The following is a 46954-nucleotide window of genomic DNA, read 5'->3' as shown; positions in this document are numbered from 1 at the left end:
GAAAATATTTTTTCCAAGTTGCCCTTCGCGTTTTCAATGCCGTGTAAAAGAACTTTTTCGCTCCAAACTGCCCCTCTTACAAGGTGCCTTGTTGTTCAAAGCGGGTGCAAATATAAGACGGGTTTTTAATTACACACAAACTTTCAATGCAGTTTTTTTCAAAAAAACCAAACCCAAAAAAGCCCTGCGCTCATAATCAAAGGATTAAAGCGTTTTAAACAGGGAATAGCAATGCATCCCACCGGATTTTACAACAATGTCACAGAAAAAATGAGAGTTAACTCATTGAGTACTAAAATAGTAGGTTTATTTAGAGCGGACTTCAAAGATAAGAAAAAATTGGAGTTTCCTCCAACTAATTTGGATCTAATTTATTGATACTCCACTTGTTAGTTAGTTCTCCGTAGTCAAAATCCAATACAGAGGCCTGAGGTTCCAGTTGTTCACTGGCAAAGGCTCGTTGCAGAATGTCTTCTATAAGGTAATCTTCATGAACCACAGAAGGTTCATAGGTCTCCTTCAGGGAAATATCGAACATGCTCGCAGTGGTATTGTACCAGAAGGCCCTCCACCCGCTCCTTAAATTACGAACCAGGTCAAAGGCTGTATTCCCGGTTTGCCTGTAGATAAGCTTCACCAGGATCTGCCCTTCGGTTCGGGTTAGTTTTTTAAGTTCTGCTGAGAATTCCTCTTCGATATACTTCTGGATGATCCTGGTATACCTGTTTCTGTCTGCATTCGTTTCCATCCTGCCTAATCGCTCGTTGAGCTCCGTAAGCCTTTCGGCCGCCAGTTTAGCATAGGGATACACCTTAAGAGTCTTCCTCTTTAATATATAATAGTGTCTTTTGGCTTCATAGTTATCGAATACCAGGGGTTGAAAAACAAAAACCGGGTCCAGCTCAATGGCTGTTCTGGGGATGGAATCCCCTTCAAAAAAGAAGTATTGCACAGGCACACTGTCTCTCTGGCCGGGAATCTTTAAAGAGTCCGCCTTTTTCACCTGTGCATACATCACAGAGGTGGAGAGCGTCCATATGACAATTAAAATCAATCGCAACTGGTGTAGATTTGAGCTTGTTCAAAAATAGGAAATAACTCCTTGGCACCTTATTAAATCTATGTGAATTTCTTAATTTCGTGCATCACTAATAATTAATGATATGACTAAGAAAAGTATACTCAATGAAGACTCCATGAGTTTTCTGGAGCGCTACCTGAATAACCCCTCTCCTACCGGATACGAATGGGAAGGACAAAAACTTTGGATGGACTACCTGAAACCGTATGTAGACACCTTTATCACCGACATCTATGGTACTGCCGTTGGAGTGATCAATCCGGAGGCCGAATACAAGGTGGTTATCGAGGGGCATTCTGATGAGATCTCCTGGTATGTAAATTACATTACAGACAATGGCCTTATTTACGTGATCCGTAACGGGGGAAGCGACCACCAGATCGCTCCGTCAAAAGTGGTGAATATACATACCGACGGGGGAATCGTAAAGGGTGTCTTCGGTTGGCCTGCCATTCACACCAGGGACAACAACAAGGAAGAAGCTCCCAAACTGGAGAATATTTTTATTGATATCGGAGCTAAGGATAAGGCCGAAGTGGAAGCCATGGGCGTGCATGTGGGGTGTGTGATCACCTACCCGGACGAATTCTTTATTCTCAATAAGGACAAATTCGTATGCCGGGCGCTGGATAACCGGATTGGCGGATTTATGATCGCTCAGGTTGCCCGTTTATTAAAGGAAAACAAGAAGGACCTGCCTTTCGGACTTTACATCACCAACTCGGTGCAGGAGGAGATCGGCCTGAAAGGGGCAGAAATGATCACCCAGACCATTAAACCCAATGTAGCCATTGTAACCGATGTAACCCACGATACGACCACCCCGATGATCGAAAAGAAAAAGCAGGGGCATGCCGAAATCGGAGCCGGACCTGTGATCTCATATGCGCCGGCAGTACAAAACAGGTTAAGGAAACTCATTATAGAGACCGCTAAAACCAAAGAGATCCCATTTCAGCGAATGGCAGCATCCCGCTATACAGGAACCGATACCGATGCCTTTGCCTACAGCAACGGCGGAGTTCCTTCTGCCCTGATCTCTCTTCCTCTTCGTTATATGCACACCACAGTGGAAACCGTACACAGGGAGGATGTGGAAAACGTGATCAAACTGATCTATGAAAGCCTGCTTACCATTAAGCCCAACCATAACTTCAGTTATTTCAATTAATCAGCATGGATGAATGGGTAGACATATGGACGGATGACGGGAAACCTACCGGCAGATCCATATTAAAATCGGAGGCCCACAGAAAAGGCGTCTTCCATCCTACCGTTCATCTCTGGATATACAATTCCCTTAAACAGGTCCTCTTTCAGAAGAGGGCCTGTTCAAAAATGACATTCCCCGGGAAATGGGATGTATCTGTAGCGGGACATATTACTTCGGGAGATGATGCACCGGAGACTGCGGTGCGGGAAGCCCGGGAAGAATTAGGCCTTTCCCTGAAGTCCACAGACCTCAAATGGATAGGCATGCACCCATCAAAGACCGTACACGCCGAAGATGTTATCGACAATGAATTCCACCATATTTATTGTATTGAATGTGACTTTTCGGAAAAAGACCTGGCACTTCAGAAGGAAGAAGTCGAGGAAGCATGCTGGTTTCCCTTCAGCACCCTGGAAGCGATGCAGGACCCGGACCATTTCGATGAGGTTTTTGTCCCTTTTGACCCTGCATACCTGAAACTTGTTATACACCACCTGACTTCCATATTTCAAAAGAAGACACCCTGACAGCACGGGTATTTTTTATTAATTTCAACATATGAGAAATACGATCTCCCTTCGGATTGCTGACTTTTTGAAGTCCTACCCGCCATTTCATCTCCTTGAACAGGAGGAATTAAAGTCGATTGCAGAAGAGATCACGGTACAATACAATTATAAAGGAGAGCATTTATTCAAACAGGAAGACCCTTGCAAACCGTATTTTTACCTTATCCAACAGGGTGCCGTCGAGATCTATCAGAACGAAAACGGGAAAGAAATCACTCTGGACCAATGTGACGAAGGCGATCTTTTTGGCCTGAGACCTCTGTTTGCCGGGAAGCATTACAGTATTTCCGCAAAGACCCTGGAGGAAAGCATATTCTACCTGATCCCTATACAAGCCTTTAAGCCGATCACAGTTAACAACCCGAAAGTGAGCGAGTACCTGCTAAGCAGCCTGGCCTCTAACACACATACTCCTTATTACACCGAGTCGCCCTCCAGAGGCAACCTGGACCTGACATCAGACATCCACGAACTGCAAACTGTTCATTACAACAAGAAGCTTATCTCCTGCAGTAAAGATACCACCATTAAGGATCTGGCAGGGCTTATGAACCTTCACAGTGTTGGTTCGGTAGTGATCCTTGAAGACGGAAAACCTACAGGCATTGTTACTGATAAAGACATCCGGGTAAAAGTTGCCTCCGGTAACTGGGATATACAAATGCCGGTTAAGGAAATCATGAACAGTCCGGTAATATGTTATCCAGCATCCCTTACCGCCTCCCAGGCACATCTTGCCATGATGAAACACCGCATAAGTCATATCTGTATTACGGAAGATGGCACCCCCAATTCAAATGCACTTGGTATTGTTGCCGAACACGACCTTATTGTAAGCCAGGGTAACAACCCTTATTTTCTTATGAAAGCGCTCCTAAGAGCCAAAAAGACCAAAGATTTAAAGAAAATACGGCGGAACATTACAGCACTTCTGGAACAATATATAAAAAGCAATATTCCCATGACCCATATATCGAGGGTCATGTTTGAATTGAACGATGCCACGATCAAGAAATGTATCGCGCTTAGCATCAAAAAAATGAATACCCCTCCCCCATGTAAATTCGCCTGGATGTCGCTGGGAAGCCAGGGGCGTAAAGAGCAATTACTTCTTACCGATCAGGACAATGCTATTGTATTTGAAGATCAGGATGAGGCATCTTATCCGGACATTCACACGTATTTTATGGAGCTGGCCAAGAACGTAAACAAGCGTCTTCTCAAAATCGGATTCGATTATTGCCCTGCAGACATGATGGCCGGCAATCCTAAATGGTGCCTGAGCCTTAGTCAATGGAAAGAACAATTTTCCGACTGGGTTAAATCTCCCATTGACGATCATATACTGTTGTGCCAGGTTTTCTTTGATTACGATATCAGCTATGGAGAGCTGAATCTTGTTAACGCCCTGGCCGACCACATCTTCAAGGTAACCAGTGACCTGCCTATCTTTAAAGCCAACCTGGCACGCAGTGCCCTGCTCAATCCCTCTCCAATGGGATTTTTCAGACAGTTCCTCCTCGAAACCAATGGAGAATACAAGGACTTCTTTGACCTTAAAAAAAGGGCCCTTATTCCCATAACCGATGCTGCCAGAGTGCTGATCCTCGAACACCAGGTTAAAAACATCAACAACACCTTTGAGCGCTACGAAAAACTGGCCGAACTCGAACCCCAGAACAGGGAGTTATACCTCTCTGCTTCCTATGCGACGAAGGTCCTCTTAAAATTCAGGACCCGTCAGGGGCTTATGCATGGAGACAGCGGAAGGTTCATCGACCTGAAATCACTTTCCAAAGAAGAAAAAGTAAAACTTAAAAGATGTTTTAACACCATAGGCGATCTGCAGGATCTTATCAAACTCCGCTACAAACTCGTAAACCTGATCTGATGAAGTGGTTCACCAAAAAGTCAACCGACGATGCTCCGGGATTCTGGAAGGCGTATCTGGAAACCTTCAGGGAACCGCTTCCGGAATTTGCGCATCAAACCACCTATGTCGCTTTTGATACAGAAACCACCGGTTTCGATTTTAACCAAGACCGGATCCTGGCCCTGGGCGCAGTTAAGATCCTGGATAACCAAATCCGTTTAGACGACACCCTGGAAATTTATACGACACAGGATCATTTCAATCCCGATACAGTGCCTATTCACGGAATTCTCCACAATCCCCGGCATCAAACCATTTCTGAGCTGGAGATGCTGAAACAGTTTCTGGACTATATTGGAAACGCCCCCCTTATTGCTCATCACGCCAATTTTGATATTGGCATGATCAACCAGGCTTTAAAACGCCATGGATTACCACCGCTCAAAAATAAAGTTGTGGATACCATGAAATTTTATCGAAGAGGACTGATCACCTCCAACCTTGTGGATAAACAAAGAAGCTATAGTCTTGACGAGGTAGCAGAGAAACTGAACGTCCCCCTGAAAGACCGTCATACGGCGGCCGGCGATGCTTTTATTACCGCGCTGATTTTTATGAAGCTTTGGCGAAGATGGGAGAAAAAGAAAAGCCTGAAAACCAAAACGCTGATCAGGGTTCAATAAAAAAGCCGGGGATAACCCCGGCTTTCACATATCTGTCTTTGCAGTGAATGGATCATAAAACCCCTTTTTTGATCTCCTCAACTACTTCAGGGTTGAGTAAAGTGGAGATATCCCCAAGAGAGGAACCATCTCCCGAAGCAATCTTCCTTAGAATTCTTCTCATAATTTTCCCGCTTCGGGTTTTAGGCAACCCGGATACGAACTGTATCTTATCCAGTTTTGCAATGGGGCCAATGTGTTCTGTGATCTGCTGGTTGATCTCCTTACTCAGGTTACTGCGGTCTCTGCTCTCTCCCACTTCCTTCAAGATAACAAAACCGTATAATGCATTTCCCTTAACGTCATGCGGGAAGCCCACAATAGCCGATTCTGCCACCGCAGGATGCTCATTTATGGCATCTTCTATAGGGGCAGTTCCTAAATTATGTCCGGATACAATCACCACATCGTCTACCCTACCCGTTATACGGTAATACCCTACGGCATCTCTAAGCGCACCATCTCCGGTAAAGTAGGTATTTGGAAAGGCAGAGAAATACGTGTCGCGATAGCGTTCATGGTCTCCCCATATGGTTCGTGCCATACTTGGCCACGGGAATTTTATGCATAATCTGCCGCTCACCAGGTTCCCTTTTATTTCCTGGCCATTCTCATCCATGAGTGCCGGTTGAATACCAGGCAACGGCAGGGTGGCATACGTTGGAATGGTAGGCGTAGCATAAGGTATCGGAGAGATCATGATTCCTCCTGTTTCCGTTTGCCACCAGGTATCCACAATCGGACATTTATTATTACCTACGTTGTCATTATACCAATGCCATGCCTCCTCATTGATCGGTTCGCCAACTGTACCTAAAACTTTAAGCGAAGACAGGTTGTAACGGGAAACAAAATCCAGGTTTTCCTTGGCCAAAGCCCTGATGGCCGTTGGCGCCGTATAAAATTGATTTACCTTATGTTTTTCTACTATTTCCCAAAACCTGCCAAAATCGGGGTAAGACGGCACCCCTTCAAACATCAGGGTGGTAGCCCCGTTAATTAACGGGCCGTAAACAATATAACTGTGACCGGTGATCCAGCCAATATCTGCAGTACACCAGTACACGTCATCGTCCTTGTACTGAAAGATGTTTTTGAATGTATAGGCACTGTATACCATATACCCTCCACAGGTATGAAGCATTCCTTTGGGTCTGCCTGTTGAGCCGGAGGTATAAAGTATAAATAATGGATCTTCTGCCTCCATGATCTCCGGTTCGCACTCGGGAGATGCTGCATCCAATAAAGGCTGTAACCACACATCGCGCCCCTCCTTCATAACAACTTCTGTTCCGGTTCGTTTCACCACCAATACCCTGTTTACACAATCACATTGCTGCAGGGCTTCATCGACTATCCCCTTAAGATCTATCGACTTGTTCCCTCTGAAAGAACCATCGGAGGTGATCACCATTTTACAACTGGCATCATTGATTCGGGTTGACAGGGCGGTAGATGAAAAACCTGCGAATACCACCGAATGAATGGCTCCAATCCTGGCACAGGCCAAAACCGCAATGGCCAGTTCAGGAACCATCGGAAGATAAATGCAAACCCGATCCCCTTTTTCGACTCCCTGAGACCTTAACACATTGGCGAATTTCCCCACCCGGTTATGAAGTTCCTTATAAGTGATCTTTACAGCAGGTTCAGAAGGATCATTAGGCTCCCATAAAATAGCCACCTTGTCACCTTTGGTAAGTAAATGCCGGTCGATACAATTTTCTGTGATGTTCAGCCGGGCACCTTCAAACCATTTCACCTCCGGTTTACTGAAATCCCATTCCAGAACCTTATCCCATTTTTTTCGCCAGACAAAATGTTCTTCGGCGATTTCAGACCAGAAATTTTCAGGATCTCTCACCGATTTCCGGTAGATCTGATAGTACTCTTCAAGATTTTTAATGTGGTAATTGCTCATAGTGAATTGGTTAATGGTTTGGATAAGGATAATATTGTTTTTACACACCTGATCTCAGGCTATCAAATAAACGAGAATCCGATATTTTTTGCAAAAAAAATACCCCGAACATCGGGGTATTTTTTATTTTTTGTGATTTTTTAACGTATTACAAATACTACAAACTCTTTAAGTATTTGCCAACATTTTCTGTTATTCTTTCTTCGATATCCGAAAGATCACTCTTTACAAAGGGTTCTCCGGTAATTTTCTCATACAACTCAATATAGCGTTCAGACACCGAGTTCACATAGTCATCGCTCATTTCCGGAATCTGTTGACCTTCCAGTCCCTGAAAACCATTGGAAATAAGCCATTGGCGGACAAACTCTTTAGACAATTGTTTCTGCGCCTCTCCCTTTTGCTGACGTTCTTCATAGCCCTCAGCGTAGAAATACCTGGACGAATCCGGGGTGTGTATCTCGTCTATGAGAACAATTTCCCCCTCTGCCGTTTTTCCGAATTCATATTTCGTATCCACTAGGATAAGTCCTCGTTTGGCGGCAATTTCTGTACCTCTCTGAAACAAGGCCCGGGTATAGTTCTCCAGCACCTGGTAATCTGCCTCAGAAACGATACCTCGCTTGAGGATATCTTCACGGGAAATGTCCTCATCATGGTCTCCCTTTTCTGCCTTGGTTGCAGGCGTAATAATGGGTTGTGGGAATTTATCATTCTCCTTCATCCCCTCGGGCATCGGAACTCCGCAAAGCTGCCTTTTGCCTGCCTTATATTCTCTTGCAGCGTGACCGGAAAGATATCCCCTGATCACCATCTCCACCTTAAAAGGCGTGCATTTCTTACCTACTGCAACATTGGGGTCCGGAGTAGCGATCAACCAGTTTGGAACCAGGTCTTCCGTATCCTTCATCATCTTTGTGGCGATCTGATTGAGGATCTGCCCTTTGTAAGGAATGCCTTTTGGCATGATCACGTCAAAGGCAGAAAGACGGTCTGTAGCAACCATGACCAGGAGGTCATTTTCAAGGCTGTACACCTCTCTCACTTTACCCCGGTATACATCTTTCTGACCCGGAAAATTAAAATTTGTAGAAGTGATAGTGTTCTTCATAAGTATGAATCGTAGCTATTATTTTCAGGAGCAAAGATACTTCTAATTCTACTATTGTTTCAGCTTATTTCGCAACCTTTTCGGTCGCTGTTTTTCAAATAAAAATTGATACAACTTACAACTAACATACCTTCTAAGAAGACCCGGTTATATTTCTGCCTTATTTAAGGGAACAGGTACTGAAAACCGGGTATCTTGCACTACCTTTTTTACATTGTCAGGCATGACGGTTTACAGACGGTGATCTTCTATAATCCCGGAAGGATCCGAAATGTACCTGAAAAGAAATTTAACCGGAAAGGCATCAGGCATTCGAATGCTCTATGGTCTTATAGGCCGCGATTATGCTTTTAACCAGCCTGTGGCGTATAACATCCTTATCATCCAGGTACAGCATGCCTACCCCCGGAACATCCTTAAGCACCAGGACAGCTTCCTTCAGTCCGCTGATCACCCTTCGGGGAAGATCGATCTGGCCGGGATCTCCGGTAATCATAAACTTGGCATTTTTTCCCATACGGGTTAAAAACATCTTCATCTGCGCATGGGTGGTATTCTGAGCCTCATCCAGGATCACGAAAGCATTGTCCAGGGTACGTCCGCGCATAAAGGCCATAGGAGCGATCTGTATGATTCCGTTCTCAATATAATTGGTTAGTTTCTCAGCAGGTATCATATCCCTGAGTGCATCATAGAGGGGTTGCATATAGGGATCCAGTTTTTCTTTCAGGTCTCCCGGGAGAAAACCAAGGTTTTCTCCTGCCTCTACTGCCGGCCTGGTAAGAATGATACGACGCACCTGCTTCTCCTTTAATGCCTTCACGGCAAGGGCCACACCTGTATAGGTTTTCCCGGTACCGGCAGGGCCAATAGCGAAAACCATGTCGTTCTTCTTCATCAATTCCACCAGCTTTTGCTGATTGGAAGTTTGTGCTTTTATGATCCGGCCGCTAACCCCATGCAGGAGTACCTCCCCATCGAGATGGCTGTTTTCATCTAACCCTTCCCGGGCGTCTGAGGTGAGGATACGTTCAATTATATTTTCATCCAGCTGATTGTATTTCCCAAAATGAGTGACAAGCCTGTCAAACCGTTTGTCAAACTCCTCCAGCATTTCTTCATCGCCGTAGGCTTTTATCCTGTTTCCCCGGGCAACGATTTTGAGCTTGGGAAAATACTTTTTGAGCAATTGAATATTGGTATTCTGAGCTCCAAAAAAGTCCTTTGGATTTATTTCTGTAAGTTCAATGATCAGTTCGTTCAAAAGCGTTTGGTTTTTGGTGGGTTATTCTATACTTGACTCAATAAAGTTTGAACCTGAATTAAAAAAATCGCTTTCTTTTTAGTAGGTTTGTTAGCAGTTGTGATCTTTATAAAGGGTCCTAAACAAACATAAGCAAAAAAAGATTTTCCTAATTAAAAAATATATCAACAATTTATAGATGGCGATCATTACTCTGACTACAGATTTTGGGGTGCGAGATCACTTTGTGGGAGCCATTAAAGGGTTTATTTACAGCGAGCTACCGGAGGCTGTTATTGTTGATATTTCCCACCATATAAGTCCGTTCAATATCACCGAAGCGGCCTACATTCTCAAGAACGCCTACAAGACCTTCCCTAAAGGAACCGTGCATATCATTGGAGTGGATTCCGAATTGACCCCGGAGAACAAACATATCGCTGTAACGATTGACGGGCATCATTTTGTGGGGGCCGACAATGGGATTCTCTCTTTCCTGGCCCAGGAGATCGTGCCTGAAAAAATTGTGGAGATCAACATCCACGACCGGGTTCAGGGGGTGTTTCCTGTTCTTGACGTATTCGTAAAAGTAAGTACTCATCTGGCCCGTGGAGGTCAGCCGGAGGTGATCGGGAAACGCATCGAATCGATGAAAGTTCTAAAAGGATTGTCTCCTTTGGTCAACACAGCCGGCGACCAGATCAGTGGCAGTGTGATCTACATCGATAATTACGGAAATGTAATTTCCAATATCTCCAGGAAGTTCTTCGAAACGCACCGCAAGGGACGTGGTTTTGAGTTGTATGCCCGTAACCATAAGTTTGAGCGAATCCATGAGAAATACAGCGATGTGATCAATTTCAATGCAGAAAAGAACCGCAGAAATGCCGATGGAGAACGATTGGCCATATTCAATTCTTCCGGGCTCATCGAAATCGCTGTCTATAAGAGTAATCTGGAAACTGTTGGCGGGGCCTCCAGTTTACTAGGATTAAACTACAGAGATTCCATAACCGTAAAATTCGTGTAATGCTGATAAGGATTGTCAAAATGGGTTTCGAAGAGCCCTTTATACCCCAATTTTTAAAGAACTTCGATCAAAATAAGGAGAAGATCCGCCAATTCCCCGGATGCCTGCATCTGGAACTTTACCGGGACCGGGATCAGTCGAATGTATTCTTTACCTACAGCTATTGGGATCAGCCGGAAAGTCTGGAAAAGTATCGTCAATCAGATGTATTTCAAGGCATCTGGAAAGAAACCAAGAAAGGCTTCTGTGAAAAACCGCAGGCCTGGAGTGTAGACCGGATACAGAGTTTACCTTAAGTAATTATATTTATAGCCTCAAATAGTGTACTATGCTTGCCATCCTCAAAAGAGAAATCAGCAATTTCTTTACCTCACCCATAGCCTACCTCGTTATGGGGCTTTTCCTGGTCATAACAGGCTTATTCCTCTGGGTTTTCAAAGGTCCGTTTAATATTCCCGACAGCGGATTTGCCGATTTGACCCCCTTCTTTGAATTAGCCCCGTGGGTCTTTGTTTTTCTGATTCCCGCAATAACCATGAAAAGTTTTGCAGATGAACGACAACTGGGTACCCTGGAGATGCTTCTTACAAAGCCCATATCGATCTATGAGCTGGTTACGGGGAAGTTTCTTGGCGGTTTGCTGCTGGTGGTATGTACCCTGATACCTACCCTGCTCTATGTGTACACCCTTTATACCCTGGGAAATCCAACGGGAAACCTGGATATGGGAAGTATTATAGGATCCTATCTCGGGTTGCTTTTTCTGGCTTCTGGATTTGTTGCTGTAGGGGTTTTTGCTTCTTCTGTAAGTACGAATCAGATCACTGCCTTTATATTGGCTGTAGTATTGTGCTTTGGCCTGCTCTACCTTCCGCAGGCGGTATCAGAATTATCACCTGCCCTTTCCGCTGTAGAAGGGTTAGGGATAAAAGCCCATTTTGACAGCATCAGCCGGGGCGTATTAAGCCTGGCAGATCTGACCTACTTTATAAGCCTGAGCGTACTATTTATCGTATTAACTGCCACATTTCTTAAAAAATGAGCTTAACACAAAAGATATCAGAAAACAGAATCGTATCCCTCCTACTATTATGTGCATTTCTGTTCTTATTGAATTACCTCTCGGGCCTCAGCGGTATCCGGGCCTACCTTACCAAAGACCAAAGGTATACCCTGAGTGATGCGGCAGAAAGGGCCGTGGAACCTTTTGACAGCCCTGTTTACGTGGATGTATTTCTTGAAGGAAACCTGCCTTCTGAATTTCGGAAGCTCAGGGATGAAACCCGGCAGATGCTCTATGAGTTCAGTCGGGTAAACCGCAACATTCATATTAATTTTATAAACCCACAGGAAGACAATAACGGGGAGAGCGTCGAGGGACTTCAGGCCATGGGCATGCAACCGGCGAGTATCACCATTGAAGAAGGAAACAAAGTATCCCAGGAATATGTTTTTCCCTGGGCTATTGTTAATAAAGGAAGGGAAACCGTTCGGGTGCCCCTTCTTAAAAACAACCTCGGCGCCACCCAAGAAGAGCGAATAAACAATTCTGTGCGCCACCTGGAATATGCCTTTGCAGATGCCTTTACCAAAATAGGCCTGACCAACAAAAAAAAGATCGCTGTATTAAAGGGTAATGGAGAGCTTGCGGATGTTTTTATTGCAGATTTCCTGAACACCTTGAAGGATTATTACCAATTGGCGCCCTTTACCATGGATTCGGTGGCTTCTGATCCGGCAGAAACCCTGGAGCAGCTTAAAGCCTATGATCTTGCACTGGTCGCCAAGCCAACCGAGGCTTTTTCTGAGGAAGAAAAACTGGTTCTCGACCAATTTACCATGCATGGGGGTAAAAGTATCTGGCTCATGGATAAGGTGATCATGGAAATGGACAGTCTCTACCGAAATGAAGGAACCAGCATCGCCGTTCCCAGAGACCTTAACCTGGATGACATGTTTTTTAAGTACGGCGTGCGTATTAACCCCGCTTTGGTAAGCGATCTGTATTTTACCCAGATCGTTCTGGCCTCCGGAAGCGGGAATCAAACCCAGTACAATCCGGCTCCCTGGCTGTACGCACCTATGGTATTCTCCCCGGAGAATCACCCCATAAACACCAATATTGAAGCCTTACGCATGCAGTTTTCCAATCCGATGGACACCTTGAATAACGGGATCGAAAAAACCGTGCTCCTCCAATCTTCTCCGCTTTCCAAATCTGTGGGCACCCCTGTTGAGGTAAGCCTGGATATGGTGCGACAGGAACCGGACAAAGCCAGCTTTAACAACGGTGGTTTGCCATTGGCGGTCCTGCTGGAAGGAAACTTCACTTCCGTATTTAAAAACCGAGTTCAGCCTGCTACCCTGCCTGATTTCAGAGAGGAAGGCAGACAGAACAGTATGATCGTGATCGCTGACGGGGACCTTATCAGGAACGATCTCAGCAATGGAAATCCGATGGAATTAGGTTATGATAAATGGACCAACAACTTTTACGGCAACAAAGAATTTCTGCTGAATTGCGTGAATTACCTTTTAGACGACAACGGACTTATAAACATTCGGACCAAAAAAGTGACTTTGGCATTCTTAGATCAGCAGAAAACCATGGAGGAAAAATCCTTATGGCAGCTCGTAAATATTGGAATTCCAGCGATTTTATCAGTACTGGCCGGACTGGGCTTTTCCTACTTCAGAAAGCGCCGGTATCAGGTTTAAATGTTAATAAGTTATTTTCTATTTAATAACCAATTGAGATATCTTTGTAAGTGTTAGAAAACAACGATTTACATGAAATTTATTGTATCAAGCTCATATTTGCTTAAGCAACTACAGGTGTTGGGAGGAGTGATCAACAACAGTAATACACTTCCTATTTTAGATAACTTTCTTTTTGAACTGGATGGAACTAAACTAACCGTTTCGGCTTCTGATCTTGAAACCACGATGAGTTCTGTCCTGGAGGTAGATTCTGATTCACAGGGAAGTATCGCCGTACCGGCTAAATTACTTCTGGATACCCTGAAAACATTCCCGGAACAACCCCTGACCTTTGTAGTTGAAGACAATAATACGGTTGAGATCAGTTCGAATTATGGAAAATATGCCCTGGCATACGCCGATGGGGCTGAATTTCCAAATACTATAGAACTGGCCGATCCAAGTGCAACCACCATCCTTGGAGATATTCTTGCAACTGCCATCAGCAAAACCATTTTCGCATCAGGAAATGACGACCTGAGACCGGTAATGAGTGGGGTATTCTTCCAGTTCTCCCCGGAGAACCTGACCTTTGTAGCCACAGATGCCCACAAACTGGTGAAATACCAGCGACAGGATGTCTCTGCCTCTGAGGTGGCCGAGTTCATTATGCCTAAAAAGCCTCTTAACCTCTTAAAGAACATCCTTGCAGGTAGTGAAAATGAGGTTACCATTGAGTACAACGACAGTAACGCGAAATTTATCTTTGAAAATATAGAACTGGTTTGCCGACTCATAGACGGAAAATATCCCAATTACGAAGCGGTTATACCAAAAGAGAATCCGAACCGACTGAGCATCGATCGCATGCAGCTTTTAAATTCAGTAAAAAGGGTTTCGATCTTCTCGAATAAAACCACGCATCAGATCCGTCTTAAGATCGCGGGAGCAGAGCTGAATATCTCTGCAGAAGATCTTGATTACAGCAACAAGGCAGAAGAGCGCCTAACCTGTGATTACCAGGGCGATGATATGCAGATCGGGTTTAACTCGCGATTCCTTACCGAAATGCTGAACAACCTGACCTCGGATGAAGTATCTCTCGAAATGAGCCTTCCTAACCGTGCCGGGATCCTTACGCCTACCGACGGACTGGATGAAGGAGAACACATTACCATGCTGGTGATGCCGGTAATGCTTAACAACTAATAAGTGGAAGAATCCTATTTATATAAAAAGCTGCCCGATAAGGCAGCTTTTTTTGTTATTGGGTTATGAGAACAACTGTGAACATGAGAACGTCTTGGGCTACATGCCTGCCAGATTCTTCCTCTACCAGCTCCCCTGTCTCCCTGTCTCCCTGTCTCCCGGTCTCTCTGCTTACCGGCTTAAAAAAAACGGATGCTTAATGGGTAGTAGGGTTCTTCCCCATTCGAGGCCCTTATGGCATTGATAATGGGAAATACAAAAGCAATTATCCCGATACCTATCAGCAATAGGATGCCCAATCCGAAGAGCAGTATCAGCGGAATACTGATAAGGCAATAAATGAACATACTCAGCTGGAAGTTTAAAATAGATCTTCCGTGTTCATCCATCCCCAGAACATTATCCTTATTGGAAATCCATAGCACCAGGGGGATGATGAATCCTCCAAAACCGGTGACGTAATCCAGGAGCTGGGTTAAATGGGTGATGGCCAATAACTGGGTATCTATCCTTTTAAGCGTCAAATTCTTTTCCATGATTTTTATTTTGATTGATGATGTTTATACATATGTCGATTTAAAAGCGAAAATGTTACAGTAACCACAGGATTAAAACCTTATGCTTCCGACTTTGGGATAGGATTGGAGAAATCGATGGTTCGAATTGGGAAAGGAATCACAATTCCGTGCTCATCGAAAGCCCTTTTCAACGCCATAATGGCCTCTCCCCTGGCCTTCAGGATCTCTAACCCGGAAGTGGAATCGATCCAGAATCGCACTTCAAAATTTATGGAACTATCTCCGAAAGCGGTGTAGAAGAACAGGATGTCGGAGGCCGACTCCACGGCTTCGAATTGCCTGCTAATGGTTTCTAAGACCAGTTTTCTCACCTTTTCAAGGTCACTGTCATAAGCTACCCCGCATTCCAGGATCACCCTGGACTGGGCCGTTACCGAATAATTCTTTAAGGGGTTTTCTATGACCATTTTATTGGGAATGGAAACCATATTATTATCGATCTGCCTTAAGGTAGTGGTGCGTAAACTCAGATCTACCACTTCCCCGGTATACCCGTTAGTCTCCACCCAATCGCCCAGTTTCATGTATTTAACAAAAGACAGGGTGATTCCTGAAAAGGTATTGGTAAGCAATCCCTGTAATGCCAGACCTACCGCCAGACCGGCCACCCCGGCACCGGCAAGCAGGGAGGTGAGCATCTTATCGAGGTTTAATATCCCTAAAGCCACGAATATCCCAAACAGAATCACGATAATGGAAATCAACCGGGAAGTGATCCTACGTACAGAGCTCTGCATGGACGTCCTGCCCAGTAGTTTCTGCATCAGGGTAAATACATATTTGGAGAGAAAATAGGTGCCCAGGAATACAACACAGGCCAGTAAAAAATTAGGTAGGTTCATGACCAGTTTATCCAGCCATGAACCTACTTCTGATAACATCTTATCCCATGCCTGGGAAATCTGTTCTTTCATTCAGTTCGTATTAAGACATTTTCGCTTTAAGTACCTCATTGGTCTTCATTCTCCATGCATCTAACATCCAGGAGGTCTTCTCAAGTTCCCGAATATAAGCTCCGATCAGGTCTATTGTACCCTCATCTCCACAGTCTCCGGCCACGTGAACCACATTGCGCATCTGTTTCAGCATTTCGGAGTGGTCGCTCAAAAGCGTTTCTATCATTTCTACATCAGACAGATCGGTGCCCGATTCTTTTACATTGGAGATCTCAAGGTATCTTGATAAATTACTCACCGGTCGGTGTCGAAGCGTTAAGATACGTTCTGCCAGTTCATCAATTTTGAATTTGGCATCGTCATATAACTCTTCGAACTTTTCATGAAGATCAAAGAAATTTCGCCCGAGAATATTCCAGTGAAAATTTCTGAGCTTCTGATAGTACAGATGATAATCTGCCAGTAAAACATTTAACTCGTATACTGTTTTTTCTGTCTTGTCCTTATCTAAATTCAAATAATTCATATGCTTACCTACATTTTTAAGATTCACTAATTAAGATAACAAAATCCTCCAGATAATCAAGCGTTTAACAAGATTTAACTTACCTTAAATCTTCCTTTAACGCTATATGGATCTGCAACTCTCTTTTCTCTTATTAGATTCGTATTTTTGTTGAAAACTATTACATGAAACTTGAGGATACCATTATTGCTTTAGCGACCCCATCGGGGGCAGGTGCCATTGCTGTGATCCGGCTCTCGGGGAAAAAGGCGATTGCGCTGGCCGGCAGGCATTTCCGTTCCATTCACGGGAAAGACCTGGATAAGCAAAAAACCCACACGATACACCTTGGTCATATCATGGATGGCGACCGGGTTATTGATGAGGTTCTGGTATCCCTCTTTAAGAATCCGCATTCCTATACCGGGGAAGACGTTGTAGAGATCTCCTGTCACGGCTCCCCTTATATCCAGCAAGAGATCATCCAGCTGTTTTTAAGGGCAGGGTGTCGTATGGCTGATGCGGGAGAATTTACCCTCAGGGCCTTTCTCAATGGAAAAATGGACCTGAGCCAGGCAGAGGCCGTAGCCGACCTTATCGCCTCAGATAATGCCGCAGCCCACCAGATCGCCATGCAGCAAATGCGCGGGGGATTCAGTAATGAATTAGCACGTTTACGGGAAGAGCTGATGAACTTTGCTTCCCTCATCGAGCTGGAGCTCGATTTTGCCGAAGAAGATGTGGAATTTGCCAACAGGGACGAATTCAGAAATCTGCTGGAACGCATCAGGAATGTACTGAAAAAGCTCATCGACAGTTTTGCCACCGGGAATGTGATCAAAACGGGGATTCCTGTGGCTATCGTGGGCGAGCCCAATGTAGGAAAATCGACTCTTCTGAACGCCCTGCTGCAGGAAGAGCGCGCCATTGTGAGCGATATAGCCGGTACGACCCGTGACACCATAGAAGATGAGATGGTGATCGGGGGCATCGGATTCCGTTTTATTGATACCGCCGGAATAAGGGAAACCAAGGATGTGGTAGAAAGCATCGGGATTCAGCGCACCTTTGAAAAGATCGAAAAGGCCCAGGTGGTGATCTACCTCTTCGATTGCGAAACGGTAAAGAAAAGCCTGCATGGAGCAACCGGTCCGAATGGCAGAACGTTAGACACCATCATTACCGAGATCGGGAAAATTAAAAACAAATATCCCCAGAAACATCTGGTGATTATTGCCAACAAGATTGATGTACTTACCGAAGAAGAACGGAATAAGGTATCGGAACAGATTCCTGAAGCCCTGCATCTATCGGCACGTTCCGGCGTTGGTGTGGATAAACTCCAGGACAAACTGCTTGAATTCATCAATACAGGTGCGTTGAGAAACAACGAGACCATCATTACCAATACCAGGCATTACGACGCCCTTTTAAAGGCACTGGAGGAGGTAGAAAAGGTTCGGGAAGGCCTGGATGCCGAACTCCCGGGAGACCTGCTCGCTATCGATATCAGACAAGCGTTGTATCACTTCGGGGAGATCACCGGAGAAATTTCGAGTGACGACCTGCTGGGGAATATCTTTGCGAATTTTTGTATCGGAAAGTGACACATCTAACTAAATTATTGGCATAGTTGTGGAGGTAGTAATGATGATCAAACCCATGGATCCTCAATTTGTGGAGGAAGTGGTACTGGATCAGGATATGTACTAGTGATTGATTGTCCAGGATCAACTACCAAAATAAACTTTTTCAAGACCGCCACTGCAAACGCAGATTGTCCAGATTGCAGTAGTACTCCCATTGGCTCAATGGCTGTAAATGATTGGGCTAAAAGTGTTTTGAAGTTGGAGTATTATTTGTGGGATATTAATTATCAAATGTCAGATGCGGAATTAACATATTACCAACTCTAACCTGAAAAAGCTTACACTATAAATAGATGGTTGATAGATAATGGTCGTACCGAGGAAAACCTCTTTTTTGCAAAAGCCTGGATGAAGGCGGAAATGGAAGGTGGGGAAATAAATGTTTCGGATAAAATAATTGTTGATGCGTCTATGGTTAATACAAAAGCGAAATGCGTATACGACAAATTGTTGAGGACAGGAATAGATAATTTTAACGAGATGACATCAATTTTGGTGGCATTTAGTGACGACAATTACGACAAAAGCACACTAATTTATAGAGTGGTACCGGATATTGTGAATAGCAATGGCGTTCGATTGAATGGAAGGTTTGAAAGAAATGATAACAATTATATAGTAAATCTTAATGCATAGAACTTGGCAAATAGATCTGGCATTGAAATTGCTAAAACAATAATTCATGAATCAATTCACGCAAAACTTAGGAGACATCTTCAGGTTGGACAAAATTCATTCGAAGAATTATATGGGCTATATATTTTGAATACAACAGGTAGTGATGAATTGTCGCACGCGATCATGAGAGATCAATATGTTAAAAACATTGCGAATGTATTATACCAGTATGATGGAGGCACAGAACCCATGAACTATTATGAGGATTTAGCCTGGGAAGGTCTTGATCAATATCTTCCATCCTCCGAAATTGATCAAATAATTCAATCAATAAATTTAGCTAGAAGTAAAGGATTAGATTGTGAATAAATTATGAAAAGAAAACTTTTGTTCTTGGGCATTTCAATTGCGATTTTAATATGCTTATCATCGCTGTATATGTTCTTCGGCAATTTAGAGTCAAATAAAAAATCTGTATTTATATTTTATTCAGTTAACGAAGAAAACCCTAAGAATTATTGGGCGAAATTCAGGTACCTTTTCCCGGAAGACTTTAATCCTTACATAGCCGTTTCAGAGTCAAATCGGTCTGAAATTCTTAAATTAAATCAGAAGCAAAGGGAATTATACGATAGTATTCAAAAATCGATATACCCTTTTAAAGCAATCTTTAAAACGGATTCTGTAATTAAATATTCCATTCAGGTATCACCGAAATCTGAAATATATTTTGAAGCTCTTTCACAAAAAGAGATCCCCTATTCAAAAGCCATAGAAATGGAAGGTGTAAGCATTGATTCTGTTCTATCGTTAATCCCAGATGTTTATATTACTCTACCCCTAGATAATAATCGTAAAAAACGAGAAGACATTAACTACAATTTGGTTTTATTGGATTCAACTACAGAGTCAGCTTGGCTATTGAAAGTAAATCCAAACTATATTGTTTACGAATAACAAAAAAACTAAGAAATCTAAATTAAGCGAAAACTACTCATATATAACAAAATTGTATCTCATTTGTAACTGACACTTATTAACACATTGTTTTTCAACTAAAATTACTTTCTGTATCGGAAAGTGATCTTCCACATCCTGGGCAAACAGTAATTACAGATACACCAAAAAGATCAAAAATATAAATCTACCTGATACAGATACTCATTAGTTCAAGATTATTCCTGTCCCGATTTTTCCCAGCAGGTACGGATTATGATCTACAACCAGGATATCGTTGTGTTCACTGATCTTTTCAAGCATGCCAAACAACAGATCGATATCCGCATAATGTAGTCCGATAGCGGGTTCATCAAGGATGTACAAGGCATTCCTTCCGGCATCCTGAAGCCAATTCAACAATAACAGTCGTTGTTTTTCTCCTGAAGACAGCGACCGGACGGGCTGGTCTAAAATGAGGTGTCCTAACCCTGTTTCCTCTAACTGATCTAAGAACAATGCTACCCCGGACGAAACACGCTGATGCTCTATCCATTTTTTCAGACCGGAAATATCCAGGTTGAGCACCTCAGCGATATTTTTAGATCCTACAGTATGTTCTAATATAGATTTTTGGTATCGCATACCGTTACACACTTCACAAGTCTCTTTCATACCGGCTACAATATCCAGGGAGGTTTCTGTATACCCCTTTCCCTTGCAACTTACACATTGAGCAGACTTGTTCTTATAAGAAAAATCACCTGGTTTAAGTCCGGTCTCCTTTGCAAAGACCTTACAGATGCCCTTTAGCAAATCCAGGTAAGATACCAGTAAAGTACTCTTATAGGCCCTGAGTCTTTTAGGTTCAAAATAATGAACTCCGGTGTACTTTGCAGGAAAGTCAATACTTTCACAATGCACAGGTTTACTGCTCCTGATGGCAGGGATGATCACATCTCTTACCAGGGTGGTTTTCCCTATACCCGACTTCCCGCTGATAGCGGTTATTCCACCAACCGGAATATAGAGTACTTCTTTTTTTAATGTATGCCTTGAAAGGTTCCTAATCTCAATGGTTTTCCCACCCGGATCAAAGTGGATTTTCCCGGATGGCATCTTCAAAAAGGGATGACAGCCAGGGCTTTTCAGATATTCCTTTGGAATACCCTGGTATGTAATATATCCTCCCGATTTGCCTGCTTTTGGTCCCAGCTCGATCAGGTGATCGGCAGCCAGAATGATCTCTTTGTTATGTTCAATAACGATCACGGTATTCCCCTTTTCTATAAGCTCCTTTAGCAGGTTAACCAGGTCTGGAATATTGGTTTCTGATAATCCGGCCGAAGGTTCATCCAGTACATAGGTAATGCCTTTAAGCGGACTGTTTAATTGTTTTATAAGCTCTACCCGTTGACATTCGCCCCCGGAAAGCGTATTCGACCGGCGGTGAAGTTGCAGGTGATCAATATGCAGCTGCTTTGCCCTTTTTATGGTATGGGTAAGATGGGCTGAAATGTTCGATATAAGTTTTTTATCTACTTCATCGTAAGCATCACGCTCCAGGAGCCAGTCTTCCAGGTCTGTAAAATTCATCGATTTTATTTCATGAAGGGACTTCCCCCCCAACTTAAAGTCCAATCGCCCGGGATCTAATCCACTTCCTTTGCAATGACGGCAGCGTACTGGGGTAAACAGGGCTTTCAGATTTTCAATATTCTTGTTCTTGCGGGTGTTCATGTATTCCTCCCTCAAATATTGAAACAGTCCGTTCCATGGCATCCGAACTTGTTGTGTACCTTCCCTGGTTTTGGTCTTAAAATTCCATTGGGTCTCCCAAATGGTTTCACCCGTACCATTTAGTAAAATATCCTTCTGCTGTTGTGTAAGCGCTTGAAAAGGCGTCTTCAGGGTAAACCCGTACTTTTTACCTGTTTCTCCTGCGATAGCCATGTACTGGCTGCCCCTGTGCCCGTAATAAGCCAGCGCCTTGTTATGCTCGAACAGACCTTCGGAGATACTTTGAGTCTCATCAAGCACAATTTTCTGCAGGTCCGGTAAAAATTCCTGTCCTGTCCCATCACATAACATACATTTTCCTAATTCGTGATTTCCGGAAAAATGACTGGCAGACAACTCCTCCCCTTCAAACTGCGCTTTTCTGGAAAATGCAAATCGCAAGATCCTGTCGATCCCGGTTTGCATAGCCATATCTGACCGCTCTGAAAAGCTCCTTACCTTCCTGGTCACACAGATCGTAGGGGTGAGTCCCGTAATGAGATCTACCTCAAATCGTTCGTTTGCTCCGCTTCTGGATAGCTGATAGGTTGAAAACTGTTTGGTCATTTCCTGAAGGCCGAATCCATGAAGGGTATCAATTAGCAGGGAAGATTTACCTGACCCTGATATCCCGGAGATCACTGACAGTTGATGCTTAGGGATATGGAGATTCAGGTCCTTGAGATAATGGGTGCGGGCACCACTAATGATGATCTGATCTGTTTCCTGGGAATTGACCTTGTCCCTACGATTAAATTTTGCCTTTACGGCGTTTTCCACCAGCGCATCACAGGAGGACTGAAACAGGGTATGATTCTCAAAACAGATGATTCCTGCAGTCTGCCCTTTTAACTGATGTAAAGCCTGGAGCAGCTGCCTCACATTTTTCTGATGCAAGCCTATACTGGGTTCTTCCAGCAATAAAACGGTATCTTTTGAGCGCTTCGAAAAATGCTTTGTGAGCTTAATTCGCTGTGCTTCCCCTCCGGACAGGGTATTTGAAGGCTGACCCAGTTTAACATACCCAAGGCCCAGTTTTAGCATTAAAGCTAATACCCGGGTAATCTTTTCTTCGCCTGCAAAGAAATCAAAAGCTTCCTCTGCATCCATATTGTAAATTTCTGCGATATTGCTGCGATTCCAATGCACCTGGAGCACTTCAGGTTTGAAACGTTTGCCATTACACTCCGGACAAACCTGGTTAACAGACCCCATGATATTCATGGAAAGGGTAATAACTCCGGCCCCTTCACAGGTGTGGCACCTACCTGCCTTATTATTAAATGAAAAGGCTCCCTTTGCCAACTTTTTCGCCTTCGCCTCCGGAGATTTAGCCAGGAGATCCCGGATTTTATCTGCCAATCCTGTGTAGGTGGCGGGGTTACTTCTTGGAGTTTTACCTATAGGCTGATCTGTCACCTTTATAAGGCTGTAGTTCTTTTGCAGGCAGAATTCGGTTATTGCCTCCATGGCGCGGGTAGTCTTCCTGTTTATTACGGTCAGGCTTCCCTCCCGGGGTTGAAACTCATCTAAGGATAGCGAATCGGGATCATGAACAGGGATTGAAGTTGGTTTTCGCAGTTCACTTAAGGTGGGACTGGCAGGATCTTCGGCTGTTAAAAAATCCTTCACCGGGCCGTTAAAGATCACCTGGCCTCCATGAACCCCAGCCTCCGGACCTAATTCCACGATCCAGTCGGCCGACCGGATAAAATTCAGATCATGCTCCACCACCATAACGGTATTTCCCCGGGCTATCAGGCGATCAAAGATATGACGCAGATACTCCTGGTGTGCTTCGGGCAATCCTATGGAAGGCTCATCAAAGACATACATGATCCCTTGCAGACTGCTGTTTACCTGCCTGATCAGTTTGATACGCTGACCATCGCCGGAGGAGATCTCGATGCTTGGTGTACCCAGGGAATATTGCTCCATTCCCAACTGTACCATATCATATAGCGGGTCGGAAATCGTCCGGACCAACTCCTGTTCCGGAGGGGTGAGATCCAGACCCTGGAGCTTTTCGTATAATCGGCCTAACGAAAGGTCCATCCATTCCCCGAAATTGAGTCCTTTCCATGTGTATTGAAGGTGTGCAGCTTTTATTCTCGCCCCGTTACAATCCTGGCAAACCCTGGAACTCACAAACTTCAGGATATTAGGATTCCGGTCTCGTCTTAATATATCCTGCATGATAGGAAGCATGCCCTTGTAATAACCTTCCTCCCGGGGCTTGGCCTTTAAAGCTTTCCATTTCAGACGCGATTCTATACTGTGTTTCCCGTAATACACCTTAGTGCGGTCACTGCCATATAGCACTGCGTCCTTTTGTTCAGCAGACAGCAATTTCCATGGTACATCCACACTGAAGCCATGAGCCCGGCAGACCTTATTTAACTCCTCGACGGTGACCTGCGAATAAACAATATAGCCATTAGGCAAGGTCGTGGCAATGGCTCCTTCACGCAGGGTTTTGTCCTCATCTTCGATCAACTTCTGAAGATCGATGTACTCTTCCTGCCCGATCCCATGACAGGTTTCACAGGCCCCTTTGGGGTGATTAAAGGAAAAAAGCGACTTGCTCAGGGGACCCTTTCCGGAAAATCGCGCAAACAGTATTCTAAAAACCGAAGTCAGCTCAGACAGGGTACCAAAAGTGGCATTAACAGATTGAAATCGTTTTGATTGCCCGATCCGGATCACCGGTGGCAGCTCTGTTATTTCATCGACTTCTGCTGTAGGGATCAATTGTGCATTTTGCTGATTATATGCAGACAGACTTTCCAGGAAATGCCGGTATCCTTCATTGGCAATAACGTCTATGGCCAGGGAAGACTTTCCGGATCCCGACAAACCGGTAACTACAATGAGCTGATTTCCGGGAAGACTTAGATGAATGTTTTTCAGGTTGTTTTGATGGGCATTTATGATCCGCATACAGGCTGCTTGATAATCCGTTTGGTTAATAAAGGGAATAAAGATAGGAAGATTATTACTCCTTCGGATTTATGGATAAAAGGCCGGTGGAATTACCTCAAACGGAATTCTCTCTGCCTTCAAAAGGGAAAAAGCAACAGTACAGACGATCCATTCAAATCCGGTCTACAGCACGGTTGAAGAAAATACCTGAATAACCGGATGTATCCCACTCAGGAAAAGAGCTCAAAAAAATACCCCGGGAAGCTTTGCTGTACTCCCCGGGGTGTAAATGGATATATAATGTTGGTTAAGAGTTTCCGGCCTGTTTTTTTATCGCGGCCTGGGCAGCAGCGATTCTTGCAATAGGTACGCGGAAAGGAGAACAGCTCACATAGTCCATTCCCAGGCTGTTACAGAATTCAACTGAGGCAGGGTCGCCCCCGTGTTCCCCGCAAATTCCGATCTTCAATCCGGGTTTTATTTCGCGTCCCCTTCCTACTCCGATGCGCATCAGAGTACCTACTCCTTTCTGGTCTATAGTCTCAAACGGATCGGCCTTGAGAATCCCTTTTTCCAGGTAAATAGGTAAAAACTTACCGGCATCGTCCCTGGAATACCCGTAGGTCATTTGGGTAAGGTCGTTCGTGCCAAAGGAAAAGAATTCAGCTTCCCCAGCGATCTTATCTGCGATGAGCGCGGCCCTTGGAACTTCGATCATAGTTCCGATCTTAAAGTCTACGCGGTCTTTGTATTCCCTGAACACCTGTTCTGCTGTTTCCCTGATGACATCTCTCTGGGAGGAGAATTCTTCAAGGGTTCCCACCAGAGGGACCATGATCTCGGGTTTTACTGTAATTCCTCTGGATTTAACATGGAGAGCAGCCTCGAGAATCGCCCGGGTTTGCATTTCTGTGATCTCAGGGTAAGTGATACCTAAACGGCATCCGCGGTGTCCCAGCATGGGGTTAAACTCTGCTAATTCTGCAACCTTTGATTTTACAGCCTCCAGGGAGATATGCAGGTCTTCTGCCAGTTCCTTCTGGGTGGTTAACTGGTGAGGAACGAATTCGTGAAGCGGTGGATCGAGTAATCGTATGGTTACAGGATGACCGTCCATAGCCTCGAAAATACCTTCGAAGTCTGAGCGTTGCATGGGTAGCAATACCTCCAGAGCCCTTCTACGACCTTTGGTGGTGGCGGCCAGGATCATTTCCCTCATGGCCTTGATACGGTCTACCTCAAAAAACATATGTTCTGTGCGGGTGAGTCCTATCCCTTGTGCTCCAAAATTCCTTGCTGCCAGGGCATCTGCCGGAGTATCGGCATTGGTCCGGATACGCAAGGTACGGTACCTGTCGCTGAGTTTCATCAGTTGGGCAAACTCTCCTGTGAGTTCCGGTTCTCTTGTGGCCACCTTGCCTTCAAAAATGTTTCCTGTGCTACCGTTTAAGGAGATCCAGTCGCCTTCGTGATATTCGCGTCCATCAATGGTCAGGGTTCGGGTCCTGTAATTGATCTTCAGGGCACCAGCCCCTGAGATACAGCATTTCCCCATTCCCCTGGCCACTACGGCAGCGTGAGAGGTCATCCCACCTCTTGCGGTAAGAATACCATTGGCAAGGTGCATCCCTTCAAGATCTTCCGGAGAGGTTTCCAGACGAACCAGGATGGCATTTTTAAACTTGCCTACCTCATCAGAGTGAAATACGATCTGTCCGGTTGCAGCACCGGGAGAAGCAGGAAGCCCCTGGGCGATCACCCTGGCCTTTTTAATGGCCTTTGTATCAAATACCGGGTGTAGCAATTCATCCAGCTTTATGGGTTCTATACGAAGTATTGCTTCCTGTTCCCCGATGAGGCCTTCCCTGAGCATGTCCATAGCTATTTTTACCATGGCTGCTCCGGTTCGTTTTCCATTCCTGGTTTGCAGGATCCACAATTTACCGTTCTGAATGGTGAACTCCATATCCTGCATATTCCTGTAATGCGTTTCCAGCATGCGCTGGTATTCAAACAGCTCCTGGTATACAACAGGCATGATCTCTTCCAGGGAGGGATATTTGGATCTTCTCTCTGCTTCAGGGATCTGTGCCAGCACCGCCCAGCGTTCTGAACCCAGTTTAGTGATCTGCTGAGGCGTGCGCACCCCGGCTACCACATCTTCCCCCTGGGCATTCATGAGATATTCGCCGTTAAAAACGTTCTCTCCTGTGCCCGCATCTCTGGTAAAGCAAACCCCGGTTCCGGAATTCGCTCCCATATTTCCAAATACCATGGCCTGCACATTAACAGCCGTACCCCAGTTAGCCGGATAACCGTGCATGGTTCTGTAGTACACGGCCCGGTCTCCGTTCCAGCTGTTAAATACAGCCATGACCGCTCCCCAGAGTTGTTCCCAGGGATCTTCCGGAAGTGTTTTCCCGGTTCGCGATTTAATAGCCTCCTTAAATCTCCTGACCAGTAATCTCAGATCGTCTGTGGTAAAGTCGGTATCCAGTTCAATGCCGCGGTCTTGCTTAATTTCTTCCATGATCTCTTCAAAGGGATCGATCTCCTCTTTAGACCTGGGCTTCATCCCCATAACCACACCACCGTACATCTGAACGAATCTGCGGTAGGAATCCCATGCGAAACGATCATTTTGCGTAAGTCGGGCCAGAGATTCCACGCTCCTGTCATTTAAGCCGAGATTCAGCACCGTATCCATCATCCCAGGCATGGACACCCGGGCTCCGGACCTGACGGATAATAATAAAGGATGGTCGTCGGATCCGAATTCGGCCTTCATAATCTTCCCTATGTTCTTTACCGAGGTTTCCACCTCTTCGCGAATCAAACGAATGGTTGCATCCATCCCTACCTGGTTGTATTCTGTACAAACCTCTGTAGTGATTGTAAATCCCGGGGGGACCGGCACCCCGATTCGGCTCATTTCAGCCAGGTTGGCGCCTTTCCCTCCCAGGAGATTCCGCATGGTTGCATTGCCATCGGCTGACCGGTCTCCAAAATTGAAGACCCTTTTTTTAATTTCTGTGTGAACTTCCATAACTATGGTATTTTATCTGTATTGATTTCGTTTATTTACTTTGATAGTTGGTCTAATAAAGGTCGTACAGACTCCCTTCCATTTCTATGATCTTTATCATATCTGATGATATTTCAATCAAGAATTTTCAGGTATCGACCACCATTTCAGGGAACGAAAACAATCATTCATAACAAGTCCGGTAATGGAGGGTTCGGTTCAGCTATTTCCATGAAAAGCATCGCCGGGAATAATGATGGGATGGTTAAAAAGGACGGTGTACTATTGAAGTCTACAGGTCGATCCCTGCTATTCAGCAAGGAAAATGAAAAAGGAAACTAAACAGACGGGGGAATAGTGATATAGCGGAAAGAACAGTGAAATTTGATTTTGAGTACCGTCTTCATTAAATTAAGACATGAAGTACTCAGGAAAGAAAACAGGACTATACCTCATGCTTGCCGGGGTCGTGATCACCGTGATCGGGATCATCACCGGATGGTATTTTTTTATCTTCCTGATCATCCCCATAGGGATGTTCTGGAAAGGAAAGAAGCAAGACTAATTTACCTTCGGTTTCTCCTGCCGCGTTTCCAGAGAAAATACAGGATAATAAAGAGAACGGGGATGGCCACATACAGCACCATCTCGGTAGCCGAACCCGGATCTAAAGGTGGGTTGTTATGCGGTTTTGGAACTTCTTCGGGGATTTGAAAGATTAAAAACATATCAAAAATAGTTGATTCTTAAGTTAGAGAATTTTTATTAATTGTTCGATATTCTCTTTTACCGAAATCTATTCATAAAGGCTCTATACCAGGGTTGAGAAGAGTTATTGTAAACTTTACCATATTTCCCTGAATATCCCAGATTATCCTGGTTAACATCATTCAAGACTAAAACCATACCAGGTAGCTTTTCATCAACAGCCAATTCACCGATATGTGGAAGTAGTTCCTTTTCTGTATAACCTGCCCTTACAATATAGACCGATTGATCTGCATACTTCGAAATGATCATGGTATCAGTAACAAGCATTGTAGGTGCTGTATCTACTATCACTATATCAAAATTCTCACGTAATTTGGAGAATAATATATCCACTTTAGGGTTCATTAATAATTCTGAGGGATTCGGTGGAACACTGCCTGAATGCAGTATAAATAACCCTGGGGTACCTTCTACAGATTCCACAATTTCATCTAATTCACCATCCCCATTTAAATAATTAGATATTCCCTTTTCTTGTGATAATGGGTTTAATTCATGTAGATTTGGTTTCCTTATATCAGCACCTACCAATAAAACTTTATTATTTGCATATGTGTAGATTTTTGCAAGATTATAGGCAATAAAAGTCTTTCCTTCCCCATTTACAGAAGAGGTAATAAATATTACCCTTTTATCCTTCCTATCCTTATGGAAAATAAAATCAAGATTGGTTCTTAAGATTCTCAATGCTTCCGAGAACAAATCTTTCATATCATCTTCATTAGCTCCTTCCTTAATTCCTGGCAGCTCCCCAATTACTGGAGCATATCCTCTAATCGAATTCAAGTCTCTTAATTCAAGAATTTTTGTATTTAAAATGTTGTTCAGAAAGAATATGACAAAAGGAACAATTAAACCTATTAATCCAGACGCTAGTAAAACCAATTTTCTTTTAGGGAATACCGGAAACTCATCATTTATTCTGGCCGGATCAATTACTTCTGCGCTCGGATAGGCTGTGGCAGTTGTTATGGCTGATTCTTCTCTTTTTTGGAGAAGATAGAGATATATGGATTCTTTAATATTCTGTTGACGTTGTATAACCCTGTTTTCCCGTTCTTGGCTTGGTACACTGGAAATTCTTGTATCGATCATCTCGGCACGAGAAAGTAAATTGGATTGACGTATTAATAATGTATTTTTTAAATTCACCAAACTTTGCATTAAAGAATTATACAACTCCTTTAATCGTTCATTCAGCTGTAAAACAACCGGATTCTTTTCCCCTGAACTATTGAGCAAAGAATTACGTTCAATAACCATTTGATTATATTGGCTTGCAATTGAAGCGATTCCCTGATCTTCGCCGAGATTGGTTGGTAAGGTTTGATATGAATTCTGAGTATTGTTATTTAAATAGGCGATCATTGCATTGACTGTACTTAGTTCCGTGGCTACCTTTATTAACTCAATTTCATTAGAGGCCTCTGCCTGAACATACATTCCAGCTTCTGTGTTGACATCAGTCAGCATATTGCCTACCTTAAAACTTTCCTTGGCACTATCCACTTCACTCAAATCACTGGATATGGAGGCAACCCTTTCATTTATAAAATCATATGTGCTTTGGGCAATTTGCTGCTTATTTTCTATAGACTTGTCGTTGTATGTTTTTATGAGTTCATTTATAAAAGTAGCGGCCTTTTCCGGCACAGGATCAGTTATGGAAATCCCTATCATGTTTGATCTGTTAATTCGATCATTATATGAATATACGGTCAATTTATCTCTGTAAAATTCAGCTACTTTTTTAACGGGTTTGATAAGAATCTTAAGCTTCACGCCATTATAACGATTAAGGTCAAAATGTTCCGAAGGAGTGATGACAAGTGCACCTGCATTTGTATCGATTTTACTTCCAAAAACCCTTTTAATTTCGACACCATATTCATCTGTTAGAACAAACTCAGAATCAGAAATTACAGTAATTTCAAAATACTGTGAATAATCATAAAGGATAGAGTCCGCAGCAAAAAGATTTATTCTAACAGGCCGTTTAGAATATATCTCTCTATCTTTTATGTTGCCTTCAGAATAAACTTGAACATACAACTGTAAATTCCTAACTACATTTTCGATCAATGATCTGGATTTGAGAATTTGAATTTCATCTGTATGTAATTTGTCTCCGCCATAAACAAGTCCAAGTTCACCAAGTATAGCCTCTTCGGGAGTAGGATTATTATTCAAGGTAATTAACCGGATTAAAGCCCTTGATTCATATTCCGGTGTCGTATATCTCAAATAAACAAGAGCTATTCCTACACTTAAGAAAAAACCAAGAAGAAACCATTTCCACTTACTTAGATAATATTCAATGGTCCTTTTGATATCCATCTTACTGTCAAACTGAGTCATTTTATGGTCCTTTTTGGAATTCATTTATGACCTGGTTAAGATTAAAACTGTAGATGTAAGTAAAACTGAAAAAATTGAAACGACTATTGTTGCTCTATTATCAAGAGAAGAGGTTTTTATAGCCGATTCATTCGGTTCTACGTAGACAACATCATTTTGGGTGAGAAAATAAACCGGAGAGTTTATGAATTCTTTGGACGTAAGATCTATTCGGGAAAACGTCTTAACACCATCAAAATCTCTAATAACCAGAACATTATCTCTCCTGGCTTTTATTTCCAAATCTCCTGCTAGACTTAAGGCCTCCAGTAGTGTTATTCGCTCTGTCGGAATATTAAAAGTTCCGGGATTCTTTACATGGCCCAAAACGGTTACTTGAAAATTTTTAATACGAATATTTACTACGGGATCTTTCAAATATCCAATAAGCTTTTTCTTAATCAATTGTTTAACTTCAGTAGTGGTTAAACCTTTAACCGTAAGCCTTCCTAAAACCGGAAAATCAATATCTCCTGATTTATCCACAACGTAATCAACTTCCTGATAATTTAACCCTTCCCCTTTGGTTAAATTAAAAGGTGTGGTAGCTTCCATATCGAAAGTAGATATATGAATGCTTAATAAATCATCCACCTTAATTCTAGGTTCAAAAGATTGGGTTTCCACAAGTGTTTCGAACTCTCTTGCATTTTGAAAGTAGGCCACATCCTTTCTGGTTGCACATGATGTGCATAAAAGAAACAAAAAAATAAAGATGTTCCTTGTTAAAATGTTTAAATTAAAAAAATTTGGGTTCATTTTTATTATGGCTTTTCGCAATTAAATTCCTTTGTAGGGATTGAAGTTAAGTGATTGTAAAATGGAATAATTGGAGGCCCTTTCATCATCAGGATTATCTAGGACAGTAAAATCCGAATTCTTCGAAATATATTCCGGGACAATTTGCTTTAATTTAGCTACTATCATATTCTTATCGTTGTAAAGGTTTAGAACACACAAGGCTTCTATTTTTGCCTTCAGTCTTTGATAATCCAAGTCTTTAACCTTACTAATCATTATCTTTTCGTGATAGGTTGGCATAGTATCTTCTCCGTTAGCAAGAAGTTCTTCGTAGAGTTTTTCACCAGGACGTAATCCAGTAATTTTGATATCAATATCTTCCGGATATCTCAACCCGGACAATTTGATCATATTCTTAGCAAGATCAAAGATTTTTACGCATTCACCCATATCAAATATGAAAATTTCCCCACCTTGCCCCATACTTCCCGCTTCCAAAACCAGTTGAGACGCTTCAGGAATCGTCATAAAATATCTAGTTACTTCCGAATGTGTCACTGTGAGAGGACCGCCTTGCTCCAACTGTTTCCTAAATAATGGAATAACGGAACCATTAGAACCCAGTACATTACCAAAACGGGTTGTGATGAATTTTGTTGTATTCGTTTCTCGTTGTAAGGCTCCTATAAATATTTCCGCAGCTCTTTTTGTAGCCCCCATTACATTGGTGGGGTTTACAGCCTTATCGGTAGAAACCAGGACAAACTTATCTACCTTATGCTTTACTGCTGTATTTGCCAAAATACGTGTACCTGCAACGTTAATTTTTACAGCCTCGTACGGGTTCTCCTCCATTAGAGGAACATGTTTATACGCAGCAGCATGAAATATAATGTCTGGTTTATAATTACCCAGGATCGCATCCATTCCATGCGCATCCCTGACATCACTGACAATTGCCCTGAAATCAGTTTTACCTGCTCTTTTAAACTCCTGCTGCAAATCATAAAGTGCAGATTCTGCAATATCCAAGCAGATCAACTTTTCCAATGGGAAATGGGTTAATTGCCTGGCTATCTCGCTACCTATAGAACCCGCCGCACCAGTTACCAATACCGTTTTCCCGGTAAACTCTATAGAAAGTTCGGGATTATCAATTATGATAGGACTCCTTTCCAGAAGGTCCTCCAACTGGACTTGCTTTATTTGTTTTAAATCGATCTGTCCGTTGATCCACTGGTCTACCGGTGGGATGATCTTGACTTGAGGCACCAGGTCGACTATTTCGTTAATACTTTGTCGGAATTCATTCCCAGTCGTATCGGGTATCGCAATAATCACTTCATTTATCCTGTACCTTTGCACAAAATTCTTGTTGAAGGATGTTCTCGATAAAATAGGAGCACCATTAATACTACTGCCAACCTTGGCTTTATTATCATCAATAAAGGCTATCACCTTAATATTTTGCTTTATAGAGTTAGTTAAGGCATTATAGGTCATAATACCTGCATCTCCTGCTCCATATATAACGATCCGATCCATTAAGCGTAAATCGCTCATGATATACTTGTATGTAAGCTTGAAAGTCAGTCTCGAAGCGGCTAGTGCAACGAAATTGACAAAAGCATGCATAATGATAAAAAATATTGGAATCGTAAAGTTTTCCAATATCGTAAAGGAGCGATTTAAAAGCACTACGGCCACGGTAAAAGCAGTTATGAGCCCTACTGCTAGAGTCACTTTTAGAAGATCTCTTAATCCGGTATATCGTATGATTCCCTTGTAAGAGCCGGTAATAATAAAACTCAGCAGGGCCAAAAATCCGATAACTGGTAACTGAATCGCCAGAACCTCCAAATCAAAATTCAAAGAAAAGCCAAAACGCAAAAAATACACAAGGAAAAAAGTAAAAACGACCAAACATGTATCCATAGTCAGAACAATCCACTTGGATGCATATTTCGGAAGAAACCAGGGAAGGTATTTATTTATCATAATCTTATTTCATTTTTAATCACGCCGCAAATCCGGGTGAGTTCTATTTCCGTTAAATCCGATCCGCTGGGTAAACACAACCCTCGAGAAAAAAGAGCTTCGGATACTCCATTGAGATAAGCTTTATTACTCTTGTAGACCGGTTGAAGATGCATAGGCTTCCACAAGGGCCTCGATTCAATGTTATCCGCTAAGAGTGCCATTCTAATTCTTTCACGTAATTCTGCATTCCTTAATAGAATGCAGGTAAGCCATCGGTTTGAATAATAACCTTCAGGCTCGTCTAAAAAGCTGACTTCTTCAAGATCACCGAGTTCAGCACGGTAGAAAGCGTAATTCGACCTTCTTGCAGCTACCCGAGCCTTTAAAACTTCCATTTGCCCCCTGCCAATTCCTGCAGTTACATTACTCATTCTATAATTGAATCCAATCTCTGAGTGTTCATAATGAGGTGCATTATCTCTGGCTTGGGTTGCAAGAAAAACGGCCTTGTTCTTTAAAGTTTCATTTGGAGTTATTAAAGCTCCACCACCAGAGGTGGTTATAATTTTGTTCCCATTAAAGGATAGCACCGATAAATTACCAACTGTACCACAATTTATTCCCTTGTAAATACTACCTAATGCCTCAGCGCTATCTTCAATTACAGGAATATCATATTTCCTGGATATATCGTTGACACGTTCAACATTATAGGGCATTCCATACAAGTGAACCGCAATTAATGCTTTTGGTTTTTTACCTGTTTTTGCTAGGTCTAATATGCATGATTCCAATAAATCCGGACACAGATTCCAGGTATTGTCTTCGCTGTCGATAAAAACCGGCTCAGCTCCCAGGTAGGTAATAGGATTTGCACTGGCGGCAAAGGTGAAACTCTGGCATAAGACCACATCGCCGGGACCAACTCCACATAAAATTAAAGCAAGATGAAGAGCTGCGGTTCCGGAAGAAAGGGCAGCTACCTCCCTGAACCCTCCCAAATAGCTTTGAAGATCCTTTTCAAAACCTTCTACGTTAGGACCAAGAGGGGCAATCCAGTTAGTTCTAAAGGCCTCGTTAACATAGGAGATCTCCGAACCTCCCATGTGAGGGGAAGAAAGCCATATCTTTGTTTTTGTTGCAATCATCCGATCTTTCTATTAAACTAAGACCACTGATATCAGAAAAGTTTTGGAAGAACTGGGGGCATATCAATCTGCTATTTCATTAAAAATGCTACAATTACATTGTAAACATTTTGTAGATAACAGATTGCAAATAAAAGTATTAAACCATCCATGGTTTGAACACCTATTTCGGCAAAAAGGTATAATTATCGGCTAACTACTGTTATTCCAAAAGAATAAAATATCATAAGAAAAAGCCTTTAATATCAATGACTTACAAAAGACTCACAACTATTATCTAATGTTTGATTTAAAAGTGAAATTGTAGGGTTTTATCTAAAATATTTTAGAATAGTAAAGTCAGAATTTTCGAAATTCTATCTTTGTCATCCTTAAAAATTTATCAAGTAATGAGAAAAATTAAAAAGATCTGCTGTATCGGAGCGGGATATGTTGGTGGTCCCACCATGTCTGTTATAGCAAATAAATGCCCGGAGATTGAAGTTACTGTAGTTGACATTAATGAAAAGAGAATTGCAGCCTGGAACGATGATAACCTGAATAATTTACCTGTTTATGAACCAGGATTAGAAGCTATCATATCAGAATCAAGGAATAAAAACCTGTTCTTTTCTACCGAGGTCGATAAAGCTATTGACGAGGCAGATATGATCTTTATCTCTGTGAATACCCCAACCAAAACCTATGGAAAAGGTAAGGGAGAAGCCGCAGACCTTAAATATATAGAATTATGCGCCCGCAATATTGCCCGGGTAGCAAAGGATGATAAAATAGTGGTTGAAAAATCAACATTACCCGTTCGAACTGCACAAGCCATTAAAGACATCCTTCACAATACCGGAAATGGAGTTAACTATGAAATCTTGTCGAACCCGGAATTCCTGGCCGAGGGTACTGCTATAGACGACCTGCTTAACGCCGATCGTGTTTTAATCGGGGGCGACGATACAGCCTCGGGTAAAATCGCCAAAAACACTTTAAGTAAAATTTACGAACACTGGCTACCTAAGGAAAATATTATTCAAACCAACCTCTGGTCATCAGAGCTATCCAAATTAGTAGCTAATGCCTTCTTAGCGCAAAGAATTTCTTCAATAAATTCCATATCAGCCTTATGTGAGAAAACGGATGCCAATGTTGCTGAAGTAAGTAAAGCAATTGGACTGGATTCCCGAATTGGTCCTAAATTCCTAAATGCCTCCGTAGGCTTTGGGGGATCGTGTTTTCAAAAAGATATTTTAAACCTTGTATACATATGTAAATCCTATGGTCTTACTGAAGTTGCTGAATATTGGGATCAGGTGATAAAGATAAATGATTATCAGAAAAGGAGGTTCGCCGATAATATTGTTTCCACGCTATACAATACCGTTTCCGGGAAGAAGATCGCCTTTTATGGTTGGGCCTTTAAAAAAGACACTAACGATACCCGGGAATCTGCTGCCATTTACATTGCAGATACTTTGCTTGATGAACAGGCAGAGATTGTGGTCTACGATCCTAAAGTATCTGCAGAACAAATTTATGCTGACCTTGATTACCTGAACACCAGAAGTGAAGAAGAAAACCGTAAGTTGGTCAAGGTAGTTAATGATCCCCTGGAGGCTGCCAACGGTGCCCATGCCATAGCCATATTAACGGAATGGGATGAATTTAAATCCTTTGACTGGCAAAATATTTATGACCTTATGCTGAAGCCTGCATTCGTTTTTGACGGCAGGAGGATCTTAAACAAAGAACAAATGATGAATATTGGTTTTGATTTTTACCGAATAGGTGAAAGCAATTAGTCTTCCTCCACCATATCGTAAAAGCCCGAAATTATTCGGGCTTTTTTTATGCCTATAAGGTTCCTGTTCGATCTCCAATATGAACGCATACTCGCCTACGTGATTTACAAAGTTTATAATCTTTAGGTTGTCAGATTAAACAGCTAAATCATTGGTATTTTTGTTAATATCTGTTAAAATAAGGTAGTTGAACGTCTGTACTATGCATTTCATCGTATAAATACAGACGTTCATCTGACAATGCTGCGTATAATCGACATGAAATGTTAAACAATGTATTTCATCGAATAAAACTTACACTTCATTGTTACTTGACTGAATTTAAATAGTTTAGCAAAACCAAATCTTAAATCCCAATTTTACCATGGAAAGACTGAATAAACTTCGGCCTATGATGATTATTGTGCTTATTTCACAACTTTTTTTCGCCTGTGCAGCAGACCAGGACGAATTCATCGACGAGAATATAAATGACGAAGAAGAGGTAACAGAGGTGTATGCCGAAGCAACCATTTATTACGAAAAAGATAACGATAAATTCGCCGTTGTCTACAATAAAAACGGAGATAAAAAAACATTCGAAAACGGCAAGAAAGTTGGACATATAAAGGAACCTGCTCCAGATCCTATTACTCCGCCGGATGATGCCACCAATGTAGAGATTATCGAGGATGACGCCTGGACAGATGAGGAGGCCATTGATCAAACTTCTCCTGATACACAACCTGAAACTGATCCGGAACTAGGACAGGAACTTTCGGCTGAAGTTCAATATTGGAAAGATCGATTTGATCATGAATGGACAAATCCTGAAAATCATCTTGATAGCCTGGACGCACATACCAGATCTAAGAGTAAAAATCTCAATGCTGATTATTACTATCTCTCATGGTATATCGATGGTCTAAGTTCTATGTGGCAGGCTACCGGAGACACCGAGTATCTGGATGAGGCTCTTGTCCTAATCAATAATACACTTAATGATGCAGTAGACGTGGGAGGCGGATATAAAGGATGGCCGACTTCCGACGGAAAGGAATATCCCCTTTATGATAGCTATTACTGGAGACATGTAATTACTATTGTCAGAATTTTACACCAATCTCCAAACCTGAGGAGTACCAAAGATTATCAGGCTCAGTATGAAAAACTACTAGAGTTTTCTATAAAACACATATGGGATAAATGGACTACAAGAGGTGATAATCATATTTATAGAAGTAGAACCCACATGGCATCTCATTGGGCCAGGTTAGGTCTGGAATTGTATACAATTACCGGAGATCCTAAGTATAAGACTGTCTTCGATAATATATCTCATGGCGATATGCATAATTTTCCATCCAACCTTCGTGGACAATTGCAGCCGCATCCAAACAATCCTAATGCTATTATTTGGGCATCTGTTTGGGGAGCAACTTTGCCTAATGGGATTCAGGACACCCCCCATGCAGGAGCAGTGATAAGCTTTTGGGTATTGGCCTACGAGCAAAATGCCTATTGGACCAAAAATGATATCGATGGTTTAATCGTAACGCTTGACGAAGTAATCTGGAAAGATTCCTATGGGAGTAATTTCACGAAAAATGTAGATGGTTCAGGTGGATACGAGATTCCTTGGAGACTTCATGAATGGTTAACTTTAGGGAGATTTAGTCAAAAGATTCAGGATAAAATCAAGAACAATTATAACTCTTATGACAACCTAAGATCTTATGGATCTGAAGCACTAGGTATCGCAGCATTAAATGCTAAAATCCTGGAGGATGGAAAGGGAGTTTATCCTGAGCAATAAACAAAAACATATTACAATTGAAGAAACAGGCGGATTTTCCGCCTGTTTTTTTTTAACTAAACTCGTGGTTTATCGATAATTACTCCTCATTCATACAAATTATTATCCTTACTCACATACTTGTACGACTTTTAATCCCTTACTATCTAATGTAAATGATATCAAGGCTTGTAAACATTTTAGGAAAATACCGTTCGAGTAGTTATTTGAAAGATATTTTGGGGCAAGCAGGGTGGATGTCTCTGGGGCAATTAATCCCCGTTATTTTCAGTCCAATATTAACCCGCATGTACGATGAGTATGCATTAGCTGAAGTAACTGGAATGATGACTTTGGGCAGTCTTGTTTTAGTTTTTTCCTGCTTAAACCTAAACTCTCCAATTATTATTGAAAAAGATGACGAAAATTCCAAACAACTCCTTATTACTGGTCTTTCAACATCATTCGTAATATCAATTATTCTTCTTCTTTCAATTTATTTATTTCCTCAATTTTTTATTACAAATTTTAAAATAGATAATGTTGCTTATTATGTTCCTCTTTACGTTTTAAGTTTTTCATTTGTTAATCTGCTCTTTTCTTGGCAGATTCGTGTTAAACGATTTACGAGAAAAGCTCATGCAAAAATTATAGAATCTGTTTCTTACATTCTATTAGCCTTGCTGGCATTTGCCTTGGCCAATAGTAATATATGGGGTTTGGCATTAGGAAAGATTGGAGGGTTAGTCATTGCCCTGATATACATGTTTCTTTGCAGTCGAAATATCTTAATTAAACCTGACTGGAAAAAAGCTATTAACCTCATTAAAAAATACCGGGATTTCCCGTTATTTAATATGCCTTCTACCTTTATCAATGTCTTAAGCCTGCAGATTTTGATAATTTTCCTTGGAATTTATTATTCGAAGAGTGAGTTAGGATTCTTCAGTCTTGCAAATATGGTCGTTCTCGCACCAGTAGCTTTAATCTCTCAAAGTATAAGTGACATTTTTTTTCAAAAAGTAGTAGAGAATTTTAATCAAAAAAACTTTCAAAAGACCCGTTTAGTATTTTACAACACCTTATTATTGCTTACCATAATTGGGGTCCCTATCTTTCTTATCCTCCTTTTTGGAAGTAAAAGGCTATTTCCCTTAATTTTTGGATCCAATTGGCAAACTACGGGAGTTTTAGCAAGTATGCTATCTTTTATCTTTTTGTTTAAGGTAATAATCAGTCCGTTAGGCGTCATCCTCTTGGCAATAAATAGGGTTAAAACAAATTCCTTATGGCATATGGGTAGGTTCATTTTTCTTATGGCTATTCTATTCTATGCTGCGGACATTAAAAAGGTAGAGTTCTTTACCTTTATATTATATTATATTGTTGGGACAGCTATTTCATATATTTCTTATTTAATTATCATTATACTGGAAATTGAGAGGCTGCCGAAATACTACCCTAAGTCATGAGTAGTGATAAAATATACAGATATCAAAGTGTTCTACTTGCATTACTTTGGTTATCAGGTGCTGTAAAACCCTTTCTATTAAATTACATTGGCAGCATTGATCTAACCCTTATTATGATGTTATTAGCCCTGTTAGATATGGCCTTGCATTATAGAAATTTCTCACCAAATAAGGATTTTATTCAAGGTTTAATTCTACTCTTTTTATTTTATTCCATCATGGCCGTCAGTCTAAGCTATTCCCCTTCCTACGGCTATAAATACGAAAAAATGGTTGCCTTCTTTGCCAACATTATTTACTTCCTGTATCCGGTTTTTGTTAAAGAGGTTCAATTAAAGTCCATTGTTATGACCTATTTGGTTGTACTCATTCCAACGAGTATATTCTTTGTGAGTATGACTTCAATTCTTTGGTCAAGCGGAAGCGATTCGGTAACAGCATTTATGGATTTAAGAAGTAATTATCTCTCCATTGGATTTAATCTTGGTCTATTGTTCTTGATTTTATATCATCAAAAGAAAATACTTTGGCTGCAATTTTTATCTTTTTTTTTATTAATCGCCAGTGCAGCGAGAGGTGCTCTTATTTTCACCATTGCCTTGTTAGTTGTTGATATGTTTGTTAGGTATAGCAAAAAAAGTGAAATTTCATGGAACAGTTATTTTTTGAGTTTTACCGGGTTAATTGGAGCAATTTTAATCTTTAACCAAAAGATTATAAATTTCTTTTCCACTTCCATTAGACGATTTTCTAGTTTGGCTGAAGGTGGGGATGTATCTTCAGCATATCGCTTGGAAATGATGGAGTTTGCGGCTTTTACACCTTTTTCCAATCATGTAAATACCCTGAAAATGATCTTTGGTTATGGAATTGGCAGCTTTGGAATCACCTTCTATGATAAAGACGTCAGAGCATATCCTCACAATATATTCTTGGAAACTTTTTATGAATTAGGTCTATTAGGACTGGTATTATTTATAATGATTAAACTCCGAGTCCTTTATTCTCTAAGGTTAAAAACAAGCATTTTTTCCCTGCTTTACCTATTTGCCCTTTTAAACGCCATGAAATCAGGCTCCCTAAGTGACCTATGGATATATTTTAGCCTGGCTTCCCTGGTATTATTGGATAAAAAATATTCCTGGAGTTAATATTGAATATCCGGTAACTCCTCATTCTATACATTTAGACCATTATATTGTGACTTCCCCACGAAGTCCAAAACGACCCATTCATCTAATTGTCAGCTACATATATATTATGACAGTCTTTTTTTATTATGTTTAAAATAAAATTACCCATGTATGAATTGTCTTCATTTGTGTAATGATCTGCTTGGAAGCAAAGTTCACTTAAATTTATATCATCAACTCCATAGGATAGGCCTTCAGCAAAGCATCTTCTTTGCCTCAAGAAGAGAGCACAAGGGATTAAATGAGGTGAAATCGAAAAACCCTGATCTTAAAATTCTGACTAACAAGGTCCCCATTAATAAATTTCATAGAATATTTTTTAGGAGTAAAATCGAATTCTTATACGGTCATTTAATTCAACAAATTTCACCTAAAGATTATGATATAATTCATGCAACAACTCTTTTTAGTGATGGTGCTCTAGCATTCAAACTAAATCAAGAGTACGGGATACCTTATGTGGTAGCTATAAGGGCTACTGATATTGATTTATTCATGAAGTACAGATTTGACCTCTTTCCATTATGTTTACAGATTATAAGAAACGCTAAAAAAATCATATTCATAGCTGAATCCTTACATATAAAATTAAAAATGAAGTCCTTCTATACATTTTTAAAGAGTCAATTAGATCAAAAATCCGTTGCAATATATAATGGTATTGACGAGCAATGGCTACAAAATAGAAATTTCGAAAATACCTTAAATAATCCAATTAAGGTATTATTTGTGGGGAACCTGGTTTATAGAAAACATCCTTTAGAATTAATCAATGCAGTTAAGATTTTACACCAATCAGGATTAAAAATTAATTTAACCTTAGTTGGAAAAAAAGGAGATCAATTGACCCAGATACTTCAGGAAATCAATAAATATCCTGGTTTAATTTGTTACAGGGGAGAAATTAAATCCTTATGCGAAATGAAAGCTGTTTACAGATGTCATGATATTTTTGCTCTCCCTTCCGAAGGGGAGACTTTTGGTCTGGTCTATTTAGAAGCTCTCAGTCAGGGGCTGCCCATATTACTTTGTGCAAATCAAGGAATAGATGGTATAATTGATAATTTTCCAGGGGTGAGGATAGCCAAACCAACACCATTAAATATTTCTCAAGGCCTGGAAAGAATAATTTTAGATTATCCAACTTATGACTTTTGCTCGTTAGACATGGATGAATTTTACTGGAGCAATGTAGCTAAAAAATATAAAGCGCTTTTTGAAGCAAACACTAAACAGGAAATCAATCAATAATGCCATTATTTTATCCAAAACAAGACAATCGAATATGAAAATCATATATATTCATCAGTATTTTACGTTGCCGGAAACTAGTGGAAATACGAGATCTTATGATCTAGCCATGAGCTTCGTAAAACAGGGGCATAGGGTCGAGTTCCTAACTACCTCCTGTAATATTAAAGGTGATTTTCATGACGGATGGAATATACTTCCTTTAAATGAAAACATTACCTTAAACGTGCTTAAAACCAGAAAATATGATAACTCACTCTCTACTTTCCAAAGAATCAAATTTTTCTTTCATTTTCTCTGGTTTAGTTCAGTGAAAATCCTCAATATCCCCGCGGAATTGGTCATTGCCACCTCTACTCCATTGACCGTAGGAATTCCGGCATTAATCAAATCCTGGTTTGGAAAAACCCCCTTTATATTTGAAGTCCGGGATGTCTGGCCGGAAGCAGTTATCGCAATCGGAGCTATCAAAAACAGTATGGTCATCAAAAGTCTTGAATTACTGGAAGGAATTATCTACAAAAATTCTAAACACATTGTAGCACTCTCCACCGACATGAAAAAATCTATTGTACACAGATATCCTGAATTGGAAAAAAATATTACTGTTATTGAAAATCTTTCCGTAATAAATAGATTCACTGTTTCAGAATCAAAAATAAATGGGGTCCCTGTTCAATTTAAAAAGAATAATAAGTTTAAAATTGTATACGCCGGCGCCTTCGGAAAAGTAAACGCACTTGAATATGTAGTAGAACTCGCCTTCTTACTTCTTCCCTTAGAGCCCAACATAACTTTTATTCTCATAGGTAATGGAGCAGAAAAAAACAACGTAATCGAGAGAGCAAAGCGATTGGGAGTCTTTGATAAGAATTTATTCATATTAGATCCCGTTTCCAAAAATGATCTACCCCCCATATATTCTCACACTGAAATGGGCAGTTCTTTCGTTGCACCTATAAAGGAATTATGGAGTAACTCGGCTAATAAATTTTTTGATACTCTGGCTGCTGGAAAACCCATACTAATCAATTATGAAGGATGGCAAAGTGAGGTAATAAAAAATGCAAATGTCGGCTATGTTCTCCCTTATGATCTTAAAAATATCACGAAAGAAGACCTGTTATCATTTATTCACTATACCAGAAATACTCCTTTGCAGATTGAGCAAAGACTTAATGCAAAAAAACTATCCAGAAGATATTCACTTGAAACGGCTAGCGAAAAATACTTAAATATTATTGAGTTATTTCCTACATGAAATTTACCACACAGAGTAATCCCGAAATCATTAAATCCTTATTATCAGATATTTCAGCTATTTATCTAGTTTAGTAAAGTCAACGAATTAAGCCATGTAAATTAGAATTCGAAAAGACATAAGCTTTGTTCTTCATGTACACTAATTTTTTAAAAGTTACCCTGGATCTCATTGTGGCCTCAGTCACCCTTCTGGTGTTGAGTCCGGTTATGATAATTATTTTCTTGGTTCTGAAACTTACCTCAACAGAACCCGTTTTATTCACCCAGGTCCGTCCAGGTAAAAATGAAAAACTATTTAAGATTATGAAATTCAGAACCATGACTAATTTAAGGGGGCCTAATAACCAGTTGTTGGATGATAATGAGAGGATTACTGCTCTAGGTGCCTTTTTAAGAAAATATTCTTTAGATGAGTTACCACAACTCTTCAATGTAATAAAGGGAGAAATGAGCTTTGTTGGACCCAGGCCTCTATTACCAGAGTATCTTCCTCTTTATAATAGTCTCCACAAAAGGCGACATGAAGTTAAACCAGGAATTACAGGATGGGCGCAGGTTAACGGCAGAAATGCAATAGACTGGGATACTAAACTAGATCTCGATATCTGGTATGTAGACCATATCTCTTTTCTATTGGATCTTCAAATTCTGTTTAAAACGTTCCTGAAAATTTTTAATAATTCAGACGTGTCCTCAGCAACTCACGCCACAATGGAAAAATTTACAGGCAGTAAAACTTAAAGTATTATGAAACTGAGTATCATCCTCCCTACTTACAATCAGGAAAAGCTTTTAGGTCGTTGTTTAGATAGTCTGTTGAACCAGCAGTTAGACTCTCGGGAATATGAAATTATCATCGTGAATGACGAGTCAAAAGACAATACACTAGAGGTCGCCAGGAGTTACGAGAGTCGTTACCCGAATGTAAAGGTCATAGATAGAAAAAATGGAGGGGCGGGAGCTGCCAGAAATACAGGAATGGATGCGGCCGAAGGCGACTATTTACATTTTGTAGATCCTGATGATTATGTCACCGAAGATTGCTACAGACATTTGATTGCATTGACCGATACTTTACATCCCGAAATTTTGTGCTTTGAACACAAGAAAACGAAGGAAGGAAATGATGTGATCCCCCTTAATCCATACCAACTGTCGCTCAAAGATTACCAAATTTTCTCCGGACCGGAATATATCGCTACTCATAAATATCATAATGAGGTTTGGTGGTACCTGATTCGAAAAGATTTTATTCTAAGCAAGGGAATTAGGTTCATTGAAGGAAAGTGGATGGAGGATGTAATTCTAACCCCTACCCTTTTTCTACAGGTCGAAAAACTTGTTAAAACCAACCTGGATGTATACAGGCATGTGATTATGCCCAATTCTGCCATGACCAGAAAAGAGCCTTCACACTACAATAAACTGATTAAAGATATAGAAGATGCTACCTATGTATTTAATGATTTGATAAATAGTATTCCTGAAGATAATGCAACCAGTATAGCCTGTCGAAAACGGATTAAAACGAAACAACAATCCCTGGTCTTCTTCATGTTAGTACGTTTAATGAAATCGAACCTCCCTATTAACACCATCAGCCCCAAATTAAATGGTTTTAAAAACATCAAGGCCTATCCTTTGGACCAATTCGTAGGGGAAGATTACCAGGGAGCAGGGTATTCCATCCTTACTTTGATTTTCAATAATGAAAAAGTCATGTATCCCTTCATGAAAGTATTCAGATCCGTCTACAGACCTGCTTTAAAAATCTATGCGCTCTTATGAATATATTAATTACTTCAGCAGGGAAAAGGGTTTCCTTATTGCAAGCTTTTCAATCGGAAGCTTCAAAAATTGATAAACAAATCTCTGTGATTTGTTGCGATGCATCTCCGGAGCTTTCCGCAGCGTGTCAGATGGCTGAAATCTCCTTCAAGGTACCCAGATTGAACAGTGACGTTTATATAGACGAGTTGTTACAAAGATGCAAAGATCACAGCATAAAGCTTATTATTCCTACAATAGATACAGAATTGTTCCTTTTATCAGAGAATCGTTCCCGATTTCTTGAGGAAGGAATAATACCAGTTATATCAGAAGTGAATGTTATTGGTATGACAAGAGATAAAAGGAAAACACACGCTTTTTTTAATAAACATGGAATTCTTACTGCCAGGGAATATACCCGTGAACAGCCGGAATTCCCTCTATTTCTGAAACCCTATGATGGCAGCCGCAGTGTCGATATTTATCTTATTAGAAGAAAAGAGGACTTAAAAGTGAAGCATTTAAATAATGAGAAACTCATGTTTCTCGAATACCTGGACCACAATGAATATGATGAATTCACCTGTGATCTTTACTACAATAAGAATAATGAACTTTCATGTGTAGTGCCCAGAAAACGGATTGAGGTAAGAGACGGAGAGGTGAATAAGGGAGTGACTAGCAAAAATGAAATAGAAGTTCTTATACGTGAAAAATTAGCAAATATTAAAGGAGCTATCGGTTGTCTGACTGCTCAATTCTTCATGCATAAGACCTCTAAAAAGATTGTTGGCATTGAGATCAATGCCCGGTTTGGAGGGGGATACCCCCTTACCTACCTGGCCGGAGCAAATTATCCGCAATGGATCATTATGGAATATCTAATGAACAAAGAAGTGTCGAATAAATTTGATACCTGGGAAGATTCATTACTCATGCTCAGATACGATAAAGAAGTTCTTGTTCATGGATTTAGAGGTTAATTATAACACAGTAGTTGTTTTCGATCTGGATGACACCCTCTATAACGAGGTTGATTTTGTGCGATCTGCATTTCGTGAAATAGCAATGACCACTGACCCTGTTCAATGGCAGGAGCTATATGCAATAATGTTCTCCTTTTTCAGAAGAAAAAAAGATGTCTTTGCCTATTTGGTTAAAAACTTTGAACTGGATAAAGATCACCTTATACAAGTCTATAGAAATCATAAGCCCGATATTTATCTTCGTCCTTATGTTAAAGAGGTCATGGAGCAAATAAAACAAAGGAACGGTGTCATCGGTCTAATAACGGATGGAAGGAGCATTACACAAACTAATAAAATTGAGGAGCTACACATAGGTTCTTATTTCGATTTCATTCATATCTCGGAAGAATCTGGCCATGAGAAAACTTCAGCATATAATTTTGAGCGGGTAAGTGAAAAGTATCCGGGTTTTCAATTATTCTACATTGGAGATAATCCCGCCAAGGATTTCTATCATCCAAACCAAGCCGGATGGGCCACCATAGGAATTTTGGACAATGGCCTACATATCCATAATCAAAATATATGTGAGCAGAAAAAGGAATATCTCCCGGATAATTGGATCTGGAATTTCAAGGATTTAAAGATTTCCTGAGAAAAAGTCGTAAGCTTTACAATTAGAAGATCCTGATCCCGGAGGATAAAGCATTCAACAAAAATTATCTAAGCTACCTTAATCATATAGATAATCCTTTGACACAATACTTTTGTCTTCTGGGAATGTGAGATTTTACGGTATATACGAATCAAACTTGAATTTAAAAACCATACTTGACTTACCTTTTGAATATCAGTA

Annotated in this window: 38 protein-coding genes; 24 read left to right on the top strand and 14 right to left on the bottom strand. The window is 41.3% G+C overall.

The window, feature by feature from the left end; translation table 11 throughout:
* The coding region (locus K7R11_RS09145) for a hypothetical protein (RefSeq protein ID WP_224490226.1) at positions 1–196 on the top strand (196 nt) is incomplete at its 5' end.
* Between the two features lie 159 nt (positions 197–355).
* Here the strand turns inward: K7R11_RS09145 and K7R11_RS09140 are convergent.
* Entirely contained in the window at positions 356–1015 is a 660-nt protein-coding gene (locus K7R11_RS09140) for a DUF4294 domain-containing protein (protein WP_224490241.1), read from the bottom strand.
* A 148-nt stretch (positions 1016–1163) separates the two neighbouring features.
* Here K7R11_RS09140 and K7R11_RS09135 point away from each other — a divergent pair, with 148 nt between their 5' ends.
* From K7R11_RS09135 to K7R11_RS09120, 4 genes are read left to right on the top strand one after another with little or no spacing between them, the layout of a single operon-like run.
* Positions 1164–2252, top strand: coding sequence for a M42 family metallopeptidase (locus K7R11_RS09135; RefSeq protein WP_224490225.1), 1089 nt, complete (start codon positions 1164–1166; stop codon positions 2250–2252).
* Positions 2253–2257: 5 nt separating this feature from the next.
* Positions 2258–2821 (top strand): NUDIX hydrolase, encoded by a 564-nt coding sequence (locus K7R11_RS09130; RefSeq protein WP_224490224.1) that lies wholly within the window; start codon positions 2258–2260, stop codon positions 2819–2821.
* Positions 2822–2852: 31 nt separating this feature from the next.
* Positions 2853–4754, top strand: a complete 1902-nt coding sequence (locus tag K7R11_RS09125; RefSeq protein ID WP_224490223.1) for a DUF294 nucleotidyltransferase-like domain-containing protein — start codon at positions 2853–2855, stop codon at positions 4752–4754.
* Positions 4754–5419 carry a 3'-5' exonuclease gene (locus K7R11_RS09120; RefSeq protein WP_224490222.1) on the top strand — a complete coding sequence of 222 codons (666 nt, stop codon included), beginning with the start codon at positions 4754–4756 and terminating at the stop codon, positions 5417–5419. Before K7R11_RS09125 ends, K7R11_RS09120 begins: the two co-directional genes overlap by 1 nt.
* Positions 5420–5471: 52 nt before the next feature.
* Here the strand turns inward: K7R11_RS09120 and acs are convergent, their stop codons facing one another.
* The 3 genes from acs to K7R11_RS09105 form a co-directional block, all read right to left on the bottom strand.
* The gene (gene acs / locus K7R11_RS09115; RefSeq protein WP_224490221.1) at positions 5472–7379 is read right to left on the bottom strand and encodes an acetate--CoA ligase; all 1908 of its coding nucleotides are present in this window, start codon (positions 7377–7379) and stop codon (positions 5472–5474) included.
* A gap of 157 nt (positions 7380–7536) precedes the next feature.
* Complete coding sequence (locus K7R11_RS09110) at positions 7537–8490, bottom strand: phosphoribosylaminoimidazolesuccinocarboxamide synthase (protein WP_224490220.1); 954 nt, start codon at positions 8488–8490, stop codon at positions 7537–7539.
* 304 nt (positions 8491–8794) lie between these two features.
* The gene (locus tag K7R11_RS09105) at positions 8795–9754 is read right to left on the bottom strand and encodes a PhoH family protein (RefSeq protein ID WP_224490219.1); all 960 of its coding nucleotides are present in this window, start codon (positions 9752–9754) and stop codon (positions 8795–8797) included.
* Between the two features lie 178 nt (positions 9755–9932).
* Here K7R11_RS09105 and K7R11_RS09100 point away from each other — a divergent pair, with 178 nt between their 5' ends.
* From K7R11_RS09100 to dnaN, 5 genes are all read left to right on the top strand, one after another.
* Positions 9933–10763, top strand: a complete 831-nt coding sequence (locus K7R11_RS09100; RefSeq protein ID WP_224490218.1) for an SAM hydrolase/SAM-dependent halogenase family protein — start codon at positions 9933–9935, stop codon at positions 10761–10763.
* Positions 10763–11059: a putative quinol monooxygenase gene (locus tag K7R11_RS09095; protein WP_224490217.1), complete on the top strand. Its 297-nt coding sequence runs from the start codon at positions 10763–10765 to the stop codon at positions 11057–11059. The genes K7R11_RS09100 and K7R11_RS09095 overlap by 1 nt, the downstream gene beginning before the upstream one ends.
* A gap of 32 nt (positions 11060–11091) precedes the next feature.
* Positions 11092–11805 carry a gliding motility-associated ABC transporter permease subunit GldF gene (gldF, locus tag K7R11_RS09090; RefSeq protein ID WP_224490216.1) on the top strand — a complete coding sequence of 238 codons (714 nt, stop codon included), beginning with the start codon at positions 11092–11094 and terminating at the stop codon, positions 11803–11805.
* Positions 11802–13481, top strand: coding sequence for a gliding motility-associated ABC transporter substrate-binding protein GldG (gene gldG / locus K7R11_RS09085; protein ID WP_224490215.1), 1680 nt, complete (start codon positions 11802–11804; stop codon positions 13479–13481). Before gldF ends, gldG begins: the two co-directional genes overlap by 4 nt.
* A 72-nt stretch (positions 13482–13553) precedes the next feature.
* On the top strand, positions 13554–14672 hold the full coding sequence (dnaN, locus tag K7R11_RS09080) for a DNA polymerase III subunit beta (protein ID WP_224490214.1): 1119 nt from the start codon (positions 13554–13556) through the stop codon (positions 14670–14672).
* A 179-nt stretch (positions 14673–14851) separates the two neighbouring features.
* Here the strand turns inward: dnaN and K7R11_RS09075 are convergent, their stop codons facing one another.
* The 3 genes from K7R11_RS09075 to K7R11_RS09065 all read right to left on the bottom strand — a co-directional run bounded on the left by K7R11_RS09075 (position 14852) and on the right by K7R11_RS09065 (position 16672).
* Positions 14852–15208: a DUF4870 domain-containing protein gene (locus K7R11_RS09075; RefSeq protein ID WP_224490213.1), complete on the bottom strand. Its 357-nt coding sequence runs from the start codon at positions 15206–15208 to the stop codon at positions 14852–14854.
* A gap of 80 nt (positions 15209–15288) precedes the next feature.
* On the bottom strand, positions 15289–16164 hold the full coding sequence (locus K7R11_RS09070; RefSeq protein ID WP_224490212.1) for a mechanosensitive ion channel family protein: 876 nt from the start codon (positions 16162–16164) through the stop codon (positions 15289–15291).
* 10 nt (positions 16165–16174) lie between these two features.
* Positions 16175–16672, bottom strand: coding sequence for a Dps family protein (locus K7R11_RS09065; RefSeq protein ID WP_224490211.1), 498 nt, complete (start codon positions 16670–16672; stop codon positions 16175–16177).
* 164 nt (positions 16673–16836) lie between these two features.
* On the opposite strand from K7R11_RS09065, the gene mnmE reads away from it, so the two are divergent.
* From mnmE to K7R11_RS09050, 3 genes are all read left to right on the top strand, one after another.
* The gene (gene mnmE / locus K7R11_RS09060; RefSeq protein WP_224490210.1) at positions 16837–18258 is read left to right on the top strand and encodes a tRNA uridine-5-carboxymethylaminomethyl(34) synthesis GTPase MnmE; all 1422 of its coding nucleotides are present in this window, start codon (positions 16837–16839) and stop codon (positions 18256–18258) included.
* Between the two features lie 681 nt (positions 18259–18939).
* Positions 18940–19287: a hypothetical protein gene (locus tag K7R11_RS09055; protein WP_224490209.1), complete on the top strand. Its 348-nt coding sequence runs from the start codon at positions 18940–18942 to the stop codon at positions 19285–19287.
* 3 nt (positions 19288–19290) lie between these two features.
* Complete coding sequence (locus tag K7R11_RS09050) at positions 19291–19875, top strand: hypothetical protein (RefSeq protein ID WP_224490208.1); 585 nt, start codon at positions 19291–19293, stop codon at positions 19873–19875.
* Between the two features lie 207 nt (positions 19876–20082).
* On the opposite strand, the gene K7R11_RS09045 is transcribed toward K7R11_RS09050, so the two are convergent.
* Together K7R11_RS09045 and ppdK are read right to left on the bottom strand one after the other, a co-directional pair.
* Positions 20083–24573, bottom strand: coding sequence for an ATP-binding cassette domain-containing protein (locus K7R11_RS09045; RefSeq protein ID WP_224490207.1), 4491 nt, complete (start codon positions 24571–24573; stop codon positions 20083–20085).
* 289 nt (positions 24574–24862) lie between these two features.
* Positions 24863–27601, bottom strand: coding sequence for a pyruvate, phosphate dikinase (gene ppdK / locus K7R11_RS09040; protein ID WP_224490206.1), 2739 nt, complete (start codon positions 27599–27601; stop codon positions 24863–24865).
* Between the two features lie 397 nt (positions 27602–27998).
* Here ppdK and K7R11_RS09035 point away from each other — a divergent pair, with 397 nt between their 5' ends.
* Positions 27999–28145 carry a hypothetical protein gene (locus K7R11_RS09035; protein ID WP_224490205.1) on the top strand — a complete coding sequence of 49 codons (147 nt, stop codon included), beginning with the start codon at positions 27999–28001 and terminating at the stop codon, positions 28143–28145.
* Position 28146: 1 nt separating this feature from the next.
* On the opposite strand, the gene K7R11_RS09030 is transcribed toward K7R11_RS09035, so the two are convergent.
* The 5 genes from K7R11_RS09030 to K7R11_RS09010 are packed head-to-tail and all read right to left on the bottom strand — an operon-like array spanning position 28147 to position 34617.
* Positions 28147–28308 (bottom strand): adenylosuccinate synthetase, encoded by a 162-nt coding sequence (locus K7R11_RS09030; RefSeq protein ID WP_224490204.1) that lies wholly within the window; start codon positions 28306–28308, stop codon positions 28147–28149.
* Between the two features lie 58 nt (positions 28309–28366).
* Positions 28367–30733: a GumC family protein gene (locus K7R11_RS09025; RefSeq protein WP_224490203.1), complete on the bottom strand. Its 2367-nt coding sequence runs from the start codon at positions 30731–30733 to the stop codon at positions 28367–28369.
* The gene (locus K7R11_RS09020) at positions 30734–31507 is read right to left on the bottom strand and encodes a polysaccharide biosynthesis/export family protein (RefSeq protein WP_224490202.1); all 774 of its coding nucleotides are present in this window, start codon (positions 31505–31507) and stop codon (positions 30734–30736) included.
* A gap of 21 nt (positions 31508–31528) precedes the next feature.
* Positions 31529–33487 (bottom strand): polysaccharide biosynthesis protein, encoded by a 1959-nt coding sequence (locus K7R11_RS09015; protein ID WP_224490201.1) that lies wholly within the window; start codon positions 33485–33487, stop codon positions 31529–31531.
* On the bottom strand, positions 33484–34617 hold the full coding sequence (locus K7R11_RS09010; RefSeq protein ID WP_224490200.1) for a DegT/DnrJ/EryC1/StrS family aminotransferase: 1134 nt from the start codon (positions 34615–34617) through the stop codon (positions 33484–33486). Before K7R11_RS09010 ends, K7R11_RS09015 begins: the two co-directional genes overlap by 4 nt.
* Before the next feature lie 389 nt (positions 34618–35006).
* Here K7R11_RS09010 and K7R11_RS09005 point away from each other — a divergent pair, with 389 nt between their 5' ends.
* From K7R11_RS09005 to K7R11_RS08960, 10 genes are all read left to right on the top strand, one after another.
* Positions 35007–36407 (top strand): nucleotide sugar dehydrogenase, encoded by a 1401-nt coding sequence (locus K7R11_RS09005; protein ID WP_224490199.1) that lies wholly within the window; start codon positions 35007–35009, stop codon positions 36405–36407.
* A 391-nt stretch (positions 36408–36798) separates the two neighbouring features.
* Positions 36799–38202: a hypothetical protein gene (locus K7R11_RS09000; RefSeq protein ID WP_224490198.1), complete on the top strand. Its 1404-nt coding sequence runs from the start codon at positions 36799–36801 to the stop codon at positions 38200–38202.
* Between the two features lie 155 nt (positions 38203–38357).
* A complete protein-coding gene (locus tag K7R11_RS08995; protein ID WP_224490197.1) occupies positions 38358–39653 on the top strand; it encodes a lipopolysaccharide biosynthesis protein in 1296 nt (431 codons plus the stop codon).
* Positions 39650–40804: an O-antigen ligase family protein gene (locus tag K7R11_RS08990; protein ID WP_224490196.1), complete on the top strand. Its 1155-nt coding sequence runs from the start codon at positions 39650–39652 to the stop codon at positions 40802–40804. Before K7R11_RS08995 ends, K7R11_RS08990 begins: the two co-directional genes overlap by 4 nt.
* A gap of 153 nt (positions 40805–40957) precedes the next feature.
* Positions 40958–42097: a glycosyltransferase family 4 protein gene (locus tag K7R11_RS08985; RefSeq protein ID WP_224490195.1), complete on the top strand. Its 1140-nt coding sequence runs from the start codon at positions 40958–40960 to the stop codon at positions 42095–42097.
* Between the two features lie 34 nt (positions 42098–42131).
* Positions 42132–43358 (top strand): glycosyltransferase family 4 protein, encoded by a 1227-nt coding sequence (locus K7R11_RS08980; RefSeq protein WP_224490194.1) that lies wholly within the window; start codon positions 42132–42134, stop codon positions 43356–43358.
* A 134-nt stretch (positions 43359–43492) separates the two neighbouring features.
* A complete protein-coding gene (locus K7R11_RS08975; RefSeq protein ID WP_224490193.1) occupies positions 43493–44101 on the top strand; it encodes a sugar transferase in 609 nt (202 codons plus the stop codon).
* A gap of 6 nt (positions 44102–44107) precedes the next feature.
* The gene (locus K7R11_RS08970; RefSeq protein ID WP_224490192.1) at positions 44108–45148 is read left to right on the top strand and encodes a glycosyltransferase; all 1041 of its coding nucleotides are present in this window, start codon (positions 44108–44110) and stop codon (positions 45146–45148) included.
* Entirely contained in the window at positions 45145–46113 is a 969-nt protein-coding gene (locus K7R11_RS08965; RefSeq protein ID WP_224490191.1) for an ATP-grasp domain-containing protein, read from the top strand. Before K7R11_RS08970 ends, K7R11_RS08965 begins: the two co-directional genes overlap by 4 nt.
* Positions 46097–46753: an HAD family hydrolase gene (locus tag K7R11_RS08960; protein ID WP_224490190.1), complete on the top strand. Its 657-nt coding sequence runs from the start codon at positions 46097–46099 to the stop codon at positions 46751–46753. The genes K7R11_RS08965 and K7R11_RS08960 overlap by 17 nt, the downstream gene beginning before the upstream one ends.
* The last annotated feature ends 201 nt before the right edge of the window (positions 46754–46954 follow it).

The sequence above is a fragment of the Robertkochia flava genome (genome assembly GCF_020166515.1).
Lineage (GTDB): Bacteria > Bacteroidota > Bacteroidia > Flavobacteriales > Flavobacteriaceae > Robertkochia > Robertkochia flava.
This window is presented reverse-complemented; position numbering and strand designations above follow the sequence as displayed.

What these genes read in the sequence shown, in the direction of transcription:
- K7R11_RS09140 (WP_224490241.1), bottom strand. Translation starts at nt 1,015, where the DNA reads ATGTATGCACAGGTGAAAAAGGCGGACTCTTTAAAGATTCCCGGCCAG.
- K7R11_RS09135 (WP_224490225.1), top strand. Translation starts at nt 1,164, where the DNA reads ATGACTAAGAAAAGTATACTCAATGAAGACTCCATGAGTTTTCTGGAG.
- K7R11_RS09130 (WP_224490224.1), top strand. Translation starts at nt 2,258, where the DNA reads ATGGATGAATGGGTAGACATATGGACGGATGACGGGAAACCTACCGGC.
- K7R11_RS09125 (WP_224490223.1), top strand. Translation starts at nt 2,853, where the DNA reads ATGAGAAATACGATCTCCCTTCGGATTGCTGACTTTTTGAAGTCCTAC.
- K7R11_RS09120 (WP_224490222.1), top strand. Translation starts at nt 4,754, where the DNA reads ATGAAGTGGTTCACCAAAAAGTCAACCGACGATGCTCCGGGATTCTGG.
- acs (WP_224490221.1), bottom strand. Translation starts at nt 7,379, where the DNA reads ATGAGCAATTACCACATTAAAAATCTTGAAGAGTACTATCAGATCTAC.
- K7R11_RS09110 (WP_224490220.1), bottom strand. Translation starts at nt 8,490, where the DNA reads ATGAAGAACACTATCACTTCTACAAATTTTAATTTTCCGGGTCAGAAA.
- K7R11_RS09100 (WP_224490218.1), top strand. Translation starts at nt 9,933, where the DNA reads ATGGCGATCATTACTCTGACTACAGATTTTGGGGTGCGAGATCACTTT.
- K7R11_RS09095 (WP_224490217.1), top strand. Translation starts at nt 10,763, where the DNA reads ATGCTGATAAGGATTGTCAAAATGGGTTTCGAAGAGCCCTTTATACCC.
- gldF (WP_224490216.1), top strand. Translation starts at nt 11,092, where the DNA reads ATGCTTGCCATCCTCAAAAGAGAAATCAGCAATTTCTTTACCTCACCC.
- gldG (WP_224490215.1), top strand. Translation starts at nt 11,802, where the DNA reads ATGAGCTTAACACAAAAGATATCAGAAAACAGAATCGTATCCCTCCTA.
- dnaN (WP_224490214.1), top strand. Translation starts at nt 13,554, where the DNA reads ATGAAATTTATTGTATCAAGCTCATATTTGCTTAAGCAACTACAGGTG.
- K7R11_RS09075 (WP_224490213.1), bottom strand. Translation starts at nt 15,208, where the DNA reads ATGGAAAAGAATTTGACGCTTAAAAGGATAGATACCCAGTTATTGGCC.
- K7R11_RS09070 (WP_224490212.1), bottom strand. Translation starts at nt 16,164, where the DNA reads ATGAAAGAACAGATTTCCCAGGCATGGGATAAGATGTTATCAGAAGTA.
- K7R11_RS09065 (WP_224490211.1), bottom strand. Translation starts at nt 16,672, where the DNA reads ATGAATTATTTGAATTTAGATAAGGACAAGACAGAAAAAACAGTATAC.
- mnmE (WP_224490210.1), top strand. Translation starts at nt 16,837, where the DNA reads ATGAAACTTGAGGATACCATTATTGCTTTAGCGACCCCATCGGGGGCA.
- K7R11_RS09050 (WP_224490208.1), top strand. Translation starts at nt 19,291, where the DNA reads ATGAAAAGAAAACTTTTGTTCTTGGGCATTTCAATTGCGATTTTAATA.
- K7R11_RS09045 (WP_224490207.1), bottom strand. Translation starts at nt 24,573, where the DNA reads ATGCGGATCATAAATGCCCATCAAAACAACCTGAAAAACATTCATCTA.
- ppdK (WP_224490206.1), bottom strand. Translation starts at nt 27,601, where the DNA reads ATGGAAGTTCACACAGAAATTAAAAAAAGGGTCTTCAATTTTGGAGAC.
- K7R11_RS09035 (WP_224490205.1), top strand. Translation starts at nt 27,999, where the DNA reads ATGAAGTACTCAGGAAAGAAAACAGGACTATACCTCATGCTTGCCGGG.
- K7R11_RS09030 (WP_224490204.1), bottom strand. Translation starts at nt 28,308, where the DNA reads ATGTTTTTAATCTTTCAAATCCCCGAAGAAGTTCCAAAACCGCATAAC.
- K7R11_RS09025 (WP_224490203.1), bottom strand. Translation starts at nt 30,733, where the DNA reads ATGAATTCCAAAAAGGACCATAAAATGACTCAGTTTGACAGTAAGATG.
- K7R11_RS09020 (WP_224490202.1), bottom strand. Translation starts at nt 31,507, where the DNA reads ATGAACCCAAATTTTTTTAATTTAAACATTTTAACAAGGAACATCTTT.
- K7R11_RS09015 (WP_224490201.1), bottom strand. Translation starts at nt 33,487, where the DNA reads ATGATAAATAAATACCTTCCCTGGTTTCTTCCGAAATATGCATCCAAG.
- K7R11_RS09010 (WP_224490200.1), bottom strand. Translation starts at nt 34,617, where the DNA reads ATGATTGCAACAAAAACAAAGATATGGCTTTCTTCCCCTCACATGGGA.
- K7R11_RS09005 (WP_224490199.1), top strand. Translation starts at nt 35,007, where the DNA reads ATGAGAAAAATTAAAAAGATCTGCTGTATCGGAGCGGGATATGTTGGT.
- K7R11_RS09000 (WP_224490198.1), top strand. Translation starts at nt 36,799, where the DNA reads ATGATGATTATTGTGCTTATTTCACAACTTTTTTTCGCCTGTGCAGCA.
- K7R11_RS08995 (WP_224490197.1), top strand. Translation starts at nt 38,358, where the DNA reads ATGATATCAAGGCTTGTAAACATTTTAGGAAAATACCGTTCGAGTAGT.
- K7R11_RS08990 (WP_224490196.1), top strand. Translation starts at nt 39,650, where the DNA reads ATGAGTAGTGATAAAATATACAGATATCAAAGTGTTCTACTTGCATTA.
- K7R11_RS08985 (WP_224490195.1), top strand. Translation starts at nt 40,958, where the DNA reads ATGAATTGTCTTCATTTGTGTAATGATCTGCTTGGAAGCAAAGTTCAC.
- K7R11_RS08980 (WP_224490194.1), top strand. Translation starts at nt 42,132, where the DNA reads ATGAAAATCATATATATTCATCAGTATTTTACGTTGCCGGAAACTAGT.
- K7R11_RS08975 (WP_224490193.1), top strand. Translation starts at nt 43,493, where the DNA reads ATGTACACTAATTTTTTAAAAGTTACCCTGGATCTCATTGTGGCCTCA.
- K7R11_RS08970 (WP_224490192.1), top strand. Translation starts at nt 44,108, where the DNA reads ATGAAACTGAGTATCATCCTCCCTACTTACAATCAGGAAAAGCTTTTA.
- K7R11_RS08965 (WP_224490191.1), top strand. Translation starts at nt 45,145, where the DNA reads ATGAATATATTAATTACTTCAGCAGGGAAAAGGGTTTCCTTATTGCAA.
- K7R11_RS08960 (WP_224490190.1), top strand. Translation starts at nt 46,097, where the DNA reads ATGGATTTAGAGGTTAATTATAACACAGTAGTTGTTTTCGATCTGGAT.